The following is a 53,894-nucleotide window of genomic DNA, read 5'->3' as shown; positions in this document are numbered from 1 at the left end:
CGTGGAAGCGGATGAAGCGGCCCTGCTCCCAGGTGGCCAGGGTCTGTGCAAAATAGGCGCTCTCGGGCGCCTGGTTCAGCAGGCTCAGCTGGAGCACGAGCCCCATGAGCAGCAGCGCCCCGCACAGCCGGCGCGGCGCAAAGAGCAGCAGCACGCCCGCGAACACCGCCGCGGCCAGCCCGACCTGCACCGGCAGATCGAGCCAGGCCCACGCGTGCTCGGGGCCGTAGCTCATGGCCGCCGAAAGCGCCGAGGCCGCAACGCCTGCGAGCAGGATGAGCGGCAGCAGCACCGCGCGCTGCACCACGTTGCGCGCCACCAGGTAGCCCAGCAGGCACGGCACCAGCGCGCCGAGCATCACGCACAGCAGCTCCACGGCCGGCACCAGCGGTTCCAGCTCGAACTGGCGCACCGGCAACCAGTCGATGAAGGGCGTGTCGAGCAGCCACTCGGAAATCGTCGTCTCCAGCCGCTCGAAGACCTGGCCGAGGCCGAAGGTGACGGCGGCGGGGAACAGCAGCGCAAAGGGCCAGAGTGCGAGCAGCACGAGACCGCCGCGCGCGTCCTCGACGAACCACTGCGAGCGCACGCGGCTCCAGTGGGCGATCGCACCGAGCCGCTCCAGCGCCGCGGCCAGCACCGCGCCGAGCACCGTGCCGGCGGTGTTCAGCCCCAGGTCGACATTGGAAGGAATGCGCGCTGGCAAATAGCTCTGCAGCGTCTCCATGGCAAAGGCGATCGCCGCGCCCGCCACCGTGGCGCGCAACAGCGCACGCCACACACTGTGACTGCTGCCCGTGCGCAGCACGCTCAGCGCACACAGAAAACCGAAGGGCACGTAGCCCGCGACGTTCACCCCGAAGTCGAAACCCGTCCAGTACTTGGGCCAGGGCGCCGACAGGTAGGCCCAGGGCGCGATCCCCTGGTCACGCCAGTCGGCGAAGGGGTACAGGCTGGCATAGACGATCAGCGCCGCATAGGCCAGCGCCAGGGGGAGCGCGGCAGACTTGTGCGGCATGTCTACCGTCGACACGGGCTCAGAAGGGCTTCACCACCACCAGGATCACGATGCCCAGCAGCAGCAGCACGGGCAACTCGTTGAACCAGCGGTACCAGCGGTCGCTGCGACGGTTGCCGCCCGCCGCAAAACGGCGCAGCAGCACGCCGCAGCCATGGTGGTAGCCGATGGCCACCAGCACCAGGGCCAGCTTGGCGTGCATCCAGCCGTTGCCGGGGCCGCGCCCGATGCCGTAGCCCAGCCAGAGCCAGGCGCCGAACACCAGCGCCGGCACGGCCAGGAAGGTGGTGAAGCGCAGCAGCTTGCGCGCCATCAGCAGCAGGCGCTCACGCTCCGCGACCGACTCGGGCGGCACCATCGCCAGGTTGACGAAGATCCGCGGCAGATAGAACAGCCCGGCAAACCAGCTGGCAATGAAAACAATGTGAAGAGATTTGACCCAGAGCATGGCGGCAGTTTAGTGGTGGCTGCACACTGACCCCTCTTCGGGGCCCTTTGCCAAGGTTTCGGGCAAAAAAAAGCCCGACGTCTTCACGTCGGGCTGGGAAGCCCTTTTGCTGTCACACATCAAGGCACCCGCTCAGGGAGGAAAAGCGGGGAGCGGCAAGCCGCCCGCTTCAGAATTTAACAAAGACGAAACAAGGTTTCAAGCGATTGAGGCAGTTTCTTTGACTTTTACAACAAAAATCTAGAACTTAAGTTCTATTAATTTCCGTAGTTGTCAGACAACTTGCCTCCAGCAGCGCTGGGCTGCGATTTCGCGCTTCAGGCACAATTTTAGATATATGACGTCACCATTTTCCCCGCTCGCGATGTTCCCCGCCGGCCGCCCGCGACGGCTGCGCCGCGATGCCTTCACCCGCAACCTGGTGCGCGAGCATGCGCTGACGACGAACGACCTGATCTACCCGGTGTTCGTGCAGGAAGGCGAGAAGCGCCGCGACGCCGTGCCCTCGATGCCCGGCGTGGACCGCCTGAGCCTGGACCTGCTGCTGCCCGTGGCCGAGCAGTGCGTGCAGGCCGGCATCCCGGTGATGGCGCTGTTCCCGGTGATCGACGCCAGCCTCAAGACGCCCGCGGGCGACGAGGCCTTCAACCCCGACGGCCTGATTCCCCGCGTGGTGGCCGCGCTCAAGGCGCGCTTCCCCGAACTGGGCGTGATGACCGACGTGGCACTCGACCCCTACACCAGCCACGGCCAGGACGGCCTGCTCGACGACACCGGCTACATCCTCAACGACGCGACCGTTGAAGTGCTTGTGAAGCAGGCACTCACACAATCGCAAGCTGGCGTCGATATTGTGGCACCGAGCGACATGATGGACGGCCGCATCGGCGCGATCCGCACCGCGCTCGAAGCCCGCGGCGACATCCACACGCGCATCATGGCCTACAGCGCCAAGTACGCCAGCGCCTTCTACGGCCCCTTCCGCGACGCCGTCGGCTCGGCCGCGACGCTCGGCAAGAGCAACAAGAAGGTCTACCAGATGGACCCCGGCAACAGCGACGAGGCGCTGCGCGAGGTCGCCATCGACATCGCCGAAGGCGCCGACATGGTCATGGTGAAGCCCGGCATGCCCTACCTGGACATCGTGCGCCGCGTGAAGGACGAGTTCCGCGTACCGACCTTCGCCTACCAGGTGAGCGGCGAGTACGCCATGCTGAAGGCCGCCGCCCAGAACGGCTGGCTCGACCACGACGCCGTGGTGCTCGAAAGCCTGCTGGCTTTCAAGCGCGCCGGCGCCGACGGCGTGCTGACCTACTTCGCGCTTGACGCCGCCCGGTTGCTACAAAAATAATAGCTATTGCGGCATGCCTGCCGCACCTCCACGGCACTTCTGGCGTGGAAGAAGAACCACCGGGGGCGAGTGTCCATGCGCATCTTCGAAATCAGCCGCTCGCAGGTCAGCGAGCACGCCTCGCTGGCGCCGCTGGCCGTGCCGGGCGCCTGCGCCGCCGCCAGCTACCTCTGGATTTCGCTGACGCGCGACGAATTCCGCGCCGCCCAGCCCGAGGTGCAGCAGATCCTGCAGACGCTGTGCCAGACCCAGCTGGTCGACCTGCACGTGGCCGACCTGCTCAACGACCAGCTGCCCTCGCACTACGACTACACCTCGCTGTACGACGTGCTGGTGTTCCGCCGCCTGGCCACGGGCAACGGCGCTGAAACCGGCAACACCGGCGAGCCTTCGCTGCCGCAACGCCCGTCGCGCGGCGGCCCGCCGGTGCTGCGCCGCATCGACACCCGCCCCGTCGGCTTCGCGGTGTTCGACCGCGTGCTGCTCTCGGTGCACCCCGAGGACGGCACGGTGCGCGACGCCTTCGCCGCCCGGCTGCTGGCGGCCGCCTCATCCGACGACCGCGGCACGCCCGCGCTCGACGTGCGCGCCACCTCGGCCCGCCTGCCGGCCAGCCCCGCCGACCTGATGCTGCGCATCGTCAACCTGATCGTCGACGGCTACCTCGACATGCGGCGCGAGCTCACGAAGCAGCTCGACCACTGGCAGACCGAGCTCATCGACCCGCGCAGCCGCTTCACCAACTGGAGCGCGCTGATGGAGGCGCGCCAGTCGCTGCACCGGCTGGACGAGATCTGCGAAGACCAGCGCGCCGCCATGCAGGACTGGATCGATTCGCTCGAAACCCTGCCCGTGCCGCAGGGCGAGACCGCGCAGCGCGAGCGCGACCTGATCATGGTGCGCAGCCGCGACGTGCTGGAGCACATCCAGCGCGTGGTGCACCACGTGCACCGGCTCGAGCAAAACGCCGAGACGGCCGTGCAGATGCACTTCAGCGTCCAGGGCCACCGGGCCAACGACATCATGCGGGTGCTGACCGTGCTCACCGCCATCTTCCTGCCGCTGAACCTCATCGCCGGCATCTTCGGCATGAACTTCGAGTTCATCCCGCTGGTGCACAAGGCGGACGGCTTCTGGATCGCGATGTCGGCCATGCTGGTCATCGCGGTGCTGCTGGTCCTGATCTTCTGGCGCAAGCGCTACCTCGCCCGCACGCGCTGAGCGCCCATGAAAAAAGCCACGCGGATGCGTGGCTTTTTTAGTCAGCTCTGACCGCCCCGGGAGGCGGCTGGCTTCGCGGCCAATTACTTGGCGACGGCGCCCGAACCTTGCTGGGCTTGAACGCGTGCGTCCATCGGGTTCACCATGGTCGAGATGACCTTGCTGTTGACGCGCGAACCCGAGGTCACGTTCTGGTCGGGAGCGTAGGCGGTGCGGATGGCTTCGGCTTCGACGATCGAACGGTCCTTCGACACGGCCACGGTTTCCGCGCCGCGCGAACCGCGCACGACGTTCTGGTTCGGGGCTGCGGCGGTGCGCTGGGCTTCGGCGTTGACTTCGTCGCGGCTCTTGGACGAGATCACTTGGGTCACGCCTTGGTACGTCTCGGCTTGGGCGCCGGTGGCGGCCAGGAGGGTCAGGGCGGCGGCTGCGAAAATGTGCGAGGTCTTCATGTCTGTTCCTTGTGTTCGGCTAGATGGGATGTCCACCAGGCTTGCACGTTGGCTCGCCTGTGCGGCGAGTGTCAGCCGGAATTCCTTCGGGAAAACACTCGGTTCAGAGACACGGTGTTTCCTGTAGCGAAACAATCAGTCAACAAAGTCGTGCACGCAAAAAAACCGGGCACAAGGCGCCTGACTGCTTCCGGCGTACACCAGAACCCCGCGCCGGTCCTATCCGGCAAAACCCCCGAGAATCGGCACACCGCGCTCCCTCGCGAAAAACAACGGGTTTCACTGACATGGACAGTCTCGATCTGATCAAAACCTTCCGGGAAGTCGCCTCACACGGCAGCTTCTCCCAGGCCGCCAAGCGGCTCGACATGTCGAAGGCCACGGTCAGCAAGTACGTCGCCGAACTCGAGACCCGCTTCGGCGTGCGCCTGCTCAACCGCTCCACGCGTTCCGTCAGCCTCACCGACGCCGGCCAGCTGCTGCTCGAGCGCAGCACGCCGATGCTTGAGATGGTCGAGCTCACCCAGGCCGAGCTGCAGGAGCGCGCCAGCCAGCCCGGCGGCCGGCTGCGCATCTCGGCCCCGCACGGCATGGGCAACGGCGAATTCCCCGACCTGCTGGCCGACTTCATGCGCCACTACCCCGACGTGAGCATCAGCCTGCAGCTGACCAACCGCACCGTCGACCTCGCCGAGGAAGGCATCGACGTCGACATCCGCAGCGGCCCGGTGGAAGACGCCAACCTCATCGTGCGCAAGCTGCGGCTCATCCACATGGTGGTCTGCGCCTCGCCGGTCTACTGGAAGAAGCACGGCAAGCCCGCGCACCCGCAGGAGCTCGCCCACCACGACGCACTGACCCATTCGCTGCTGGGCACGCAGCCCGCGTGGCGCTTCGATGACAACGGCCAGCCACTCGACGTGCAGGTCAAGAGCCGCATGGACTGCACCGAAGGCGCGCCGCTGATCCGCGTCGCGATGCGCGGCTTCGGCGTGATCTACCTGCCCTCGCTGCTCGTGCAGTCGCACATCGACAGCGGCGAGTTGGTGCCGGTGCTCGAAGGCTATGCGCGCAAGGACATGTGGCTGTCGGCCGCCTACCTGCAGCGGCGCCACAACAGCGCGGCGCTGCGCGCACTGCTCGACTTCCTGCAGACCCGGGTCGGCGCCAAGAAGTAACCCATGAAAAAAGCCCGGCACTGCCGGGCTTTTTGCTTGAAGCGTGCCGGATCAGCCGACGTGCTTGGCAAAGAAGGCCAGAACGCGTTCACGCGCCGGCTTCGCCGCCTCTGCGTTGTACGAGCCGCGCTGGTCGCAGTTGAAGCCGTGGTCGGCTTCGTAGACATGCACTTCCACCTCGGGGTGCGCCTTCTTGAAGGCCTCGATGGTGTCCAGCGGAATCCAGTGGTCGCGGTTGCCGAACTGCGCGAGCACCGGCACCTTCGGCTGGCGTGCGCTTTCTTCCGGCGTCGTCATGCCGCCACCGTAATAAGGTGCGGCAGCGGCCAGACCCGGCAGCAGGGCTGCGGCGCGCCAGACCAGCAGGCCGCCCCAGCAGTAACCGACGATGCCGACCTTGCCCGCCTTCGAGGCGTAGGCGATCGCGGCTTCGAGGTCCTGCAGCACGCCGGGCGCGGGCAGCGCCTCGACCGCGGTCTTGTAGCCGAAGCCGGTCTTCATGTCGTCGTCGCTGTAGCCCAGCTCGACGCCGGGCTTGACGCGGTGGAAGGTCGACGGCGCCACGGCCAGGTAGCCGTCGGCCGCATAGCCGTCGGCGACCGAGCGGATGTGCGAGTTCACGCCGAAGATTTCCGGCACCACCACCACGGCACCGCGCGGCGTGCCCGCGGGCTCGGCCACGTAGGCGGGAACGGTGAAGCCATCCTTGGCGGTGAGGTCGATGAATTGGCCCATGGGGTTCTCCTGAAACGATGGAATGAAAAAAGAAAAAGCGGGTCGGCTCGCGCGCGCCGTTACGCGCGCAGCGCCCGCTCGACGAAATCGAGCCGGTCCTGGCCCCAGAAGATCTCGCCGTCGATCACGTAGCTCGGCGCGCCGAACACCTGGATGTCGATCGCTTCCTGCGTGTAAGCCTCGTAACGCTCCTGCACCGCCTGGCTTTGCGATTGCTCGGCGCGCTTGGCCGGCAGGCCGCATTCCGCGACCAGGGCTTCGAGCAGGTTCGGGTCGCCGATGTTCCGCTCCTGCACCCACACGGCCGCGAACACCGCGGCGCTGATGCGCATCGCGGCTTCGGTGCCGTCGTGCATGTCGACCGCGATGATCAACCGCGCCGCATCGTCGCCGGCCACCGGAAAGAACTTCGGCTTCGGGTTCAACGGCAGGCCCAGGTGCTTCGAGAAGCGCGCCAGCTCGAGCAGCCGGTAGGCCTGGCGCTGCGGTGCGCGCTTGCCCAGCGGCAGGCCGCCCGACACGGGGAACACGCTGCCCATGTCGATGGGCCGCACGCGCACGGTGGCGCCGGCGGCCGCGGCGATGGTGGCGAAGCGGGTATGCCCCAGATAGGTCCACGGGCTCTGTGGCGCAAAGTAATAGTCGATGGTCTTGTGCATTCAGTAACCTCCGTGCTGCGCACTGCGGTGCGAGCTGGCTTGGGGCGGCGCGGCGCTCGTGCTCATGCGCCAGCCCTCGGTGATGTAATCCAGGCCGTCGGTTTTAACTGACGCACAGTTTCTCTGCAGGAGGTGGGATTTGGACCAGGTGCTCTTGATCACCGGCGGTGGGCGCGGCATTGGTGCCGCCACGGCCTTGCTCGCCGCGAAGCGCGGCTATGCCGTGGCCGTGAACTACGCCAGCAACTCGCTGGCCGCCGACGAGGTGGTGCGCACCATCCGCGCGGGCGGCGGCACCGCCATGGCGGTGCAGGCCGACGTGGGCGACGAGGCCCAGGTGCTCGCGATGTTCGCGAAGGTCGACGCCAAGCTCGGGCGCCTCACCGCACTCGTGAACAACGCCGGCGTGGTCGATGTGCAGGCGCGCGTCGACGAAATGAGCGTGGCGCGCCTGGAGCGCATGTTCCGCATCAACGTGATCGGCAGCTTCGTCTGCGCGCGCGAGGCGGTGAAGCGCATGAGCACGAAGCACGGCGGCGAAGGCGGCGCCATCGTCAACATCTCCAGCGGCGCCGCACGCATCGGCTCGCCCGGCCAGTACGTCGACTACGCGGCCAGCAAGGCAGCCATCGACACCCTGACCATCGGCCTGGCCAAGGAAGTGGCCGACGAAGGCATCCGCGTGAACGCGGTGCGCCCCGGCGTGATCGACACCGACATCCACGCCTCCGGAGGCCAGCCTGGCCGCGCCGCCGAGATGGGCCCAGGCGTGCCGATGAAGCGCAGCGGCACCGCCGAAGAAATTGCCGGTGCCGTCCTGTGGCTGCTCTCGCCCGAGGCCAGCTACACCACCATGGCCCTGCTCGACGTGACCGGAGGACGCTGAGCCATGAGCACTTCCATGGACCTCATCAAGCCGCTGGTCACGCTGGTGGCCATCGTCAACCCGCTGGCCATCGTGCCCTTCTTCATCCACTACACGCAGGACTACTCCGACGCCCAGCGCAAGCGCACGGTGCGCATGTCGGCCTTCAGCGCCTTCGTGGTCATTGCCGTGAGCGCACTCATCGGGCTGCAGCTGCTGTCCTTCTTCGGCATCTCGATCGCGAGCTTCCAGGTCGGCGGCGGGCTGCTGCTACTCATGAGCTCGATCTCGATGCTCAACGCGCAACCGGCCGAGAGCAAGACCAACGTCGACGAGCTGCGCGCGGTCGAAGTGAAGGCGTCGATGGGCGCCTCCATCGCGGTGGTGCCGCTCACCATTCCGCTGCTCACCGGCCCGGCCGCCATCTCCACCGTAGTGATCTACGCCGACAAGACGCAGCACCTGTGGGAGCTGGGGCTGCTGGTCGGCTATGGCGTGGTCGTAGCGCTGGCGACTGCACTGGCGTTTTCGCTCGCGCAGCCGATCGCGCGGGTGCTCGGCAAGACCGGCATCAACATCATGACGCGGCTGATGGGCCTGATCCTCGCGGCACTCGCGGTCGAGGTGATGGCCGACGGGCTCGGCAAGCTGTTCCCGATCCTGTCGAAAGTCGCCTGAACAGGTTCAGGCCAGCATCTTCTCGATGACCTTCCAGTGCGCCGGCTCCACCGGCGTGATCGACAGCCGGTTGCCCTTGCGCAGGATGACCAGGTCGGCCAGCTCGGGCCTGGCGCGCAGCTCGGGCAACGCCAGCAGCCGCGTCTTGCGCAGCGCCTGCACGTCGACCAGCAGCCAGCGCGGGTCTTCCTTCTTCGCGCCGGCGTCGTAGTACGGCGACTTCGGGTCGAACTGCGTCGGATCGGGCTGGATGCCAGAGGCCACGCGCGCGATGCCGGCAATGCCGGGCTCGGGGCAGCTCGAGTGATAGAACAGCACGCCGTCGCCGACCTTCATGCCGTCGCGCATGAAGTTGCGCGCCTGGTAGTTGCGCACGCCGGTCCACGCCACGGTGGCATCGGGCGCGGCGAGGGCATCGTCGATCGAGACCTCGTCGGGCTCGGATTTCATCAACCAGTACTGGGGCATGGCGGCAGTCTCGCGAAGGGGATTTCGCGGAATATAGCCGCTCGCCCCGAGCACGGTACCGGGGCGGCGCTGGCTTACGGCGTCACGTAGTCAGACACCACGACCCACTTGCCGTCCTTGATCTGCGACAGCCGCGACTGGTCGTTGCCCAGGCGCTTGGTGGCGGTGTAGGTGCTCTTCGGGCTGCCGAACATGTCGGGCTCGAAGGTGATGCTGTCCATCGCCTTGATGAAGCTGTCGGTCGTCAGGTTCGGGCCGGCCTTGGTCGCGGCCTTGATGAACGAGTCGATGATCACGTAGCCGTACACCGAGAACACGGTCGGGTCTTCGTTGAACTTGGTCTTGTACTTGTTGGCCCAGAAGCGCAGCGGCTGCGACTGCTCGTCGGTGTAGGGGTTCTGCACCGTCATGGTGGCGTACACGCCGTCCATGGCCTTGCCGCCGAGCTTGTGGATCAGGTCGGTATACGCCGCGCTCGAACCCAGGAAGGTCGGGTTGAAGCCGGTCTTGCGCGACTCGCCCACCGTGCCGATGGTCTCGCGGATGATGGTGCCAAGCACCACGAGGTCGCAGTTGGCGGCCTTCATCTTCGCGACCTGCGAGCTGAAGTCGGTGGCGCCGCGCTTGAACGAGGTCTTCTCGGCCAGCTCCATGCCCGCGGCCTTCAGGCCAGCCTCGGCGCCGCGCTGCACTTCGAGACCGAACTCGTCGTCCTGGTAGATCGTGCAGACCTTCTTGGCGCCCTTGTCCTTGATCATCTTGGGCAGTGCCAGGCGGATCTGGTCGTAGTAGGTGGCCGCGAACGAATACTTCAGCCGGTTCAGCGGCTCGTACATTTCGCGCGCCGCCGTGATGGGCATGTAGTTGACGACGTTCTTGTCGAACTGCACCGGCATCGCCGCCATGTTCTGCGCCGTGCCGATGTGGCCGGCCATGATGAAGATCTTTTCCTGGTTGACCAGCTTCTGCGCCGCCAGCACCGCCTTCTTCGGGTCGTAGCCCGAGTCTTCGACGAAGAGCTTGAGCTTGCGGCCGTTCAGCGTGCCCTGCTCGTTGAGCTCGTCCACGCGCAGCTGCATGCCGTTGCGCGCCTGCTTGCCGAAGCCCGCCAGCGGACCCGAAAGGTCCTGAATCGTGCCGATGCGGATCTCGTCCTTGCTCACGCCCTGCTGCTGCGCGGACGCGAGCGTCGCGATCAGGCCCCCCACGGCCAGCGTCGTCAATGTCTTGAGCTTCGTCATAGCGTTGTCTCCTCGGGTTGGCAAAAAAGAGGTCAGCGGTACATGGCGTCGATGCGCTGCGCGTACTTGGTCTGCACCAGCTTGCGCTTGAGCTTCATCGTGGGCGTGAGCTCCTCGTCCTCGGCGCTGAGCTGCGTCTCGAGCAGGAAGAACTTCTTGATCTGCTCGACGCGCGCGAACTTGGCGTTGACGCGATCGATCTCGCCCTGGATCAGGTCCTGCACTTCCTGCGTGCGTGTCAGGCTCTCGTAGTTGCTGAACGGCACGTCGTGGTCCTGCGCGAATTTCTCGACGTTCTCCTGGTCGATCATGACGATCACCGTGAGGTAGGGCCTCTTGTCGCCGATCACCACGGCATCGGTGATGTAGAGGCTGAACTTGAGCTCGTTCTCCAGCTCGCTCGGGGTCACGTTCTTGCCGCCTGCCGTGATGATGATGTCTTTCATCCGGTCGGTGATGCGGAAATACCCGTCCTCGTCCATCACGCCCACGTCGCCCGTGTGCAGCCAGCCGTCGGCGTCGATGGTCTCGGCCGTCTTCTCCGGCAGATTCAAATAGCCCATGAAGACATTGGGGCCGCGCACCAGGATCTCGCTGGTGGCCGGATCGATGCGCACCTCGTTGTAGCCCGTGGCCGGCCCGATGGAGCCGGGCTTGATGCGGGTGACGGGCACGGCCGTGGAAGCGCCGCACGACTCCGTCATGCCCCACACCTCGAGCATGGGCACGCCCAGCGCGAGGTACCACTTGACCAGCTCGGGCGAAATGGGCGCCGCGCCGGTCACGAGAAAACGCGCACGGTGGATGCCGATGAGCTTGCGCGCGTTGTCCAGCGCCAGCAGCCGCGCGAGCCGGAACTTCAGGCGCAGCCCCGTGCCGATCTCCTGGCCCGCGAGCACCTTGTTGGCGATGGTTTCGCCCACGCCGATGCTCCAGTGGTAGGCGGCCTGCTGCAGCGGGCTGGCTTCCTTCAGCGCGATCATCACGCCCGAATAGAACTTCTCCCACACGCGCGGCACGCCGGTGAACACCGTGGGCGCGATCTCGCGCACGTTCTCGGGCACCGTCTCGGGGTTCTCGACGAAGTTGAGGATCGAGCCGGTGTACATCGCGAAGTACTCGCCGCCCATGCGCTCGGCGATGTGGCACAGCGGCAGAAAGCACATGCGCTCGTCTTTCTCGTCCTGCGCGATGAGCGTGTTGTAGCCGCGTGCGGTGTACACCAGCCCCGCGTGGCTGTGCATGGCGCCCTTGGGCTTGCCGGTGGTGCCCGAGGTGTAGACCAGAATCGCCAGGTCTTCGGGACGGCAGGCCGCCACGCTGCGCTCCACCGCCTGCGGATCGCCCGCCAGGTGCGTGCGGCCGAGGGCGCGCAGCGCATCGAGGCTCATCACGCCCGGGTCATCGAGCTCGCGCAGGCCTTCCATGTCGAACACGACCACGCGGCGCAGGCCGGGCAGACGGGCGCGCACTTCGAGCGCCTTGTCGAGCTGCTCGTCGTCTTCCACGAAGAGCACCGTGGTGCGCGAGTCTTCGCACAGGTACTGCACCTGCGAGGCGGCGTCGGTCGGGTAGATGCCGTTGGAGACGCCGCCGCAGCTGAGCACGGCCAGGTCGGCCAGCACCCACTCGATGACGGTGTTCGAAAGAATGGACGCGCACTCGCCGCGCGTGAAGCCGATGGCCTGCAGCCCGGCCGCGATCTCGCGCACGGCCTCGGCCGTCTGGCGCCAGCTCCAGGCGCGCCAGATGCCCAGCTCTTTTTGCCGCATCCAGATGTTGTCGCCGCGCTGGCGCACGGCGTTCCAGAACATGGCCGACAGCGTGTCGCCGGGCACGAGGATGTCGTGGCCGGGTTCGATGGTTCGCAGATCCCAGAGTCCTTGCATGGCGACGGCTACCTCCAGGTCTTCTTCTTTTTCCAGCGCCGCTCGCCGCGCACGCCGTCGTCCTTGACACCCAGGTAGAACTCCTTGATGTCGTCCTTCTCGCGCAGGCGTTCGCACGAGTCCTCCATGACGATGCGGCCGTTCTCCAGCACGTAGCCGTGGTCGGCGGCGTTGAGCGCCATGTTCGCGTTCTGCTCCACCAGCAGGATGGTGGTGCCGCGCTCGCGGTTGATGCGCACCACGATCTCGAAGATCTCCTTGGTGAGCTTGGGGCTCAAGCCCAGGCTGGGTTCGTCCAGAAGAATGAGGTGCGGCGCCGCCATGATGGCGCGCGAGATGGCCAGCATCTGCTGCTGGCCGCCCGAGAGCAGGCCAGCGTCCTGCGTGGCGCGCTCGCGCAGAATCGGGAAGTAAGTAAAGACGGTCTCGATGTCCCGCGCCACGCCGTCGCGGTCCTTGCGCGTGTAGGCGCCCATCAGCAGGTTGTCCTTCACCGACAGCAGCGGGAACACCTCGCGCCCTTCGGGCACGTGGCTCAGCCCCTGCTGCACGATGAAGGCCGGGTCTTTCGCCGTGATGTCCTGCCCCTGGAACTCGATGCTGCCCTTGCGCGGATCGATGATCCCCGAGATGGTCTTGAGGATCGTCGTCTTGCCCGCGCCGTTGGAGCCGAGCACGGTGGCGATCTCGCCCTTGCGCACCTTCAGGCTCACGCCGCGGATGGCCTTGATCGGGCCATAGGCGCTTTCGACGTTGAGCAGTTGAAGCACGACGTCGCTCATGCCACTGCTCCCTGATTCAAGGCGGAACATGCAGAGCCATCACGCCACGACGAAGCCCGGTGTGCGGTGCGGCGTGGGCGCCCCCTCTGTGCCGCCGAGGAGCGCAGCGTTTCGCGGATCAGGGCTCGCAGCTGTCTGAGCGAAGCGAGTTCTGCGAGACCCCGCGAAACGCGAGCACCGCAGGGGAGCCGCGCAGCGGCCGGCACAGTGGGGGCGACCGCGCCGTGCCGCGCACCGGGCGCTCCCAAAGAGGTAGCGAACACAGCGCTCATGCCACAACCCTCCGAAGGCTGCTCACGTCATCCACAGTCCCAAGGTAAGCCTCAATCACCCGCGAATCCGCCTGCACCTCACGCGGAGACCCCGTAGCCAGCACCTCGCCCTGGTTCATCGCCAGCACCCGATCCGACACCTTGGAAACCAGCGACATGTCGTGCTCGACCATCAACACCGACACCCCCAGCTCATGCTGGATGTCCTGGATCCAGAACGCCATGTCCGCCGTTTCCTCGACATTGAGCCCCGAAGAAGGCTCGTCGAGCAGCAGCAGCTTGGGCTCGGTGCACAGCGCGCGCGCCAGCTCCACCACCTTGCGCACGCCGTAGGGCAGCCCCGCCACCATCGAGTCGCGGTAGTGCTGCAGGTCGAGCAGGTCGATCACCTGCTCCGCCTTCTCGCGCGCCGCGATCTCGGCGCGGCGCGTGGCCGGCGTGAAGAACACCTCGCTCCAGAAGCCTGTCTGCCGGTGCGTGTGGCGCCCGATCAGCAGGTTGTGCAGCACCGTCGCATGCTCGAACAGCTCGATGTTCTGGAAGGTGCGCGCAATGCCCAGTGCCGCAATGGCATGCGGCGCCTGCTGCGTGAGCGCGATCGCCCCGCCCGCTTCGCCATGCCAGGTGATCTCGCCCGTGGTCGGCGTGTAGATGCGGCTGATCAGGTTGAACACCGTCGTCTTGCCCGCGCCGTTCGGGCCGATGAGCGTGAACACCTCGCCGCGCCGCACGTCGAAGCTCACCTTGTTGACCGCCAGCACGCCGCCAAAGCGCACGCTCAGGTCTTTCGCGGAAAGAAGAACGTCGTTGCTCATCTCAGCCGATCCGATTTGGTGAACGACTTCTGCCGCTTGAACAAACCCTTGCGGTAGAACGGGAAGAGCTGCAGCCAGGTGCGGATCTTGAGCCAGCGCCCGTACAGCCCCAACGGCTCGAACAGCACGAAGGCGATCAGCACCAGCCCGTACACCAGCCCCTGCAGGCCGGGCGCCTGGCCGACCACCGCCGGCAGCCAGTCCTTGCCCATCGAGATCAGCTGCGGCATCGCGATCAGGAAGATCGCACCGAGGAACGCGCCGTGCACCGAGCCCAGCCCACCGATCACCACCATCAGCAGCAGGTCGATCGACTGCAGGATGTTGAACTGGTCCGGCGAGATGAAGCTCAGCTTGTGCGCATACAGCGCGCCGCCCAGCCCCGCGAGCGCCGCAGAGATCGCGAACGACATCGTCTTGTAGCGCGCCAGGTGGATGCCCATGCTCTGCGCCGAAATCTCCGAATCGCGGATCGCCACGAAGGCGCGCCCCGTCGGCGAACGCAGCAGGTTCAGGATGCCCAGCGTGGACACCACCGCGACCACCAGGCACAGAAAGTAGAAGCCTTCGCCCGAGCCCAGCGACCAGCCGAACAGCTGCGGCGACTTCACATGCAGGCCCGCGTTGCCGCCCGTCACGCTTTCCCAGCGCGCGAACACCTCCTCGACGATGAAGCCGAACGACAGCGTCGCGATGCCCAGGTAGATGCCCTTCACGCGCAGCGCCGGCATCGCCACCACCACGCCCACCGCCGCCGACAGCGCTGCCGACGCCAGCAGCGCGAGCGGGAACGGCACGCCCATGTTCGTCAGCACGCCCTGCGTGTACGCACCCGTTCCGAGAAACGCCGCGTGCCCGATGGAGAACTGCCCCGTGAAGCCCGCCAGCAGCATCAGCCCCAGGCCGACGATGCCGTAGATCAGCACGAAGGTCAGCTGCGCGAGCCAGTACTCGTCGATGACCCACGGCGCAACGAGCAGGAAGGCCACGAGCAGGCTGTACCAGAGCACGTGGCCACCGTGCCGCGCGAGGCGGATGTCCTGGTCGTAGCTGGTCTTGAAGATGAAGCGCATGGGATGTTCAGACCTTCTTGCGCAGCTTTTCGCCGAACAATCCGTTCGGCTTGATCATGAGCATCAGCAGCACCACGATGTACGGCGCCGTGTCCTTGAAACCGTCGGGCAGATAGAAGCCCGCGAACGACTCGACGATGCCGATCACCAGCCCGCCGACGATCGCCCCCGGCAGGCTGCCGAAGCCCCCCACCACCGCCGCCGGAAAGGCCTTCAAGCCAATGAAGCCCATGTTGGCGTGCACGAAGGTGATGGGCGCGAGCAGCATGCCGGCGATGGCCGCCACGGCGGCGGCGAGCCCCCACACCAGCCCGTTGAGCCGCTTCACCGGAATGCCCATGTAGTAGGCCGCGAGCTGGTTCTGCGACGAGGCCTGCATCGCGATGCCCAGCTTGCTGTAGCGGAACATCGCGTACAGCAGGCCGCACAGGATCGCGGTGGCGACGATGATCACGAACTGCTCGAGGTTCACCACCAGCTCGCCCAGCTTCCAGATCTGGTCCTTGTAGGGCACCGCCAGCGTGTGGGTGTCGGTGCCGATGCCCGGCACCATGGTGATCAGGCCGCGCGCCACGTAGGCGATGCCGATGGTCAGCATCACGATCGAGAACTGCGGCTGCCCGAGGATCGGGCGGATCACCACCAGCTCGAGCAGCACGCCGAAGGCCGCCATGGCCACCACGGCCAGCAGCGCCGCGAGCCAGAACGGCATGCCGAAGAGCGACATGCCCGCGAAGGCACCGAACGCGCCGAGCATCATCAGGTCGCCCTGCGCGAAGCTCACCGTTTCGGTGGCCTTGTAGATCAGCACGAAGCCCAGCGCGATGAGGCCGTAGATGCACCCTTGCGCGATGCCCGAGAGCAGGAGTTGGAGGATCTGCATGCGATGCCGTCCCGCGCGCCGTTACTGCCGGAACCCGCCGGCCGCGTCGTGCAGCGCGAGGCGGCGCGAGCCCGCCACGATGTCGCTGGGCTTGAGCCCGTAGACCTGGCGGATCGAATGGCTGAAGTGCGTGGAGTCGGGGTAGCCGGTGTCCAGCGCGATGTCGGTGAGCGTGCCGCTCTGGTGCACGTAGCGCAGCAGGCTGCGCGCGCGCTTCCAGGCCCGGAAGCCGCGAAATGCCATGCCCGTCTCCTGCTTGAACAGGTGCAAAAAGCGCGAGAACGACAGGTGCACCGAGGCCGCGCAGTCTTCCGCCGAGGCGGGCGCGGCCGGGTCGGCCACGAGCATGTCGACCACCTTGCGGATGCGCGCGTCGAGCGGGCGTGGCGTGAGCGGGCCGTCGAAGAACAGCGCGTCGAAATCGAAGCCGTCGAAGTCGATGCCGCGCGCCGAGGCCGCCAGCAGGTGGGCATGGACCTCGCGCATGCGCTGCACGAAGGCCGGCGCATCGACCGGGCCGCAGTGCTGCAAAAAGGCCGGCATGCGCGCGGGATCGACCGACTCCGATTCGATCAGCAGGTTGAAGATCAGCGGGCAGGCGCTCTCGACCTGGTGCGGCACGTGCGGCGGCACCACGATGAACTCGCCGCTTTGCCAGGCCCCGCCGCCGATGCGGATGCGGTTGGGCGGCGCACCGGCGGGCGACACGTACACGCCGTGCCCGCCCATGGCGCGCTCGGCCGCGGCGCCGAGCAGCCCGGCGTAGAAGACGCGCTGCGGCGTGAGCCACATGAGGCGTTCGCCCTGCCGTGCATCGCCGCCCGAAGGCGTCGACGTCCTGGTTCGCTGCATGGTGTCTGTCTCCTGCATCGGTCGACGACGTCCGACCGGGGGGTGGCGCCGCGTTCGCTGGATCGTAGCGGCGGGGGCCTTGCGCGCGGCATCCATTTGCGCGGGGACTTTCCCTAGGCCGGCGCGAACGCGCGGCGCAGTTCCGCCGCGCACAACGCGACGGCGGTGTGGGCCTCGTCGAGCACCTTGCCCATGGTGATGAAGCCGTGGATCTGGCGCTCGAAGCACACGTAGTTCGCGCGGTTGCCGGCGGCCGTGAGCGCCTCGGCGTAGGCCGCGCCTTCGTCGCGCAGCGGGTCGTAGCCGGCGGTGAGCACGAGCGCCGGCGGCAGGTCCGACAGGTCGGTGTGCAGCAGCGGCGAGGCGCGCCAGTCGAGGTCGTGCTTCGCGTCGGTGATGTAGTGGTCGTGGAAGTAGGTCATCGTGTCGCGCGTGAGCAGGTAGCCCTGCCCGTTCGCCTGGTGCGACGGATGGCCGCGGCGCATGTCGGTGGCCGGGTAGATCAGGAGCTGGAACACGATCGGCAGGTCGCCCGCATCGCGCGCGGCGATCGACGCCACGGCCGCGAGGTTGCCGCCCGCGCTGTCGCCGCCCACCGCGAGGCGGCTCGCATCGAGCCCCAGTGCGGCAGCTTCGCGGCGCACCCAGCGGGTGGCGGCGAGCACGTCGTCCACGGCGGTGGGAAAGCGGTGCTCGGGGCCCATGCGGTAGTCGACCGCGACCACCGCGCAGCCCGCACCGTTGGCCAGTTCGCGGCACAGCACGTCGTGCGTGTCGAGGTCGCCGATGACCCAGCCGCCGCCGTGGTAGTACACCAGCACGGGCAGCGGGCCCGGGCCTGCGCCGAGCGGCTTGTACAGCCGCACCGCAATGGTGCCGTGCGGCCCGTCGGCGGCGAGGTCGCGCACCTCGGCGACCTCGGCCGGCAGCGGCTGCGTGGCGGTGCGGCGCTCGCGGTAGTAGGCCCGCGCGTCGGCGGGCGACAGGGTGTGGGTCGGCGGAATGCCCCGCGCTTCGATGAAATCCAGCAAGGCGCGCGCCTGGGGATGCAGCATGGTGTCTCCGGTGAATCGAACGGAGCGCTCAGTGTGGAGGGCGGGGCGCCTGCGGGGTATCCGCATGCACCCGCACCCGACCGGCGTCCTGGCGACAAGACCCGCACCATGCCCGCACCGCTGCGGGGTCGCTTGCGAAAACTGGCTACCGGGGCCCGGCTCGCGGGTTCACCCGGAGGGTTCGGTCGTTCAGGCCGTGCGGGGCTTCACGCGCGAGGCGGCTTCCTTGGCCAGCTTGCGGGCCGTGTCGGTGTCGGCCGCGTGCACCAGCGCCACGCCCATGCGGCGCTTGACGAAGCTCTCGGGCTTGCCGAACAGGCGGATGTCGCTGCCGGGCACCTGCAGCGCCTCGGCCACGCCGTCGAAGGCGATGCCGGTGGCGTCCACCCCGCCGTAGATCACGGCGCTGGCGCCCGGGCTCTTGAGCGAGGTGTCGACCGGCAGGCCGAGGATGGCGCGCGCGTGCAGCTCGAACTCGTTCTGCCACTGCGTGGCCATGGTGACCATGCCGGTGTCGTGCGGGCGCGGGCTGACTTCGCTGAACCAGACCTCGTCGCCCTTCACGAACAGCTCGACGCCGAACAGGCCCTGGCCGCCCAGGTCGGCGGTGACGGCCTGCGCGATCTGCTGGGCCTTCTGCAATGCGGCCGGTGCCATGGGGTGGGGCTGCCAGCTTTCCACGTAGTCGCCGCTGACCTGCACGTGGCCGATGGGGTCGCAGAACTTCGTTTCGACAGCGCCCGCCGCGTCTTTCGCGCGCACGGTCAGCAGCGTGATCTCGTAGTCGAAGTCGATGAAGCCCTCGACGATGACGCGGCCATGGCTCACGCGGCCGCCGGCCATGGCGTAGTCCCAGGCCTTCTGCACGTCGGCGGGGCCGTCGATCTTGCTCTGGCCCTTGCCGGAGCTGCTCATCACGGGCTTGACGATGCAGGGATACCCGATGCCACCGTCGATGGCGGCCTGCAGCTCGGCCAGCGAGTCGCAGAACTTGTAGGGGCTGGTCGGCACGCCCAGCGTCTCGGCGGCCAGGCGGCGGATGCCTTCGCGGTCCATCGTGAGGCGGGCGGCGCGGGCCGTGGGAATCACGCGCACCACGCCCGCGTCTTCCAGCTGCTGCAGCATGGGCGTGGCGATGGCCTCGATCTCGGGCACCACCAGCGTGGGCTTCTCGGCCTCGATGAGCGCCTTGAGCTGGTCGGGGTCGCTCATGGTGATGGTGCGCGCGTGGTGCGCCACCTGCTGGCCGGGGGCGTTCTCGTAGCGGTCGACGGCGATGGTCTCGACGCCCAGGCGCTGCAGGGCGATCAGCACCTCCTTGCCGAGCTCGCCGGAGCCGAGCAGCATCACGCGGGTGGCGGAAGGGGACAGGGGGGTGCCGAGGGTGGTCATGCGAGGGCTCGAAAAAATGGGGTTGAAAACAATCGCAGCACTGTAAGCCACCCCGGGCCGGTGTCGCCCACGGGAACGGCGGCCCCTCCGGGCTGATTCACAATGACCGCCATTGCGCGATGGCGGCCTTGCGCCCGCCCTCGCCTCCGATTTTCTTTTTTTGTTTCAAGGAGCATTTTTCATGACGATTCAGACTGTGGGCATCATCGGCGCCGGCACCATGGGCAACGGCATTGCCCAGGCCTGCGCGGTGTCGGGTGTCAACGTGGTGATGATCGACGTGGCCCAGGCCGCCGTCGACAAGGGCATCGCCACCATCTCGGGCAGCCTCGACCGCCTCATCAAGAAAGAAAAGCTCACGGCCGAGCAGAAGGCCGCGGCGCTGGCGCTGATCAAGGGCTCGACCGACTACAACGACCTGAAGGGTGCGCAGCTGGTCATCGAGGCCGCCACCGAGAACCACGCGCTCAAGCTCAAGATCCTCAAGCAGGTGGACGAGCTGGTGGGCCCCGAGGTGATCATCGCGTCGAACACCTCGTCGATCTCGATCACGCAGCTGGCCGCCGCCACCTCGCGCGCCGACCGCTTCATCGGCATGCACTTCTTCAACCCGGTGCCGATGATGGCGCTGGTGGAGCTGATCCGCGGCTACCTCACGAGCGACGCCACGCACGACGCCGTGAAGGCGCTGGCCGAGAAGCTGGGCAAGTCGCCCATCACGGTGAAGAACGCGCCGGGCTTCGTGGTCAACCGCATCCTGGTGCCGATGATCAACGAGGCCTTCTTCGTGCTGGCCGAGGGCCTGGCCACGGCCGAGGACATCGACGCCGGCATGAAGCTGGGCTGCAACCAGCCCATCGGCCCGCTGGCGCTGGCCGACATGATCGGCCTGGACGTGTGCCTGGCCGTGATGGAGGTGTACCTGGAGCAGTTCGGCGATTCCAAGTACCGCCCCTGCCCGCTGCTGAAGGAAATGGTCGCTGCCGGCCAACTGGGCCGCAAGACCGGCCGCGGCGTCTACACGTACTGATCCGGCATTCCATAAAAACAAGGAGACAAGCAACGCCATGACCGCCACCCCCACCACCCCGCCCGCCGAAGGCTGCATCGACACGCAGGTGCTCGACCACGTGCTGCTGATCGGCATCAACCGCCCCGCCAAGCGCAACGGCTGGACGCCGCCGATGTTCAAGCAGCTGGCCGAGGCCTACACGCGGCTGGACGACGACCCCAGCCTGCGCGTGGGCGTGCTGCATGCGTTCGGCGACCACTTCACGGCGGGCCTGGACCTGCCGGCGGTCACCGAGTACATGAAGCGCGGCGAAAAGGCGATTCCAGCCGGGCTGGTGGAGCCGCACGACTTCGGCCTGGAGGGCTACCGCCGCCGCACCAAGCCGATGGTGGCGGCCGTCAAGGGCATCTGCTTCACGGTGGGCATCGAACTCATGCTGGGCGCGGACATCGTGGTGGCGGCCGACAACTGCCGCTTCTCGCAGATGGAAGTGCAGCGCGGCATCATGGCCACGGGCGGCGCCACGCTGCGCATGGCCGAGCGCGCGGGCCTGGGTAACGCGATGCTGCACCTGCTCACGGCCGACGAGTTCGGCAGCGCCGAGGCCTATCGCCTGAACTTCGTGCAGAAGGTGGTGCCGGCCGGCCAGGAGCTGGACGAAGCGCTGCAGATCGCGCAGCGCATCGCGGCCCAGGCGCCGCTGGCCGTGCAGGCCACGCGGCTCAACGTGCTCAAGGCGATCGAACACGGGCCGCTGGCGGCCGTGGCGGAATTCATCGAGACGCAGAAACGCCTGTCGAACAGCGAGGACGCGGCCGAGGGCGTGCGCTCCTTCATCGAGCGCCGGCCTGCGCGTTTCAGCGGCCGCTGAGGCCGTTGATTTCCGTTCCGTTTATGTCGTCCACTGGAGCCCGTTGCATGCCCTCATCTTCTGTGTCGTCGTTTCTCTTCTTTCAACGCACGGCGCTGGCCGCCGCCTTCACCCTTCTTGCCGTGAACACCAGCCTCGCCCAGACCCCGCCGGCGCCCGCGCTGCCCGACCCCGCCGCCACCTCGGTCGAGGCGCTGGGCTGGATGCAGGGCTTTCCGCCGCCGCCCGACAAGCAGATCACCTTCGACAACCCGGTCGGCGGCGTGTACCCGCGCATCCGCTGGAGCTTCTCGCACGTGCGCGAGACGGTGCCCACGGCCAACGTGTGGCGCGGCCCCGGCGCCGCCAGCCCGCTGCCGGCGGCCAAGCCCCGCTTCGACATCGAGGCCGTGCGCTTCCAGCCCATGGGCGGCGGCGAGGCGCAGACCTTCGGCCAGATGATCGCGCGCACCTACACCGACGGCATCCTGGTGCTGCACCGCGGCCAGGTGGTCTACGAGAAGTACTTCGGCGCGCTCACGCCCGAGCGGCCGCACCTGGCGATGTCGGTCACCAAGTCGTTCGTGGGCACGCTGGCGGCCATCCTCGCCAACGAAGGCACGCTCGACCCGTCGGCGCCGGTCACCAAGTACCTGCCCGAGCTCAAGGACACGGCCTACGGCGACGCCACCGTGCGCCAGGTGATGGACATGACCATCGGCGTGCGCTACTCCGAGAACTACGCCGATCCGAAGGCCGAGGTCTGGGACTACGCGCGCGCCGGCGGCATGCTCACCCAGGGCGCCAACTACACGGGCCCGAAGTCGTTCTACGAGTTCCTGACGACGCTCAAGAAGGAAGGCACGCACGGCGACGCCTTTGCCTACAAGACGGTCAACGCCGAGGTGCTGGCCTGGATCGTGCGCCGCGCGTCCAACCGCTCGCTGGCCGACCTGCTGAGCGAGAAGATCTGGCGCCGCATCGGCGCCGAGCAGGACGCGTACTTCATGGTCGACCGCATCGGCACCGAGTCGGGCGGCGGCGGCCTGAACACCGTGCTGCGCGACATCGCGCGCTTCGGCGAGACGCTGCGCAACGGCGGTCGCGCGCCCAACGGGCAGCAGGCGATCGCCAAGGCGGTGGTCGACGACATCCAGCGCGGCGCCGACCCGGCGAAGTTCGCAAAGGCCGGCTATGCGCTGCTGCCGGGCTGGAGCTACCGGAATATGTGGTGGGTCTCGCACAACCCGCACGGCGCGTACATGGCGCGCGGCATTCACGGCCAGAGCATCTATGTCGATCCGAAGGCCGAGATGGTGATCGTGCGCTACGCCGCGCACCCGATCGCCGCCAACGCGGGCAACGACCCGCTCACCCTGCCCGCCTTCCAGGCCATGGGCGAGGCGCTGATGAAGCCTGAGCCCTGATGAGGCGGTGAGAAGAAAGAAGACGGGTCAGCCGGCCGTGGCCGGGGCCCGTGCCTTCGCGATGACGAGCAGGCCGTCCATGATCAGGCTCTCGACCAGTTCGAAGTCCCCGTTCATGGCGGGCGCCATCTTCCAGCCCGCGCCGCCGGTCATGAAGCAGGCCGGCTCGGCGCCGCAGTGCGAGCGCACGTGCTGCACCATGCGCTCGACCGCGCCCGCGATGGCGTAGGTGCCGCCGCTGGTCAGCGCGTCGCTGGTGTTGGTGGGAAATTCGCGCACCTCGCCGGTGGGCACGTGCAGGCCCGCCGTGCCCGATTCGAGCGCGCGCAGCATGATGCCGTGGCCCGGCAGGATGAGGCCGCCCAAAAACTTGCCGCTGGCATCGATCGCCTCCACGGTGACGGCCGTGCCGATCAGCACCACCACCATCGGCCGCTCAGGCCCTTGCGACAGCATGCGGTGGCGCGCGCCGATCATGGCCACGAAGCGGTCGGCGCCCAGCCGCGTCGGATGGTCGTAGCCGTTGACGATGCCGGCCTCGCCCGCACTCGACACCACCCAGCGCGGGGCGCAGTCGAAGCGTTCGGTGATCTGCTCTTCGGCGCGCCGCCGCAAGGTGTCGCCGGCCACGACGCAGCCCAGCATGGAACCGGGCGCCGGCAGCTCGGCCCAGGGGCCATCGGCCAGGCGTTCGATGTGGTCGAGAAACTCGGCACCATGGGCCTGCAGTGCCGCACCGGGGAAGGCCCCCTCGTAAAGCGCCCACTTGAGCCGGGTGTTGCCGATGTCGATGGCGAGGAAGGGGGAAGACATGCGCGCGATTATTGCGACTTTGTTGTTATTCCTGCTGGCGCCTCTTTGACAGTCGCGGCGCGGGCCTACGCGGAGGGTCCCGGTTCCGCCGCTACATTCGCCTTTTCCATCCACCACGGCACAAGGAGAAAACCATGGGATTGCTCAGCTTCATCAAGGAAGCCGGTGAAAAACTGTTCGGCGGTTCGTCGGCCCAGGCGGCCACGCCCGATGCGAACACGGCAGCTGCCGCGGCCATCAAGACCTACATCGAGACCCAGAACCTCGGCCTCACCGGACTGGAAGTGACCTACACCGCCAGCAGCGGCGTCGTCACCCTCGCGGGCCAGGCGCCCTCGCAGGAAGCCAGCGAGAAAGCCGCGCTCGCCGCGGGCAACGTGGCGAACGTGACGAGCGTGGACAACAACCTCGTCGCCCCGGCCGCACCGCCGGCCCAGTACCACGACGTGGTGCGCGGCGACACGCTCTCGGCCATCTCGAAGAAGTACTACGGCGACGCCAACAAGTACAACGCGATCTTCGAAGCGAACAAGCCGATGCTGTCGCACCCCGACAAGATCTATCCGGGACAGAAGCTGCGCATTCCGGCGCTCTGACCCCCACAACGGCGCCTCGCTAGGCGCCGTTGTGCCGCCAGGCCCCTGGCGACACGCCGTACTCGCGCTTGAACGCGCGGTTAAAAGCGGCTTCCGATTCGTAGCCCACGCCTTCGGCGATGCGCGCCAGGTTGCCCTGGTCCTTGCGCAGCATGCCGGCGGCCAGGACCATGCGCCAGCGCGCCAGGTAATGCATCGGCGGCGCGCCCACCAGTTCGGTGAAGCGGTCCGCCAGCACGCTGCGCGAGACGTGGATTTCCTGCGCCAGTGCATCGACCGTCCAGTTGCGCGCGGGCTCGGCGTGCATCAGCGCCAGGCAGCGGCTCACGTGGGGGTCGCGCAGGCCCGCCAGCCAGCCCGGGTTGTTGGCGGGCATGGATTCGATGTAGCCGCGCAGCACTTCAGTGAACAGCACTTCCGCCACCTTGGCGGCCAGCATCTCCGAGCCGGGCGTGTGCGAAGCCGCGTCACCCAGGACGAAGTTGACCGACTGCTCGATCCACGGGCCCGCCGGCCTGCTGCGCAAGGGCGTGGTGAACAGGCGCGGAATGTTCGCCATGACAGGGTTGGGCGCGTCGCCTTCGTACGCGAACCAGCTGCACACCAGCAAGGTGCGGTCGCCCTGGCCGCCGTAGCGCACGCGCGCCAGCTCGGGCGCTCGCGGACTCACCACATGCGACATGTCCACCGCCGCATGCTGCAGGCCGCTGCCCAGCACATGCGAATCGCCATGCGGCGCGACGATCACGTCGCCGGCGTGCGCGCGCACCGGCGCCTCGCCTTCGACCTGGGCCCAGCATTCGCCTTGCAGCACGAGGTGGCAGATGGCCAGGCGCTGTGCGCCGGGCCTGAGCACTTGCGCGATGTCCGCGCCCCTGGGTACCTTGAAGCACCAGGGTGCATACATGTCCCCGTTCAGGAACAGCGCGCCCTCCAGGCGGATGGTCCGCAGCACGTCCGACAAGACATCCATGGTCACCTCCCGGCAAGCGAGGGCGGGGTTCCGGACAACAAGTCCGGCGAGACGGGCAATACAGGACGGCTTCGCGTCGGCACCATAGGTCCTGGTCGCCTTCGACCGATTCTAGACAGGAGTACCGCCATGCCCAAGTTCGTCATCGAGCGAGAGATCCCCGGCGCCGGCCAGTTCACCGCGGCGGACCTGAAAGCCATCTCGCAAAAATCCTGCGGCGTGCTCAGCAGCATGGGCACCGACATCCAGTGGATCCACAGCTACGTGGCCGACGACCGGATCTACTGCGTCTACCAGGCCACCGACGAGGCCCTCGTGCGCCGGCACGCAGAGCTCGGCGGCTTCCCGGCCAACCGCGTGGACCGGGTGTACAGCGTGATCGACCCGGCCACGGCCGAGTGAGGCGCGCGGCGCGCTCTAGTTCTGGCGCCAGGGCAGCCCGCGCCGGCGCCAGCCGCCGGTCAGGCCGCGGTGCCCGTTCTCGTCCGGGTTGCCCTCGAAGCCTTCGAGGATGTTGTAGGCCTGCGCACCCAGCTCGGTCGCGCGCTTGGCCGCGGCGATCGAGCGCACGCCGCTGCGGCACAGCAGCACCAGCTTCTTGCCGCCTTCTGCGGCGGCGCGCACGCCGTCGTCGAAGGCCGGGTTGATCGCCATGCCCGGCCACTGCTTCCAGGCCAGCGGCACGGCGCCGGGCACGTAGCCGACCCACTCGCGCTCGGCATCGGTGCGCACGTCCACCAGCACGGCCTCGCCGCTCGCCATCCACTGCGCCGCCTGCTCGGGCGTCACGTCGCCGGCGTAGCCTTTTTCTCCAACGGGTTCACTCATGGTTGCTTTCTCTCTCGAATCTCTAGGGTAAGCCCGGAGCCTTTGACGGCTGCGGGCGATCGATCTGCACGCCGGATGATGGAATTTTTCACCGGTTCGTGAAAACCCTGTTTGTCACAAGGTGTGGCGCGCCAAAGATGGCGGTCGCGGCCAGTCGAAACCATAACGTGAAGACGACGGCCTGGGTGTTCCGGTCAGAGAACTATATGGAGAGACACATGACAGACAGCAAATCGCCCCGCCGTCGCAGCCTTCTCAAGGGCGCGGCGGTGGCCGCAGGCGCAATGTCCGCGCCGATGGTCAGCATGGCCCAAACCACGTCGCTGCGTTTCCAGAGCACCTGGCCGGCGAAGGACATCTTCCACGAGTACGCCAACGACTTCGCCAAGAAGGTGAACGACATGGCCGGCGGGCGCCTGAAGATCGAGGTGCTGCCCTCGGGCGCCGTCGTGCCCGCCTTCCAGCTGCTCGAAGCCGTGAACAAGGGCACGCTCGACGGCGGCCACGGCGTGGTGGCCTACCACTACGGCAAGAACTCGGCGCTGGCGCTGTGGGGGTCGGGCCCCGGCTTCGGCATGGACGCCAACACCGTGCTCGCCTGGCACAACTACGGCGGCGGCAAGGCGCTGCTCGACGAGATCTACAAGAGCCTGAACATGGAAGTGGTGTCGTACCTGTACGGCCCCATGCCCACGCAGCCGCTGGGCTGGTTCAAGAAGCCGGTGGCCAAGGTCGAGGACATGAAGGGACTGAAGTTCCGCACCGTGGGCCTGGCCGTGGACATGTTCACCGAGATGGGCACGGCGGTGAACCCGCTGCCCGGCGGCGAGATCGTGCCTGCGCTGGACCGCGGCCTGATCGACGCGGCCGAGTTCAACAACGCCTCGAGCGACCGCGTGCTGGGCTTTCCCGACGTGGTGAAGAACTGCATGCTGCAGAGCTTTCACCAGTCGGGCGAGCAGTTCGAGGTGCTGTTCAACAAGGGCAAGTACGCCGCCATGCCGCAGGAGCTGCGTTCCATCATCGACTACGCCGTGCAGGCCGCCAGCGCCGACATGAGCTGGAAGGCGGTGCAGCGCAACTCGCAGGACTACGCCGACATGAAGAAGGCCGGCATCAAGTTCTACAAGACGCCCGACGCCGTGCTGCGCGCGCAGCTCGCGGCCTGGGACAAGACGGTGGAAAAGAAGGCCGGCGAGAACCCGCTCTTCAAGAAGGTGCTGGAGTCGCAGCGCGTGTTCGCCGAGCGTGCACTGCAGTGGCAGAACGACTATGGCGTCGACTTCAAGATGGCCTACAACCACTACTTCGGGAAAAAGAAGAGCTGAGCCCCGGTCTTCGCGCGCCCCGTGTCGCGCGCGCCTTCCCCCTTGCAGGGGGCAACACCAGTGGCCCGGCATCGCCGGTTCCACGGTGTTCCTGGAATGGGCCTGGCCCGCATCAACATGACCATCCAACGCTTCCTCCACGCCGTCGACCGGTTCAGCATGCTGGTGGGCAAGACCTTCTCGTGGCTCATCGTCGCGCTGATGCTGCTGGTGTGCGGCGAGGTGTTCAAGCGCTATGCGCTGAACGCGCCCACGGCCTGGATCTTCGATGCCAACAACATGCTGTACGGCACGCTGTTCATGATGGGCGGTGCCTACACGCTCTCTCAGGCCGGCCATGTGCGCGGCGATTTCTTCTACGGCAGCATGAAGCCGCGCACGCAGGCCGCGCTCGACCTCGTGCTGTTCGCGGTTTTCTTCCTGCCCGGCGTGGTGGCGCTCACCTGGTCGGGCTGGACCTACTTCGGTGAATCGCTCGCGATGCGCGAACAGACCTTCAACGCCGACCCGATTCCGGTGTACCCCTTCAAGTTCGTGATTCCCGTGGCCGGCGCGGTGCTGCTGGTGCAGGGCCTCGCCGAGATGGTGCGCTGCGTGCTGTGCCTGAAGACCGGCGTGTGGACGCCGCGCCTGAAGGACGCGGAAGAAATGGACGTGGTCGGCGACCAGCTCGCCAGCAGCAGCTACGTGAACGAGGCCGACAAGCGCGAGGTGATCGAAAAAGCCCACGCCATCGAACAGGCCGCGCAGCAGCGCAAGAGCGACACGACGGGAGGCGCCGCATGAGCGAACCGGCACTCGGCCTGCTGATGCTGGGCCTGATCGTCTTCGTGATCATGCTCGGCTTCCCCACGGCGTTCACGCTGATGGGGCTGGGCATGTTCTTCGGCTTCATCGCCTTCTACGACCCCGCCTCGCCCTGGCTCGACAACAAGGTCTTCGACCTGATGGTGCAGCGCGCCTTCGGGGCCATGACCAACGAGACACTGCTGTCCATTCCGCTCTTCGTGCTCATGGGCTACGTGATGGAACGTGGCGCGCTCGTCGACAAGATGTTCCACAGCGTGCAGCTCGCGTTCCGCCGCGTGCCGGGCTCGCTGGCGGTGACCACGCTCATCGTGTGCACCTTCTGGGGCATCGCGAGCGGCCTGGTGGGCGCCGTGGTGGTGCTGATGGGCGTGATCGCGATGCGCCCCATGCTCAACGCGGGCTACGACACGCGGCTGGCAGCCGGCGTGATCACGGCCGGCGGCACGCTGGGCATTCTCATTCCGCCCTCGGTGATGATCATCGTGTACGCGGCCGTGGCCGGGCAGTCGGTGGTCAAGCTGTATGCGGCGGCGATGTTCCCGGGCTTCTTCCTCGCCCTGCTGTACCTGATCTACGTGATCGGATGGGCCGTGCTGCAACCGAAGGTGGCGCCCAAGATGCCGATCGACCAGCAGCGTGCCCCCATCACGCCCTGGGTGGCCCACCTCGCGGCCAGCTACTCGCCGCGCATGCTGCCCGCGCTCGCCGCGGCCGTGGTGGCGCCGGGGCGTGCCCTGCGCGGCGCGGTCGAGGGCGTGCGCCTGAGCTGGTGGATGCTGCTGCGAGGCCTGCTGAGCGCGCTGGTGCCGCTGGCGCTGGCCGCGGTCACGCTGGGCTCGGTGTGGTGGTACGTGACCATCTACTCGCAGAAGGACAACAACGCGGCCGCTCCGGTGGCCACGCAGCAGGCGACGCAGAAAACCGGCGAGCCCGCAGCCGCCGCGCCGGCTGCAGCCGAGCCGTCCGGCACCGGTCTGGCCGAGCCGCCGAGCACCGACGAACCCGCGAACACCACCGAAGGCAGCGGCCTGCAGGAGCCCCCCGGCGGCGTCGAGGAACCTCCGGGCAGCGAGCCCGCCGCCGCCCCTGCCGGTGAAGGTGGCCTGCAGCAGCTGGGCGACGCGGTCGAGGCGCCCAAGACCGCCGCGGTGCCCGATGCCTTCTACACCGGCTTCTGGGTGGCCTGCCTCTTCACGCTCGCGCTGCTGGGCTGGTACTACTGGCGCATGGACGCAGAGCAGTTCGAAATTTTGCGCATGCTGGTGTCGTCTGTGATGCCGCTGGCCACGCTCACGCTGGTGGTGCTGGGCGTGATTTTGTTCGGCATCACCACCGCCACCGAGTCGGCGGCGGTCGGCGCGGCCGGCGCCTTCCTGATGGCGTGGCAGGCCGGCACGCTGAACTTCAAGAAGATCAAGGAGGCGGTGTTCCTCACGCTCAAGACCACCTCGATGGTCTGCTGGCTTTTCGTGGGCTCGGCGCTGTTCTCGGCGGTGTTCGCGCTGCTGGGCGGCCAGCGCATCGTCGAGGAGTGGGTGCTGAGCATGAACCTGTCGCCGCTGCAGTTCCTGCTGCTGTCGCAGGCGATCATCTTCGTGCTGGGCTGGCCGCTGGAGTGGACCGAGATCATCGTGATCTTCGTGCCCATCTTCCTGCCGCTGCTGGCGCACTTCCAGATCGATCCGCTGCTGTTCGGCGTGCTGGTGTTCGTGAACCTGCAGGCGGCATTCCTGTCACCGCCGGTGGCGATGTCGGCCTTCTATCTGAAGGGGGTGTCGCCGCCGCACGTGACGATCAACCAGATCTTCGCGGGGATGATGCCGTACATGCTGATCGTCATCCTGTGCATGGTGTTCATGTACATCTGGCCGGGACTGACGCTGTGGCTGCCGCAGTACCTGTACGGCTGAACGCGCGCGCCTTCTCAGGCTGAGGCCGGGCGCCGTGCGAAGCGGCGGCGCTCGAGCAGCTCGAACAGGCCCATGCCCAGCAGCATGGCGCCCACGAAGACCAGCGCCTTGACCTCGCCCGTGCCGAGCGAGACCAGCGCAGGCCCGGGGCAGAAGCCCGCGATGCCCCAGCCGACGCCGAACAGCAGGCTGCCGCCGACCAGGCGGCGGTCGATGTGGCGCAGGCTGGGCAGCGTGAGCGGCCCGCCGAGCAGCGACTCCTTGCGACGGCCCGCGAGCAGGAAGCCGACGGTGCTCACCGCCACCGCGCCGGCCATCACGAAGGCGAGCGACGGGTCCCAGGCCCCGCCCACGTCAAGAAAGCCCAGGATCTTGGCCGGGTTGGCCATGCCGGAGACGATGAGGCCGAACCCGAAGACAAGGCCGGCGAGCAAGGAAGCAATGGCGGTCCACATGGCAGGTCTCCCGGTTCACGACAGGTTCAGCAGGTGGCGCATCACGAACACCGTGGCGACCCCTGCGGCGATGAAAGCCACCGTGGCGGCCAGCGAACGCGGCGACCGCCGCGCCAGCCCGCACACGCCGTGGCCGCTGGTGCAGCCCGCGCCGTAGCGCGTGCCCACGCCCACCAGCAGGCCGGCCAGCGCGAGCGTGCCGTAGCCCGCGTCGATCTGCGCCGCGGGCAGCACGGCGAAGAGCCCGTAGACGAGCGGTGCGCCGACGAGTCCGAGCACGAAGGCCGCGCGCCAGGCCATGTCGCCCTTCATGGGGCGCAGCAAGCCGCCCAGCACGCCGCTGACGCCGGCGATGCGCCCGTTGAGCAGCACGAACATCGCCGCGGAAAGTCCGATGAGCACGCCGCCGGCCAGTGCGGCCCAGGGCGTGAAATGAGGCCAGTCGATGGTGGGCATCTTCAGTTCTCCTTCGGGCAGTAGAGGCGGTACAGCACCGCCAGGATCTCGAGCAGGGCCGGGTCGGCCACGCGGTAGTAGATGTTCTTGCCCTCGCGGCGGGTGTCCACCACGCCTTCGGTGCGCAGCACCGACAGCTGCTGCGACAGGGTGGGCTGGCGGATGCCCAGCGTGCTCTCGAGGTCGCTCACGCACATCTCGCCCTGCGAGAGCTGGCACAGCAGCAGCAGCCGGGCCTCGTGGGCCAGCAGCTTGAGCACGGCGACGGCCTGGCCGGCGGCGCTGCGCAGCAGTTGGGGGTCGATGGCGTGGGTCGGGGTCTTCATGGGGAATGACAGTTCGCGAAATAATATTATATGAATTCATATAATATTTGTCGCTTGATTGATTGAATGAGTGCCTGGCCTCCAGGCACCGCAGAAGGAGCGCCGATGACCCCGACCCCCATGCCCCCACGCGCCACCACCCAGGCCTTCTTCGATCCCGCGACGGGCACGGTGTCCTACGTGGTCTGGGACCATGCGACGAAGCGCGCCGCCGTCATCGACCCCGTGCTCGACTACGACTTCCGCTCCGGCCACACCGACACCGCCTCAGCCGACCGCCTGCTGGCGTACATGCGCGCGCAGGCCCTGCAGGTCGACTGGATCCTGGAGACCCACGCGCACGCCGACCACCTCTCGGGCGCGCGCCATGTGCAGTCGCAGGCCGGCGGGCGCATCGCCATCGGCGAGCACATCCGCACGGTGCAGGCCACCTTCCGCCACCTCTACAACCTGGAGCGCGACTTCCTGCCCGACGGCAGCCAGTTCGACCACCTCTTCAAGGACGGCGAGCGCTTTCACATCGGCGAGATCGAGGCGCAGGCGCTGCGCGTGCCCGGCCACACGCCGGCCGACATGGCCTACCTCGTCGACGACGCGGTCTTCGTCGGCGACACGCTCTTCATGCCCGACCTGGGCAGCGCCCGCGCCGACTTTCCGGGCGGCGACGCACGCGAGCTCTACCGCTCGATGCACCGGCTGCTCGCATTGCCGCCCGAGACCACGCTGTACGTCTGCCACGACTACCCGCCCGCCACGCGCGAGCCGCGCTGGCAGAGCACGGTGGCGCAGCAGCGCGCCCACAACATCCACGTGCGCGACGGTATCGGCGAAGACGAGTTCGTGCGCATGCGCACCGCGCGCGACGCCACGCTCGAAGTGCCGACGCTGATCCTGCCGTCGATGCAGGTCAACGTGCGCGGCGGCCGCCTGCCGCCGCCCGACGACAACGGCGTGGCCTACCTGCGCATTCCGCTGAACACGCTGCCGGGCCACCGCCCGCGCACCGCGCCGGTGTGACTGCGTCTCGGCCAGGGCCCGAGTGCAACCATGTCGTCACCGGCGGCGATGTCAGCCTTCTACCTGAAGGGGATGTCACCGCCGCGCGTGGCGATCAACCAGATCTTCGCGGGGAAGATGCCGCACATGCTGATGTGTCATCCTGTGCATGGTGTTCATGTACATCTGGCCGGGGTTGATGTGGCTGCCGCAGTACCTGTACGGTTGATATCGAGCACGTGGAGACGTCGTACTACTCAACCCATCACATGCCGTTCTTTCGAGCCCATGATGGCTCAAACCCAGGTGCAGAAATACAGAGTAGAGCGGTAGTGCTGTGCGGCACACTTACCGCCTACAACCAATGCAACTGAGGGAGCCTACGCATGGAAAATAAATGGTGGGAGTACTACGCCGTTCGATACTTCGTTGGCACGGTCATCGGGGCGGGAATAGTCGCTTTTTTGAACAGCCAACCTGGATCGATCTACGAAGGGAGATTGTCTTTGGGAGGAGCCTCGAACGAGGCGACGTTCCTCGGCGTTGGTTTGGTCGCCGCCCTTGGGTTTGCATACTGCTACATCGCAAGTTCCCCGGTACTGACACTGCACGCAACACGAGCACACTTACGCCTCTTTGTAGTTAAGACACATCGGCTGATCCACGGTATCTGCCTTTCCGCTGCCATTGCGATAGCCACATTCATCGCCTGGAAGTTTCTTCCACCTCTAGCTGCTGTTGCGGCCGGGATAGTCATTGGGCTTCAATTCGGTTTGGTTCTCGCAGCACTATTTACCCGGTTCTCCCTCATTGAGAGTTTTTACAGGGAGCTTGCGATATCCCGCTCCAGGGCTATGCGAGAAAAAGACCAGCCAAGTGCCGGTCTTGAGTACGTCACGTCTTATCGCCACCTGCGTGAGCACGGAAATGCTTTCATGATCGTGGTCTTGGAATTCGTACTCGCATACGCGCTCTTCCATCTTCCGTCTGCAACGTGCTCATTCTTCTTCCTCGCCATTTGGCTATTGCCCGCAACTTTTACCTGGTTCCTGGGTACGGTTTTAGAGTACCGACTTGCCTCCGTGCCACTGTCTCCCCCGCCTTCTCCTTGAGAGTCAGCGCCGCCGCTCCACATACGGCCGCGCCTGCAGCAGCACGATCTTGTCGCCCACGGTCGCCCACTCGATGTCCTGGTCGACCGCATTGAAGGTGCGCTTCACCGCCGCGCCCACGTTCGCGAGCCGCACCACCAGTTCGTCGGTCAGCACGTGGCGGCCGACTTCCACGGGCACTTCCTTCACGCCGCCGTCCTTGTCCAGCTGCAGTGCCGTCTCTTCGGCCGAGCGGCTGAGCACCTGGATGGCCTTGGACCAGCTCGAGTACATCACCTGCTCCGCCACGCGCTTGCCTTCGACCACGCGGATGCCGATGCCGCGCTTGGCCGAGATGTAGGTGACGTGCGGGTGCCCCGCGTCGAAGGGGTCGCGCGTGATCATCACGCCGGCGTTGGTCGAGTCGATGGCGGTCTGCACGAACACGCCCATCAGCACCGACTCGGCACCGAAGCCCGCGGCGCTGCGCGCCTCCCAGGCCTCGGGGTTGAACACCGAAGCCCAGACCTTCTTCACCGCAAGCTCGAGCGCGTCGCCCGTCTTCACGTTGGGCACCGTCGTGTAGAGCCCCGCGCCGCTGAAGCCCGGCAGGTCTTCCGAGTTGGACGAGCTGCGCACGAACACGCCGCTCCCGCCCAGCTGCGCCTGCCACGCCGCGCGCCAGGCCGCCGCGGTGGCGGGCTCGACGGGCCATTGCACGATCTCGTCGCGCAACTGCGCCAGCGCCTTCTGCCGCACCTGCGGGTCGCCCGCGAAGCCGGGCTGCTGCTGCATGCGCGCGATGCGCTCGGCCAGCCCGTTCGATCGCATGAAGCGGTCGTAGTGCGCGAACGGAATGCAGAAGCCGTCAGGCACCGTGGTCGAGGGAATGCGCGCGGCCAGCACCGCGCCGAGGTTGGCCGCCTTCGAGCCGCATTGCACGCTGTGGCGCGCGCGCAGCGAGGCCAAGGGCAGCAGGCGCGTCTCGCGCAGGTCCGGCTTCACGGCCTTGCTACCGGGCAGCGCGCCGGTGGCGGCGGCACGCACGGCGCGCGGCGGCAGCGCGGCGATTTCTTCCGGCGTGAGGCGGCGCAGCTGGTAGCCCGAGGCCGCCACCTTCAGCGCCACCCACTGGCCCGCATGCGCCTTCAACACCGTGGCTGCATCGCGCACGTAGGCGTTCGGAATGCCCCAGCCCTTGGCCAGCAGGTTGACGTGCGACAGCGCCGTGGACGGCCGCTCGGTCAGCACGCCGGCCACCGGCGGCAGGTTGATCGGCACTTCGCGCAGCACGGCGATGTCGTCGGGCAGCAGCGCATTCAGGCCCGAGGCGTCGTTCACGATGCGCACGCGGCCGGTGGCGGTGCCCAGGTTCATCGGCAGGAAGGGCTGCTCGCGGATCAGCGCTTCCTGGCTCACGAAGTCGATGCCGGCCTCCTTCGCGATGCGCTCGTGCAGCGTGGAGTTGGTCTTGAACTTCACCGGCGCGAAGAAGCTGGCCTTCACCTGCGCTTCGGCCTCGCGCAGCAGCGGCACGGTGAGCCGGTCGCCTTCCCAGAACTCGTAGGTGAAGGTGCCGATGTTCTGCTGCCAGCTCAGCGTGCCGAACAGGAAGCGGCGGTCGGGCACGAGGTAGTTGCGGTCGATCTCGCGCTTGACCGTGTTCGGCGTGAGCCGCGTGTCGCGCAAGAAGCGCACATGCAGCTGGAAGCGCGGCGTGTCGATGTAGTGCATGCGCGCCGGTTTGGCCTGCCGGTCGATCGCGAACAGCACATGGGCCAGCTGCATCGGCGTGCCCGCGTCGTAGACGCGCGCCAGCGTGTCGAAATCGCCCTGGCTGCGCAGCGCCGGCAGCGAGGCGGGCACGGCGGGGCGCGGCACGAGTTGCGCGGCCGGGCCTTCGGGCTGCGACTGGTTCTGCTGCTGGTAGTACGACGGCTTGCGCGCGAGCTGCGCGGTGGCCGGCGCGACGGCCACCGCGCACAACGCAAGGACCGGCAGCCACGCCAGCGCCGTGCCGTCTTTCTTCTGCCTGTTGGAATCGTTCTTCATGGGGCTCCCCCTTCATTGCCGACAACCGCGAATTCTCGCTGGCGGCCCGCCCCTTTTTCGCGCGTCAGCCGCGCTACGTCGCCTGCGTCGACTGGCCGCATTGCGCGCAGAACTTCGCGCCGGGCGCCATCGCCGTGCCGCACTGCCGGCAGGCCGCGGGCAGCATCGACGTGCCGCATTGCTGGCAGAAGCGTGCGCCGGCTGCGTTCACCGCGCGGCAGGCCGGGCAGGCGCTGCCGCCGGGTGGCGGTGGCGGTGCGTCGCGGCCGTACCCATAACCGCCTTGCGAACCGTGGTGCCCGCCGCCGTGGCGCGCGCCGCCATGTCCACCGAAGAGTCGTTCCAGCATGCCCATGTGTTTCTCCCTTGCGTCGTGCAACAAACAGGCCGGTGGCAACGTCGCCGGTGGCGATGAATTCCCGCGGGCCTGCAGACAGTGGATTCCCTGAAGCAGCTTCAGGGTCAAGCGCCCCTCGGCAAAGACCCTCGCAGGCCGCGGTGCTTCACGGCCATGGCCCCGGCCGCAGCGCCGCCGCCGCCCCGCCGCTACAGTCGGCCGCAAGGAGCGTCTTTCTCATGCAACCATTCGATTTCGACCTCTTCGTCATTGGCGGCGGCAGCGGCGGCGTGCGCGCCGCGCGCATGGCGGCGCAGACCGGCGCGCGCGTCGCGCTGGCCGAGGCCGCCGAGCTCGGCGGCACCTGCGTCAACGTGGGCTGCATCCCGAAGAAGCTCTACAGCTATGCGGCCGGCTATGCCGAGTCGTTCGAGGAGGCCGAAGGCTACGGCTGGAAGCTCCCGTCAGCGCCGCAGTTCGACTGGGCCCACCTCAAGGCCCAGCGCGCCAAGGAGATCAGCCGGCTCAACGGCATCTACGGCTCGCTGCTGAAGAACTCGGGCGTCACGCTCGTCACCGGCTGGGCGCAGCTGGTCGATGCGCACACGGTGGAAATCGAAGGCAAACGCCACACCGCGCGCCACCTGCTGGTGGCCACCGGCGGCACGCCCTTCGTGCCCGAGATTCCAGGCCGCGAACACATCGTGACCTCCGACGCGATGTTCGACCTCGACCCGTTCCCCAAGCGCCTGCTGGTGGTGGGCGGCGGCTACATCGCCTGCGAGTTCGCGTCGATCTTCAACGGCCTGGGGTCCAAGGTGACGCAGCTGCACCGCCGCGCCCACCTGCTCACCGGCTTCGACGACGACGTGCGCCAGTTTCTTGCCAACGAGATGGGCAAGGCCGGCGTCGACGTGCGCCTGAACTGCGAGGCCTCGTCGATCGCGCGCGGCCCCGACGGCCTCGTGGTCACGCTCGCGCGCGGCCAGCAGATCGAGGCCGACACCGTGCTCTTCGCCACCGGCCGCGTGCCCAACACGCAGGGCCTCGGCCTCGAGGCAGCGGGGGTGAAGCTCGACGACAAGGGCGCCATCGCGGTCGATGCGCACTACCGCACCTCGGTGCCGTCGATCTACGCGGTGGGCGACGTGTCGACCCGCGTGCAGCTCACGCCCGTGGCGCTGGCCGAGGCGATGGTCGTGGTCGATGCGCTGTTCGGCAAGGGCAAGCGCGGCATGGACTACGAGTTCATTCCCACCGCCGTGTTCACCCACCCCAACATCGGCACCTGCGGCTACAGCGAGATCGACGCGCGCGCGAAGTTCGGCGAGGTCACCGTGTTCTCCAGCGAATTCAAGTCGCTGCGCCACACCCTCTCGGGCCGCAGCGAGCGCACCTTCATGAAGCTCGTGGTCGACAAGAAGAGCGATCGCGTAGTGGGCCTGCACATGGTGGGCGCGGACGCGGGCGAGGTGGTGCAGGGCTTCGCGGTGGCGATGCGCGCGGGCGCGACAAAGGCGCTGTTCGACAGCACCATCGGCATCCATCCCACCGCCGCCGAAGAGTTCGTGACGATGCGCGAACCCATGCCCGGCTAGGCGCCGGCCTGGGGCTGCTTGCCTTCCAGCAGCTTCACCATCACGAACAACACCCGGTTCGCCGGCGTCGGCACGCCCAGCGCCTCGCCGCGCCGCACGACCAGCCCGTTGAGGTGGTCGATCTCGCTGCGCTTGCCGCGTGCGAGATCTTGCGCGGTCGACGAATACTGCGAGGGCATCGACTGCGCGATGCCGCGCACCGCCGCGTCGACATCGCCCGGAATCACCACGCCCTCGGCCTTCGCCACCGCGAGGCATTCGGCGACCACGTCGCGGATCACGTCGGTCACGCCCGTGCCCTGCACGAGCTCGCCATACGGCAGCTGCGACACGGCCGACAGCGCGTTGTAGGCGCAGTTGAGCACCAGCTTGGCCCACAGCGCGCCGCGCACGTTGTCGGAAATCTGCGTGGGCACGCCGGCGGCGATCAGCGCCTGCGCGACCTCGTCGCTGCGGCGCGACGGCGCGATCACCAGCTCGCCGCGGCCGTGGTGCTTCACATGGCCCGGCCCCGCCATCTCGGTCGCCACATAGACCACGGCGGCGGCCACGTCGTGCGACGGCAGCGCCGCGCGCACGCGCGCGTCGTTGTCGACGCCGTTCTGCAGCGTGAGCACCAGCGCGCCGGGCGCCAGGTGCGGCCCGATCTGCGCGGCGGCCGATTCGGTGTCGGTGGACTTCACGCAGAACAGCACGAGGTCGGCGCCCTGCACCGCGCTCGCTTCGGTGCTGGCCTCGAGGCGCACCTGTTCATCGAAGGCCTTGGTCTCCAGCCGCAACCCGTTCGCGCGCACCGCCTCCACATGCGAAGGCCGGCCGATCAGCACGACTTCGTGGCCCGCGCGCGCCAGCATGGCGCCGTAGTAACAGCCGACCGCGCCGGCACCCATGACTGCGACTTTCATCGATTCGATTCCTTGGTTGTTCCGTGGCCAGAGCGTAGCGAAGACGGCCGCTTCATGCCTCGGTCTCCACACCGCGCGACTTCTGCCCTTCGTCCATGATCCATTCGCGAAACGCCGCGAAGGCCGGCAGGTCGAGGCGGTCGGGCCGATAGCACAGGTAGTGGCCCTGGTCCACGCGCACCGGCGTGCCGCAGGGGCTCAGCAGCGCGCCTTCGGCCAGTTCTTCCTGCACCAGCAGCTTGGGCACGAGGCCGATGCCCAGCCCGTTGAGCGCCGCCTGGATCAGCGCCGAGTACTGCGCGAAGCGCGGGCCGGCCACGGTCTGCACCTCGGGCACGCCGTGCTGCGCGGCCCACTGGCGCCAGGCGGTGGGCGCGCCCTCGTGGTGCAGCAAGGTGTGGCCGACGATGTCGATGGGCTGCACGATGCGGTGGCGTCCCTCGACCAGCGCGCGCGCCACGATCAGCACGAACTCGCGCCCCGCGATGTATTCGGACACCACGCTAGGCCAGCCGTCGGGGCCGTAGCGGATGGCGGCGTCCACGCCGGCCGGAATGCCGTCGCTGGGCTCCAGGTGGCGGCTGAAGCTCAGCATCACGTGGCGGCTCTTCTGGCTGAAGGCCGGCAGGCGCGGGATGAGCCACTTGGTGAGAAAGGTGGGCACGCTGGCCAGCGTGAGCAGGCCAGCGCCGGCATCGCCCGAGCGGGCCTCGAAGGTCGCGGTCTCGATGGCGCGCAGGCCGCCCGAAATCTTCTGCCAGTACACGCGCCCCTGCGGCGTGAGCTGCACGCCGCGGCCGTTCTTCTGCAGCAGCTCGCGGCCGAGGAAAGCCTCGAGCCCCGCGATCTGCTTGCTGACGGCGCTCACGGTGATGCACAGCGCACCGGCCGCGAGCGTGATGCTCTGCTGGCGCGCCACGGCATCGAAGGCCAGCAGTTCCTGGATGGTGGGGCAGTCGCGTTTCATGCCTGGCTCCGGTTGATGAAAGTCGTGTGAAAAACACTTGCCGATTGCTCAAGTGTCGTCATCCAACTTTCACCCATAAGTGTGCATCTGCTTCCTAGAATTCGCTGGAACGCGGCAATCCGCCGTGGGCAAAAAGTAGAGCATCCGGAAAGTATGCCGGGTGCGCAAGACCTTCGGAGACACCCCCTTGATTCGCGGCATCTCGCTCGTCTACGGCCTGTACCTGCTGCTGCCCATCGCCCTGCTGGCGATCGGCAGCTTCGGCGGCAACTGGACCAACACGCTGCTGCCCACGGGCGTCACCGGGCAGTGGTATGTCGACCTGTGGCTGGACACCTCGTTCCGCAAGGCCTTCGTGAGCAGCCTCGTGGTGGCAATGGCGGCCTGCGCGATCAACACGGTGCTGGCGCTGCCGCTGGCCTATGCGCTTTATCACGGCGCGCGGCGCGGCAGCAGCATCGCGGCGCGCATCGTGAGCGCCACGCCGGTCGCGGTGCCGACCATCACGCTGGCCTTCGGCTACATGATCGTGTTCAACACCGACCTCGCACCCTGGCTGGGCTCGATGCCGCTGCTGATCGCCGCGCACGCGATCCTCACGCTGCCCTACCTCACGAACACGCTGCTCACCGACCTGCGCCACCTGGACCTCGGGCGGCTCGAGCAGGCGGCCGCGACGCTCGGCGCCTCGGGCTGGCAGCAGTTCACCGGCATCGTGCTGCCCAGCCTGCGCCAGAGCCTGATCAGCGGGCTGGTGATGGTGGCGGCGATTTCGGTGGGCGAGTTCGGGCTGTCGAACCTGCTCACGAGCTTCCAGAACCGCACCTACCCGGTGGTGCTGCTGCAGGCCTTCTACGGCGCGACGGGCTTTGCCTGCGCGGCGACCGTCATCCTTCTCGTGCTGGCGAGCGCGTCGGCCCTTCTTTCTTCCTCCCTCGTGAAGCAGCGCGCGTAATTCCCATGAGCCTCCTCCTCGATTCCGTCAGCTACAACTACCCCGGCAGCGCGCACGGCCTGCACGACGTGTCGCTCGACGTGCGCTCGGGCGAGCTCGTCGCGGTGATCGGGCCCAGCGGCTCGGGCAAGTCGACGCTACTCAAGCTGGTGGCGGGGCTGGAGACGGGCCACACGGGCCGCATCGTGCTCGGCGGCGACGACATGTCGCGCACGCCGGTGCACCAGCGCCACATCGGCATGGTGTTCCAGAGCTATGCGCTGTTTCCGCACCTGAGCGTGCTGGACAACGTGGCCTACGGGCTCAAGCTGCGCAAGGTGGACACAGCCCCGCGCCGCCAGCGCGCGCAGGAGCTGCTCGACATCGTGGGGCTGGGCGACCACGCGCAGCGCGCCGTGGCGCAGCTCTCGGGCGGCCAGCAGCAGCGCGTGGCCCTGGCCCGTGCGCTCGCCATCGATCCGCGCGCGCTGCTGCTCGACGAGCCGCTGTCGGCCCTCGACGCCAGCGTGCGCGGCCACCTGCGCGACCAGATCCGGTCGATACAACAGCGCTTCAACGCGACCACGCTGCTGGTCACGCACGACCAGGAAGAAGCGCTGGTGATGGCCGACCGCGTGGCGATGCTGAAAGACGGACGCCTGCTGCAGATCGCCACGCCGCGTGAGATCTACGAGCACCCCGCGAGCCGCGCGGTGGCCGAGTTCGTCGGGCTCTCGACCATCCTGCCCGCCAAGGTGGCCTCGCCGGGCCGGCTCGACATGGGCTTTGCCGAACTCTTCGCCGAGACCGGCAGCCGCCCCTTCGGCACGCCCGTGCACGTGCTGGTGCGGCCCGAACACATCCAGCCCGATCCGGCGCCCGACAGCGTGAACCGCCTGGCCGGCCGCACCGGCGCGCAGCGCTACCTGGGCGCGCTCACGCGCTACGACTTCGATGTGGCGGGCGCGGGCAAGCCCTTCCTCGCCGAGTCGGCCGCGCCGGCGGCCGAAGCGATCGCCATCGCCCCCGAACACCTTCGCCTGCTCGACCACTGACCTTTCCTCTCAAGGAGCCACCATGCAACGCAGACATCTGATCCAGGCCGCCGGCGCACTGCCCGTGCTGTCGCTCGCGCGCACCGCTTTCGCCTTCGACGGCCCCGAGCTCTACGCGGGCGAGAAGGCGCTGTACGCCGAAGCGCAGAAGGAAGGCCTGTGCGTCTCCTTCGACACCGGCCCCGAATGGGCCAACTGGAAGTCGCTGTTCCGCGACTTCAAGAAGCGCTACCCCGAGATCGAACTGACCTACAACGACATCGGCTCGGCCGCCACCGTGGTCGCGCTCGAAAAGACCAAGCGCCGCCCGCAGGCCGACACCGCCTACTACTTCGCCGCCTCGGCCGTCGATGCCGCGAAGAAGGACGTGGTCGCGCCCTTCAAGCCCGTCAACTTCGACAAGCTGCCCGCAGTGTTCCGCGAGGCCGAGGGCCGCTGGTTCACCATCCACACGCTCAACATCGCGTTCCTCGTGAACAAGAAGCTGGTGAAGAACGTGCCCACCGGCTGGGCCGACCTGCTCAAGCCCGAGTTCAAGAGCACGGTGGTCTACCTCGACCCACGCTCCACCGGCATCGGCCAGGTGCTGACCTTCGCCGCGGCCTACGCCAACGGCGGCAGCGTCGACAACGTGCAGCCCGGCACCGACTACCTGGGCAAGCTGCATGCGGCCGGCAACGTGCTGCGCGTGGAAGGCACCACGCCGTACGCCAAGTTCCTCAAGGGCGAGATCCCGGTGTGGATCAGCTACGAGAACGACGGCCTCAAGGCCAAGCACGTCGACGGCATGGGCGACGCGGTCGAGGTCGTGATCCCGAAGGAAGCCAGCGTGGCCGCGCCCTACGCCATCAGCCTCGTGAAGAACGGCCCGAACCCGAACGCCGGCAAGCTGTGGCTGAACTTCATCATGAGCGAGGCCGGCCAGTCGCTGTTCGCGCAGGGCTTCGTGCGGCCTGCCGTGCCGGGCACGCCGCTCTCGGCCGATGTCGCGGCCAAGATGCCGGCCGCGCCGCAGATCAAGCCCCTCGACGTGGTGAAGGCCTCGGAGCGCAAGGCCGAGGTCGACAAGCTCTGGGCGCAGGCCGCGCTGGGCAAGTAAGAGGCCGTGATGCGACGCTTTGGCGCCTGGCCCGCGTGGGCCTTCATGGCGCTGTTCTTCGCGGTGCCGCTGGCGGCGCTGCTGCCCGAGGCCTTCGGCGAGGGCGGCAGTGCCTTCGGGCGGCTGTTCGGCAACCCGCTGTTCCTGGGCGCGCTGCGCAACACGCTGGGCCTGGGCCTGGCGGCGGGTGCGATCTCGGCGCTGGTGGGCACCTGCATCGCCATCGAACTGGCGCGCCAGCCCGAAGGCCGGCGCCAATGGATGATGACGCTGCTGGGCCTGCCGCTGGCGTTCTCGGGGCTGGTGATCGCCTACGGCTTCATCCTCGCGTTCGGGCGCGCGGGCTTCGTGACGCAGCTGCTCGCGGGGCTGGGCGCCGACCCGGCCGTGATCGGCAGCTGGATCTACAGCGTGTCGGGCCTGGGGCTGGCCTATGCCTACTACCTGATCCCGCGCGTGGCGCTGTCGCTGTACCCCGTGTTCGCCAACCTCGACCTGCGCCCGGCGCAGGCGGCGCGCACGCTGGGCGCCTCGAAGGCGCGCGCCTTCCGGGACACGGTGCTGCCCGAGGTGCTGCCCTCGGTGCTGTCGAACGCCTGCATGGTGGCCGCGATTGCCATGGGCACCTACGGCACGGCGCTGGCGCTGGTGGGCACGCAGCTGAACATCCTGCCGCTGATGCTGCTCGCGCAGGTGGGCGACGGCGGGTCCGATTTCGCGGTGGCGGCGGCCCTGTCGCTGGTGCTGATGGTGGTGTGTGTGGTCGTGATGGGAGTGGGCGATGTCTTTACACGAAGGCGCGAGCGCGGTGCTGTCGGCGCCGGTCACTGAGGCGCTGACGCGCCTGGCGCAACGGCAGTGGGGGCCGCAGCGCCACCGCCAGCCGGTGGCGATGCTCGGCCCGGGCGACGGCGGCCCGGCCGAATGCGAGGCCGCCTACGCGGTGGCGCATGCGCTGGCCGGCGCGGGCATGGCGGTGGTCTGCGGCGGGCGCGGCGGCGTGATGGCCGCGGCCTCGCGCGGCGCGGTGGAAGCCGGCGGCATCGCCGTGGGCATCCTGCCCGAGGACGACGACCGCCACGCCAACGAATGGCTCAGCGTGGCCATTCCCACCGGCATGGGCGAGATGCGCAACGGCATCATCGCGCGCAGTGGCGTGTGCCTGGTCGCCATCGGCGGCAACATGGGCACGCTGTCGGAGATGGCAATGGGCCTGAAATGGGGCAAGCCGGTGTTCGTGATGCACGGCGACGTCGCCCTGCCCGGCGCGGTGCAGGCCACGGGCGTGGACGACATGCTGGCCAAGGTGCTGGCCTGCCTGCTGGACTGAGGCCCGCTCACCCTGTTTCCGGCCTCCCCATCGACACGGGCGCATTGCACAATGACGGCATGCCCTACATGCCCACCTTCGTCGCTCCCGCCCGCTTCACCGACGCCGCCGAGGCGCTCGACCAGGTCAAAGCCATCTACCAGGGCGGCCTGGCCCACCTGCGCGAATCGATGCTGCGCTTCGTCGCCGGCGAGGCGCTGCCGGGCCGGGTGCGAGCCTGCTACCCGTTCGTGCGGGTGCACACGCACACCGTGTCGCGCCACACGCCGCCGGCCAACGCCGGCCTGAGCTACGGCTTCGTGGCCGGCCCTGGCCGCTACGAGACCACGCTGACGCGGCCCGACCTGTTCTCGCGCTACTACCTGGACCAGTTCCGCCTGCTGCTGGAAAACCACCAGGTCGAGATCGAGGTGGGCACCAGCACGCAGCCCATTCCGATCCACTTCTCCTTCGCCGAGAACGACCACATCGAAGGCACGATGAGCGCCGAGCGCCGCGCCCTCATGCGCGACGTGTTCGACCTGCCCGACCTGGGCGCCATGGACGACGGCATTGCCAACGGCACCTTCGAGGCGCTGCCCGGCGAGCCGCAGCCGCTGTCGCTGTTCACGGCGGCGCGCGTCGACTACTCGCTGCACCGCCTGCGCCACTACACGGGCACGGCGCCCGAGTGGTTCCAGAACTTCGTGCTGTTCACCAACTACCAGTTCTACATCGACGAGTTCGTGCGCCTGGGCCACGAGGCCATGGCCGACGAGAACAGCGAGTACATCGCCTTCATCGAGCCCGGCAACGTGATCACGCGCCGGCGCGGGCTGGCCGCGGGCCGCAGCGACACCTTCGCCCACCTGCTGGACGGCAGCCAGGGCACCGCGCCGCCGCGCCTGCCGCAGATGCCGGCCTACCACCTGGTGCGCGAGGACTACAGCGGCATCACCATGACCAACATCGGCGTCGGCCCGGCCAACGCCAAGACCATCACCGACCACATCGCCGTGCTGCGCCCGCACGCCTGGATGATGCTGGGCCACTGCGCCGGCCTGCGCAACACGCAGCAGCTGGGCGACTACGTGCTGGCCCACGCCTACGTGCGCGAGGACCACGTGCTCGACGAGGAGCTGCCGCTGTGGGTGCCGATCCCGGCGCTGTCGGAGATCCAGCTGGCGCTCGAGCAGGCGGTGGCCGACGTCACGAAGTGCGAGGGTCCCGACCTGAAGACGATCATGCGCACCGGCACCGTGGCCAGCACCGACAACCGCAACTGGGAGTTGCTGCCCGGCAACCAGCCGCAGCGCCGCTTCAGCCAGAGCCGCGCCGTGGCGCTGGACATGGAAAGCGCGACCATCGCGGCCAACGGCTTCCGCTTCCGGGTGCCCTACGGCACGCTGCTGTGCGTGAGCGACAAGCCGCTGCACGGCGAGATCAAGCTGCCCGGCATGGCCAACCACTTCTACCGCGAGCGCGTGGAACAGCACCTGCGCATCGGCATGCGCGCCATCGAGATCCTGCGCCAGGAAGGCACGACCCGGCTGCACAGCCGCAAGCTGCGAAGCTTCGCGGAAGTGGCTTTCCAGTAGGCTCCGACGCCTTTTCCCCCTCCGCGCCCCTCAGGGTTTCTCCCTGTGCGGGGGAGGGCGTGTTTGCCTTGTTTCGCGGACATCATTGGCTGTCACGTACACAACTGGAAACACGATGCGCCCGTCTTCGCCGCCTGCTGCCGCCGCCCTTCCCCTGTCCCGCCGCCGCTTCGGCACCTGGCTGGCAGCCTCGGCCGCTGCCGCCGGTGCGGGCCAGGCCGCGCTGTGGGCCGGCAACGCCCGCGCCGCCGACGCACCGCTGAGCAGCAAGCTGCGCATCGTCATTCCCGCCAACGAAGGCGGCGGCTGGGACCAGACCGGCCGCGCCCTCGGCGCTGCCCTGCTGGCCTCGGGCGCCGTGGGCACCGTCACCTACGAGAACATCGGCGGCAAGGGCGGCACCATCGGGCTGGCCAAGTACGTCGAGAAGTACGACGCCGACCCCGAGGCGCTGCTGGTCAGCGGCATGGTGATGGTCGGCGCGGTGGCGCTGCAAAAGCCCGCCGTCACGCTGGCGCATGTGTCGCCCGTGGCCCGGCTGACCAGCGACTACGAGGTGGTCGCCGTCAAGGCCGACTCGCCCATCAAGACCCCCAAGGACCTCGTCGCCCAGCTGCGCGCCGATGCCGCCAACACCGTCATCGCGGGCGGCTCGGCCGGCGGCGTGGACCACATGTTCGCCGGCATGCTGGCACGCGTGGCCGGCGCCTCGGCGTCGCTGAACTACCAGCCGCACCCGGGCGGCGCGCAGGTGGTCGAAGCCCTCGAGACGGGCAAGGCGGCGGTCGGCATCTCGGGCTACAGCGAGTTCGCCGAGAACATCGCCAACGGCAAGCTGCGCGCCATCGGCGTGTCGTCCAAGCACCCGTTCCAGGGGATCGCCTCGGTGCGCCAGCAGGGCGTGGACGCCGACCTGGCCAACTGGCGCGGCGTGATGACGGGCAAGAAGGTGCCGCCCTATCGCCGCGGCCAGCTGCTCGAGGCGGTGCAACGCGCCACCACGCACGACCTCTGGCAGAAGACCATCAAGCGCAACAACTGGGACCCGTACTGGATGGCGGGGAAGGACTTCGAGAGCTTTCTCGAACTCGACACTGCCATGGCCGGCCCGCTGATCTATCTGCTCAAGCTGAAGGCCTGAGCGGGGTCTTGGCACGGCGCCTGGGCGCCGTCCGCGGTCATCGGCAAAGCCACGTGCGCGTGCACTGGGTGGCAATCCGGAAGACGCGCTTTGCCGGCGTGCTGCCGCTCGCCGCAACGAAGGCGTACTGGGCTCCTCCCTTGGCGCCCTCGGTGTTGAGCTGTGCCAACCAATCCACATCGCTGCTCATCACCGCATCGACCACGTAGTAGTAATAGGTGGTCGAATCGTTGCTCACCTTGACGTAGTAGGTGCCACGCGAGGCCACGGAGGTGAACGGTACGAAGCCTCTGTCACCCATCGCGTTGAGCGTTTCGAGGCTGTCGCTCATTACGTCCCGCGGGAAAGCCTTGAACTCGTACGCACAGCGATCACTGGCGCCCTGCTGCCGAATCAGTGCCATCTTCGGCGCATCCCATTCGCCCGACTGCCGGCAATAGCCTTGCGCGCCCATCGCATTGAGCCGTGCCAGGACATCGTCGCTCGCGCCGAACCAGTCGGCATCGATCGGCATGCTCTCGTACGTTGCCGCAGTGGCCGGTCTTCCATAGAGGTATTGCACGCCCGCCCCGCCCTGACCGGGGAAGAACATCATCGGCAGGAAGCTCGCGGCGGCCTCACCATTCGGAGGCGCGGCCTTGTCGAAGGTCCACACATAGGACGACTCCAGCGACGACTTGGCGAAGATGCCATTGCCCGTCTGGGAGTTGAGAAAGCCGGCATAGTAGTAGCCCACGAACTCAGGACTGTTCAGCAGGCCGAGCACCGTTGCGGGCACGGTGCCGCCGAAGGGATTGCGCTCTTCTGCAATCTTGGCGAGCTTGTAGGTGTAGGTGACGACGGGGCCAGGCCGGGGCCCTGTCCCGCCCGGCTGCGGTTCAACCGGTCCGGGCCCTGAACCGGTTCCGGGTTCCGGATCGGTCGTTGTGTTTGGTGTGGTTTGTGTGCTCGTTGGCGGTGTCTGCGATGTACCTGTCACGGGTGGAACGAAGCCGGCAAAACCGCCGCCGCCTCCACCCCCACCACCGCCTCCCCCGCACGCGCCCAGAACGATGCAGCTCACGGCTGCCCATGTTTTCACAGTCACGGTCTCTCTCCCTTGGAAACCGAAGATCGTAGCCAGTTCGCAGCCTCCCGTTCACTCGGGTTCGCCCGCAGGACAGAGGCTCAGGCGAACAGTTCCGGCATCTCGCGCTGCGCCTTCGGCGTGAGCGTGAGCGCGCGCCCGTCGAGCTCCTGCCGCACCCAGCCGCGCCGCAGCGACAGCTGCAGCCACGCGGCGCCGAGTGCGCCGCCCAGGTGCGGGCGGCGTTCGCTCCAGTCGAGGCAGGCGCAGGCGAAGCGGCGGCGCGAGCGGCGCACGGCGTCGACCTCGACGCCCAGGCTCTCCAGCGCGATGGCGCCGTCGGGCGTGAGTTCGTACGAGCCGCTCGCCAGGCCGCTGAGCCAGCCCTGCGCATGCAGCCGGTCGTGCAGCACGACGCCCGCGGTGCCGGCCATGTGGTCGTAGCAGGTGCGGGCGCTGCGCAGGCGGCTCGGCGTGTTGGGCTGAAAGGCGGCAGTTGTGGGGCGCGGCGCGCCGGCCACCACCATGAGGCTTTCGAGCGCGGCGGCCACGTCGTCGCTGGCCAGGCGGAAGTAGCGGTGCTTGCCTTGCACGAGCACCTCGACCAGCCGCTCCTCCTTCAGGCGCGCGAGGTGCGCGCTCGCGGTCGAAGCGGCCACCTCGGCCACCGTGGCCAGCTCGGTGGCAGTGCGGGCGTGGCCGTCCATCAGGCAGTTCAGCATGCGGGCACGCGCCGGCTCGGCGATGGCGCCGGCGAGGCGGGCGAGCTGGAAGTCGGAAGCGGTGGTGTCGTCCATGCGGGCATCCTAAGGCGGCGGCGCATCCCATACTTCGTTCGCGGCCGAAGTGTGTCGGCGGCCGCGAACGCACACTGCGCGCCATGACTACCGCCACGCTCACTCATCCCGCCGACCCGGTCGCCGCTGCCACGCATGCCGACCCGTACCCGTACTACGCCGCGCTGCGCGACGGCCCGCCGCTCGCGTGGCACGAGGGCTTGCGCGTGTGGGTCGCGAGCCGTGCCGATGTCGTCATGCAGGTGCTGCAGGCGCACGGCCCGCTGCGCGTGCGCCCCGCCGCCGAGCCCGTGCCGCGCGCGATCGTGGGCAGCCCGGCGGGCGAGGTGTTCGGCCACCTCGTGCGCATGAACGACGGCCCCGCGCACCAGGCGCACCGCCCGGCCTTGCAGCGCGCGCTGGCCGGGCTCGACCTGCAGGCGGCGCACGCCGCCGCGCTCGACGTGGCGCGGCAGCAGCCCGCGCAGGCGCCGCTGTCCGAGGCGTTGTTTTCGCTGCCCGTGCGCGCGATGGCGCACCTGCTTGGTTTCGACGGTGCGACCTTGCCGCAGGTGGACCGCTGGATGCGCGACTTCGTCGCCTGCCTCTCGCCGCTGTCGAACGCCGACCAGCTGCAGGCGGCGAGCGTGGCGGCCGGTGCGCTGATGAACCGCTTCGAAGCCCTGAGCGCGAACGCCTCGCCGCGCGACGGCACGCTGCTGTCGGCGGTGCTGACCGAAAGCGCGGCGAGCGCGCCGCTCTCGCGCGCGCTGCTGGCGAACCTCGTGGGCCTGCTCTCGCAGACCTGCGACGCCACGGCCGGCCTGCTGGGCAACAGCCTCGTTGCGCTGTTGCGCGAGCCCGCGCTGCGCCCGCTGGCACGCACGCGCGACGGGCTGCTCGCCATCGTGGAAGAGACGTCGCGCCACGATCCGTCGGTACAGAACACGCGCCGCTTCGCGATCGAGCCCGTCGAGATCGCCGGCACCTCGCTGGCGGCGGGCGATGCGGTGCTGGTGCTGCTGGCCTCGGCGCATCGCGACCCGGCGTTCAATCCCGAGCCCGACCGCTTCATGCCCGTGCGCGCGCAGCGCCGCGTGCTTGGCTTCGGCCATGGCATGCATGCGTGTCCGGGACAGGCGCTGGCCTGCACGCTGGCTGCTGCTGGCCTCGAAGCGCTGCTGCGCCAACACAGCGCCTCCGATCTCGACACGCTCGGCTGGCACTACCGCCCATCGGTCAACGGGCGCATTCCCGTCTTCGACTGAGTCAGTGCGCGGCCCAGCGCCCCGTGCCCGCCAGGTGCGGCGACAACGCGGCCTCGCCCCAGCGCAGCGGCAGCGCGGCCGGACGGCGCAGCGCGCGCGTGACGTGAAAGCGCATCAGCCGCTCCGCGCCCTCGAACGCCGCCACCTCGGGCCCCTCCGTGACGATCTCCGCCGTGGCGCTCAGGTGCAGCAGCTCGCCGGTGTCGAAATCGACGAACAGCAGGCCCGCGTGCGGATGCGCCTGCAGGTTGCCGAGCGTGTTGAAGAAGCGGTTGCCGTTGAAGTCGGGCACCGTGAGCACGCCGCCCGCATCGACGCGCACGAAGCCCGGCCGCCCGCCGCGGTGCGACACGTCGACGCCGTGCGAGCGCGCATCGGCCGCGTCGCCCACCGCCACCGCGTCGGGGTACGCCGTGGCGATGAACAGCGTGTCGGCCGCGCCGATGAGCCGTTCGGCCGCGAGGTCGAGCGTGTCGAGCCACTGCACGGCGGGCTCGTTGGCCGGCGGTTCGGCGAACACCGGCTCGCGCGCCTGGATGTAGCGCGGGCAGTTGCCGAAGCTCTGCTGCACCTCGACCATGAAGCCCGCCGCGTCGAGCGCCTCGACCGTGCCGTTCATGCGGTTGCGCCGCCGCGTGTGCGGCTGGATGCCCAGAAGCCCCAGCGTCGCACCGGGCGCGAGCTGGCCCATAAGCGGATCGCCGGCGCCCGGCAGTGCATCGATGCGCAGGTGCGTCGCGTCGGGCGAGTGCGCGAAGCCGGCGGGCGCGGCGAGCATGCTGGCCCACGGCTGCAGGTCGGCATCGAGGCTGCCGACCACGAGGAACGGCAGCAGTGCGAAGAACTCGCGGTGCTGGTCGGGCATGTAGTCGCGGATCACCCGCGGGCCCACCGCCTCCATCTGCTCGCGCGAGCCCACGAGCGATTGCAGCGCGCGCTCGCCGGCGTGGAAGGGCGCGGCGATCATGACGCCACCGCCAGGCCCACCGGCGAACGCACCATCGGCACGAACCCGGGCAAGGCTTCCACGCGCGCCAGCCAGGCGCGCAGCTGCGGGTAGGCGTCGAGCGACACGCTGCCCTCGGGCGCATGCGCCACGTAGGCGTAGTTCGCGATGTCGGCCAGCGTGGCCGACGGGCCCGCGAGGAAGGGCTGCTCGGACAGGCAGGTCTCCATCACCGCGAGCAGCGCGTGCGAGCGCTTGACGGTCTCGGTGCGGTCGGCGTCCACGCCGAACAGCACCATGATGCGCGCCGCCGCGGGGCCGTAGGCCAGCGGGCCGGCCGCCACCGAGAACCAGCGCTGCACGCGCGCCGCGCCCACCGGGTCGCGCGGCATCCAGCGCGCCGGGTCGGGGGCGTAGCGTTCGTTGAGGTACACGAGGATGGCGTTGGAGTCGGCCAGCGTGACCTCGCCGTCCTCGATCACCGGCACTTGGCCGAAGGGGTTGCGCGCCAGGAACTCCGGGGTGCGGTGCTCGCGCTGGCGCAGGTTGAGTTCGACGATCTCGAAAGGCAGACCCAGCACCGAGAGGAAGAAGCGCACGCGGTGCACGTGGCCCGAGATGGCGCTGCCGAAGAGCTGGATGGGCTGGGCGGGCTGGCGGGCGGTGGTGGTGTTCTCGGTCATGAAAAGTCCTTCGGGTGGGTATGGCCTCGATTCTTCTCTCTTCCACCAAATGAATGAATAGCCTTTGCCGGATTTGACTGCTGCGTTTTCCGGTTTAATCGCGCCATGGATCGTTTCAAGGCCATGCAGACCTTCGTGCAGATTGCCGACCAGGGCAGCCTGACCCGCGCCGCCGAGGCGCTCGGCAGTTCGCTGCCCGCCGTGGTGCGCGCGCTCGCCGCGCTCGAGGCGCACCTGGGCGTGCGCCTGTTCCATCGCACGACGCGGCGCCTCTCGCTCACCGAGGAAGGCCGCCACTACCTGCCGAGCGCGCGCGAGGTGCTGCTCGCGGCCGACGCCGCCGACCAGGCGCTGAAGGCCGAGGCGCGCGAGCCCGCCGGGCAGCTGGTCATCACCGCGCCGGTGTTGTTCGGCCACATGTACGTGGCGCCGGCCATCGTGCGCTTCATGCAGCGCCACGAGAAGGTGCGCTGCAGCGTGCGGCTGCACGACCGCACGGTGAATTTGCTCGAAGAAGGCATCGATGTCGGCATCCGCATCAGCCCGCTCGAAGACTCGTCGCTGGTGGCGCAGACGCTGGGCACCATCCGCCGCGTGGTGGCGGCCAGCCCCGCCTTCCTGGCGCAGCACGGCGTGCCGCGCCATCCGCGCGACCTGGCGGGTGCGCCCTGCGTGCGCGGGCGCATCGATGCACCGCCGCAATGGGCGTTCCGCGACGGCGGCAAGACCGTGCACGTCACGCCTGACAACCGCCTGGAGTTCAACCACCTCGCGCCCGCCATCGAGGCCTGCGCCGCGGGCATGGGCTTCGGCACTTTCTTCTCCTACCAGGTGCTGCCGCACGTGGCGCAGGGCCGGCTGCAGCTGGTGCTCGAAGACTACGAGCCCGCGCCCCGGCCCGTGAGCGTGATCTACCCGAACGCGCGGCTGTTGCCGGCGCGCACGCGGGCCTTCATCGACTGGATGAAAACCGAGTTCAGCGGCTTGCGCATGTAGCCGTGCGCCAATCGGCCGGCTGCGTCAGAATGGCCGCGTGCCATCCCACACCACCCCCTCCTCGCCTTCTTCTTCGTCCTCTTCCCCGTTGTTCCAGGTCCGTGGGCTGCGCAAGCGCTACGGCGAGACCACGGTCGTCGACGACCTCTCGTTCGAGATCGCGCCCGGCGAGTGCCTGGGCGTGATCGGGCCGAACGGCGCGGGCAAGACCACCACCATCCGCATGTGCCTGGGCCTCACCGCGCCCGACGGCGGCAGCATCGAGGCGCTGGGCCTGCAGATGCCGCGCGACGCGCTGGCCATCAAGGCGCAGCTGGGCGTGGTGTCGCAGTTCGACACCCTCGACCCCGACTTCAGCTGCGCCGAGAACCTCGTGGTGTACGGCCGCTACTTCGGTTTCAGCAAGGCGCATGTGCGCGCACGCGTGCCGCAGCTGCTGGAGTTCGCCGCGCTCTCGCACAAGGCCGACGCCAAGCCCGGCGAGCTGTCGGGCGGCATGCGCCGGCGCCTGTCGCTGGCGCGTGCGCTGGTGAACGACCCCAAGCTGTTGCTGCTCGACGAGCCCACCACCGGGCTTGATCCGCAGGCGCGGCACCTGATGTGGGAGCGGTTGCAGGTGCTGTTGCAGCAGGGCAAGTCGATCCTGTTGACCACGCACTTCATGGACGAGGCCGAGCGCCTGTGTTCGCGCCTGCTGGTGCTCGACCATGGCCGCAAGATCGCCGAAGGCCGGCCGCGTGACCTGATTGCCGAGCATCTGGAGCCTGATGTGGTCGAGGTGTATGGCAATGGGGCGCTGTCGCTGGCCGGGTCGGCCGAGTTGCAGGCGCTGGCTGCGCGCGTGGAGGTGAGCGGGGAGACGGTGTTCTTCTATACGCAGGATGCGCGGCGTCTGCTCGACGCGCTGACGCAGCACGGCGGGCTGCGCACCTTTCATCGGCCGGCCAACCTGGAAGATCTTTTCCTCAAGCTCACCGGTCGGCAGATTCGCCAGGATGGGTAGGCCTTTTTCTATGAACACAACCACTACCGCTTCTTCTGCCGTTTCTCCCGAGACGCCTGTGCCGCCTTCACCCTCCGTGTGGCGCGCGCCCGAGCTGTCGATGCGATGGTGGCCGGTGTTTTTGCGCAACCTGCTGGTGTGGCGCAAGCTTGCCTTGCCGAGCCTGATCGGGAACATCGCGGAGCCGCTGATCTGGCTCGTGGCGTTTGGCTACGGGATGGGCGCTTTGGTGGGACAGGTGACGGTGGATGGCACGCAGGTGCCGTACATCCTGTTCCTGGCGAGTGGGTCGATCTGCATGAGCGCGATGAATGCGGCGAGCTTCGAGGCGCTGTATTCGGCGTTTTCTCGGATGCATGTGCAGAAGACTTGGGACGGGATCATGAATGCGCCGGTGGGGCTGGATGACATCGTGCTCGCGGAGATGTTGTGGGCGGCGTTCAAGTCGATCTTTACTGTGACTGCGATCTTGTTTGTGATGCTTGGGCTTGGGATCAGTCACAGCCCTAAGTTGATCGTGGCGTGGATGGTGTTGATCGGGTGTGGGATCACGTTTTCTTCGGTGGCGTTGATCTTCAATGCGTTGGCTAAGGGGTATGACTTTTTTACCTATTACTTCACGCTGTTCATGACGCCGATGATGTTCTTGAGTGGGGTGTTTTTTCCGCTGGAGCAGTTGCCTTCTGTTGTGCGTTCTGTGGCTGCCTGGTTGCCTTTGACCAATGCTGTGGCTTTGGTGCGACCGTTGTTTATGGATCGGTGGCCTGAGGGGTGGTGGGTGCATGCGGGTGTGTTGGCTTTGTATGCGGTCGTTGCTTTTTGGATTGCGTTGGCTTTGACTCGGAAGCGGTTTCGGGGGTGATTCCTGGGGCGTGGGTCTTGTTTTTTCCCGGGGCCGGGTCTCGGCCCGGCGGCCGACCTACTTTTCTTTGCTTCGCCAAAGAAACGTAGGCAAAAGAAAGG

General features: G+C 68.0%; 56 protein-coding genes (1 of these 56 running past the window's edge). 27 read left to right on the top strand and 29 right to left on the bottom strand.

The annotated features are described in order from the left end of the window. Together AC1RL8_RS30495 and AC1RL8_RS30490 are read right to left on the bottom strand one after the other, a co-directional pair. On the bottom strand, nt 1-1,018 hold the 5' portion of the coding sequence (locus AC1RL8_RS30495) for a VanZ family protein (protein ID WP_492686980.1). Its footprint begins 101 nt before the window's first position; the window shows 1,018 of its 1,119 coding nt (coding positions 1-1,018); the start codon lies at nt 1,016-1,018; the stop codon falls past the left edge of the window. Nucleotides 1,019-1,037: 19 nt separating this feature from the next. Beyond that, complete coding sequence (locus AC1RL8_RS30490; protein WP_062478845.1) at nt 1,038-1,466, bottom strand: CopD family protein; 429 nt, start codon at nt 1,464-1,466, stop codon at nt 1,038-1,040. A gap of 337 nt (nt 1,467-1,803) precedes the next feature. On the opposite strand from AC1RL8_RS30490, the gene hemB reads away from it, so the two are divergent. Next, complete coding sequence (gene hemB / locus AC1RL8_RS30485) at nt 1,804-2,817, top strand: porphobilinogen synthase (protein ID WP_223301379.1); 1,014 nt, start codon at nt 1,804-1,806, stop codon at nt 2,815-2,817. 75 nt (nt 2,818-2,892) lie between these two features. Continuing rightward, a complete protein-coding gene (locus AC1RL8_RS30480) occupies nt 2,893-4,038 on the top strand; it encodes a magnesium transporter CorA family protein (RefSeq protein WP_390348163.1) in 1,146 nt (381 codons plus the stop codon). Between the two features lie 83 nt (nt 4,039-4,121). On the opposite strand, the gene AC1RL8_RS30475 is transcribed toward AC1RL8_RS30480, so the two are convergent. Beyond that, a complete protein-coding gene (locus tag AC1RL8_RS30475) occupies nt 4,122-4,490 on the bottom strand; it encodes a hypothetical protein (RefSeq protein WP_062478764.1) in 369 nt (122 codons plus the stop codon). 287 nt (nt 4,491-4,777) lie between these two features. On the opposite strand from AC1RL8_RS30475, the gene AC1RL8_RS30470 reads away from it, so the two are divergent. Further along, nucleotides 4,778-5,668 (top strand): LysR family transcriptional regulator, encoded by an 891-nt coding sequence (locus tag AC1RL8_RS30470; protein ID WP_492686979.1) that lies wholly within the window; start codon nt 4,778-4,780, stop codon nt 5,666-5,668. A 51-nt stretch (nt 5,669-5,719) separates the two neighbouring features. Here AC1RL8_RS30470 and AC1RL8_RS30465 read toward each other — a convergent pair whose 3' ends face one another. Beyond that, a complete protein-coding gene (locus tag AC1RL8_RS30465) occupies nt 5,720-6,403 on the bottom strand; it encodes a dienelactone hydrolase family protein (protein ID WP_492686978.1) in 684 nt (227 codons plus the stop codon). A gap of 59 nt (nt 6,404-6,462) precedes the next feature. Then, complete coding sequence (locus AC1RL8_RS30460) at nt 6,463-7,062, bottom strand: 2-hydroxychromene-2-carboxylate isomerase (RefSeq protein ID WP_492686977.1); 600 nt, start codon at nt 7,060-7,062, stop codon at nt 6,463-6,465. Between the two features lie 139 nt (nt 7,063-7,201). Between AC1RL8_RS30460 and AC1RL8_RS30455 the strand changes: the two genes are divergently transcribed. Together AC1RL8_RS30455 and AC1RL8_RS30450 are read left to right on the top strand one after the other, a co-directional pair. Next, on the top strand, nt 7,202-7,948 hold the full coding sequence (locus AC1RL8_RS30455) for an SDR family oxidoreductase (protein WP_159279502.1): 747 nt from the start codon (nt 7,202-7,204) through the stop codon (nt 7,946-7,948). Nucleotides 7,949-7,951: 3 nt separating this feature from the next. Then, complete coding sequence (locus tag AC1RL8_RS30450; RefSeq protein ID WP_056576614.1) at nt 7,952-8,605, top strand: MarC family protein; 654 nt, start codon at nt 7,952-7,954, stop codon at nt 8,603-8,605. Nucleotides 8,606-8,611: 6 nt separating this feature from the next. Here the strand turns inward: AC1RL8_RS30450 and AC1RL8_RS30445 are convergent, their stop codons facing one another. The 10 genes from AC1RL8_RS30445 to purT all read right to left on the bottom strand — a co-directional run bounded on the left by AC1RL8_RS30445 (nt 8,612) and on the right by purT (nt 19,327). Beyond that, nucleotides 8,612-9,073, bottom strand: a complete 462-nt coding sequence (locus tag AC1RL8_RS30445) for an EVE domain-containing protein (protein WP_062478778.1) — start codon at nt 9,071-9,073, stop codon at nt 8,612-8,614. 74 nt (nt 9,074-9,147) lie between these two features. After that, a complete protein-coding gene (locus AC1RL8_RS30440; protein ID WP_492686976.1) occupies nt 9,148-10,314 on the bottom strand; it encodes an ABC transporter substrate-binding protein in 1,167 nt (388 codons plus the stop codon). A gap of 32 nt (nt 10,315-10,346) precedes the next feature. After that, nucleotides 10,347-12,203, bottom strand: a complete 1,857-nt coding sequence (locus tag AC1RL8_RS30435) for an AMP-dependent synthetase/ligase (protein ID WP_492686975.1) — start codon at nt 12,201-12,203, stop codon at nt 10,347-10,349. Nucleotides 12,204-12,211: 8 nt separating this feature from the next. Further along, nucleotides 12,212-12,985, bottom strand: a complete 774-nt coding sequence (locus tag AC1RL8_RS30430; protein ID WP_056576626.1) for an ABC transporter ATP-binding protein — start codon at nt 12,983-12,985, stop codon at nt 12,212-12,214. A 268-nt stretch (nt 12,986-13,253) separates the two neighbouring features. Next, nucleotides 13,254-14,072 (bottom strand): ABC transporter ATP-binding protein, encoded by an 819-nt coding sequence (locus tag AC1RL8_RS30425; protein ID WP_095747054.1) that lies wholly within the window; start codon nt 14,070-14,072, stop codon nt 13,254-13,256. Then, on the bottom strand, nt 14,069-15,145 hold the full coding sequence (locus AC1RL8_RS30420; RefSeq protein WP_062478791.1) for a branched-chain amino acid ABC transporter permease: 1,077 nt from the start codon (nt 15,143-15,145) through the stop codon (nt 14,069-14,071). The genes AC1RL8_RS30425 and AC1RL8_RS30420 overlap by 4 nt, the downstream gene beginning before the upstream one ends. Before the next feature lie 7 nt (nt 15,146-15,152). Beyond that, nucleotides 15,153-16,028 (bottom strand): branched-chain amino acid ABC transporter permease, encoded by an 876-nt coding sequence (locus tag AC1RL8_RS30415; protein WP_070061875.1) that lies wholly within the window; start codon nt 16,026-16,028, stop codon nt 15,153-15,155. A 21-nt stretch (nt 16,029-16,049) separates the two neighbouring features. Beyond that, a complete protein-coding gene (locus AC1RL8_RS30410; protein ID WP_095950254.1) occupies nt 16,050-16,880 on the bottom strand; it encodes a helix-turn-helix domain-containing protein in 831 nt (276 codons plus the stop codon). Nucleotides 16,881-16,993: 113 nt separating this feature from the next. Next, entirely contained in the window at nt 16,994-17,935 is a 942-nt protein-coding gene (gene lipP1 / locus AC1RL8_RS30405) for a LipP1 family hormone-sensitive lipase (RefSeq protein WP_492686974.1), read from the bottom strand. A gap of 189 nt (nt 17,936-18,124) precedes the next feature. Further along, complete coding sequence (purT, locus tag AC1RL8_RS30400; protein WP_492686973.1) at nt 18,125-19,327, bottom strand: formate-dependent phosphoribosylglycinamide formyltransferase; 1,203 nt, start codon at nt 19,325-19,327, stop codon at nt 18,125-18,127. 181 nt (nt 19,328-19,508) lie between these two features. Between purT and AC1RL8_RS30395 the strand changes: the two genes are divergently transcribed. Genes AC1RL8_RS30395 through AC1RL8_RS30385 form a run of 3 tightly spaced genes read left to right on the top strand, consistent with a single transcriptional unit; the run spans nt 19,509 to nt 22,616 of the window. After that, entirely contained in the window at nt 19,509-20,357 is an 849-nt protein-coding gene (locus AC1RL8_RS30395; RefSeq protein ID WP_062478806.1) for a 3-hydroxybutyryl-CoA dehydrogenase, read from the top strand. A gap of 37 nt (nt 20,358-20,394) precedes the next feature. Further along, nucleotides 20,395-21,210, top strand: coding sequence for a crotonase/enoyl-CoA hydratase family protein (locus AC1RL8_RS30390; protein ID WP_095950258.1), 816 nt, complete (start codon nt 20,395-20,397; stop codon nt 21,208-21,210). 47 nt (nt 21,211-21,257) lie between these two features. Next, a complete protein-coding gene (locus AC1RL8_RS30385; RefSeq protein WP_139700441.1) occupies nt 21,258-22,616 on the top strand; it encodes a serine hydrolase domain-containing protein in 1,359 nt (452 codons plus the stop codon). A 27-nt stretch (nt 22,617-22,643) separates the two neighbouring features. Here the strand turns inward: AC1RL8_RS30385 and AC1RL8_RS30380 are convergent, their stop codons facing one another. Further along, nucleotides 22,644-23,429, bottom strand: coding sequence for a type III pantothenate kinase (locus AC1RL8_RS30380; RefSeq protein WP_492686972.1), 786 nt, complete (start codon nt 23,427-23,429; stop codon nt 22,644-22,646). A 134-nt stretch (nt 23,430-23,563) separates the two neighbouring features. Here AC1RL8_RS30380 and lysM point away from each other — a divergent pair, with 134 nt between their 5' ends. Beyond that, nucleotides 23,564-24,025, top strand: coding sequence for a peptidoglycan-binding protein LysM (lysM, locus tag AC1RL8_RS30375; RefSeq protein ID WP_062478819.1), 462 nt, complete (start codon nt 23,564-23,566; stop codon nt 24,023-24,025). A gap of 19 nt (nt 24,026-24,044) precedes the next feature. On the opposite strand, the gene AC1RL8_RS30370 is transcribed toward lysM, so the two are convergent. Continuing rightward, on the bottom strand, nt 24,045-24,998 hold the full coding sequence (locus AC1RL8_RS30370; RefSeq protein WP_492686971.1) for an AraC family transcriptional regulator: 954 nt from the start codon (nt 24,996-24,998) through the stop codon (nt 24,045-24,047). A 129-nt stretch (nt 24,999-25,127) separates the two neighbouring features. On the opposite strand from AC1RL8_RS30370, the gene AC1RL8_RS30365 reads away from it, so the two are divergent. Beyond that, nucleotides 25,128-25,400: a DUF4242 domain-containing protein gene (locus AC1RL8_RS30365; RefSeq protein WP_095950262.1), complete on the top strand. Its 273-nt coding sequence runs from the start codon at nt 25,128-25,130 to the stop codon at nt 25,398-25,400. 15 nt (nt 25,401-25,415) lie between these two features. Here the strand turns inward: AC1RL8_RS30365 and AC1RL8_RS30360 are convergent, their stop codons facing one another. Further along, complete coding sequence (locus AC1RL8_RS30360; RefSeq protein ID WP_062478826.1) at nt 25,416-25,826, bottom strand: rhodanese-like domain-containing protein; 411 nt, start codon at nt 25,824-25,826, stop codon at nt 25,416-25,418. Nucleotides 25,827-26,044: 218 nt separating this feature from the next. Between AC1RL8_RS30360 and AC1RL8_RS30355 the strand changes: the two genes are divergently transcribed. The 3 genes from AC1RL8_RS30355 (at nt 26,045) to AC1RL8_RS30345 (ending at nt 29,874) form a co-directional block, all read left to right on the top strand. Then, nucleotides 26,045-27,154: a TRAP transporter substrate-binding protein gene (locus AC1RL8_RS30355; protein WP_070061869.1), complete on the top strand. Its 1,110-nt coding sequence runs from the start codon at nt 26,045-26,047 to the stop codon at nt 27,152-27,154. 117 nt (nt 27,155-27,271) lie between these two features. Next, nucleotides 27,272-27,940, top strand: a complete 669-nt coding sequence (locus AC1RL8_RS30350) for a TRAP transporter small permease subunit (RefSeq protein ID WP_095747756.1) — start codon at nt 27,272-27,274, stop codon at nt 27,938-27,940. Beyond that, a complete protein-coding gene (locus tag AC1RL8_RS30345) occupies nt 27,937-29,874 on the top strand; it encodes a TRAP transporter large permease subunit (RefSeq protein ID WP_095950263.1) in 1,938 nt (645 codons plus the stop codon). The genes AC1RL8_RS30350 and AC1RL8_RS30345 overlap by 4 nt, the downstream gene beginning before the upstream one ends. A 14-nt stretch (nt 29,875-29,888) precedes the next feature. Here the strand turns inward: AC1RL8_RS30345 and AC1RL8_RS30340 are convergent, their stop codons facing one another. The 3 genes from AC1RL8_RS30340 to AC1RL8_RS30330 are packed head-to-tail and all read right to left on the bottom strand — an operon-like array spanning nt 29,889 to nt 31,111. Continuing rightward, entirely contained in the window at nt 29,889-30,329 is a 441-nt protein-coding gene (locus AC1RL8_RS30340; RefSeq protein WP_492686970.1) for a DUF6691 family protein, read from the bottom strand. 15 nt (nt 30,330-30,344) lie between these two features. Then, entirely contained in the window at nt 30,345-30,785 is a 441-nt protein-coding gene (locus tag AC1RL8_RS30335) for a YeeE/YedE family protein (protein WP_070061865.1), read from the bottom strand. Between the two features lie 2 nt (nt 30,786-30,787). Beyond that, a complete protein-coding gene (locus AC1RL8_RS30330; RefSeq protein WP_062478840.1) occupies nt 30,788-31,111 on the bottom strand; it encodes an ArsR/SmtB family transcription factor in 324 nt (107 codons plus the stop codon). 105 nt (nt 31,112-31,216) lie between these two features. Between AC1RL8_RS30330 and AC1RL8_RS30325 the strand changes: the two genes are divergently transcribed. Together AC1RL8_RS30325 and AC1RL8_RS30320 are read left to right on the top strand one after the other, a co-directional pair. Further along, complete coding sequence (locus tag AC1RL8_RS30325; RefSeq protein ID WP_492686969.1) at nt 31,217-32,128, top strand: MBL fold metallo-hydrolase; 912 nt, start codon at nt 31,217-31,219, stop codon at nt 32,126-32,128. Between the two features lie 365 nt (nt 32,129-32,493). Further along, complete coding sequence (locus AC1RL8_RS30320) at nt 32,494-33,219, top strand: hypothetical protein (RefSeq protein WP_492686968.1); 726 nt, start codon at nt 32,494-32,496, stop codon at nt 33,217-33,219. A 3-nt stretch (nt 33,220-33,222) separates the two neighbouring features. Here the strand turns inward: AC1RL8_RS30320 and AC1RL8_RS30315 are convergent, their stop codons facing one another. Further along, entirely contained in the window at nt 33,223-35,250 is a 2,028-nt protein-coding gene (locus AC1RL8_RS30315; protein WP_493196626.1) for a PEP/pyruvate-binding domain-containing protein, read from the bottom strand. 73 nt (nt 35,251-35,323) lie between these two features. Next, entirely contained in the window at nt 35,324-35,599 is a 276-nt protein-coding gene (locus AC1RL8_RS30310) for a double zinc ribbon domain-containing protein (RefSeq protein ID WP_492686966.1), read from the bottom strand. Nucleotides 35,600-35,826: 227 nt separating this feature from the next. Here AC1RL8_RS30310 and gorA point away from each other — a divergent pair, with 227 nt between their 5' ends. After that, complete coding sequence (gene gorA / locus AC1RL8_RS30305; RefSeq protein ID WP_492686965.1) at nt 35,827-37,185, top strand: glutathione-disulfide reductase; 1,359 nt, start codon at nt 35,827-35,829, stop codon at nt 37,183-37,185. On the opposite strand, the gene AC1RL8_RS30300 is transcribed toward gorA, so the two are convergent. Both AC1RL8_RS30300 and AC1RL8_RS30295 read right to left on the bottom strand, forming a co-directional pair. Then, the gene (locus AC1RL8_RS30300) at nt 37,182-38,090 is read right to left on the bottom strand and encodes a ketopantoate reductase family protein (protein WP_492686964.1); all 909 of its coding nucleotides are present in this window, start codon (nt 38,088-38,090) and stop codon (nt 37,182-37,184) included. The genes gorA and AC1RL8_RS30300 overlap by 4 nt on opposite strands. 52 nt (nt 38,091-38,142) lie before the next feature. After that, nucleotides 38,143-39,057: a LysR substrate-binding domain-containing protein gene (locus tag AC1RL8_RS30295; RefSeq protein ID WP_492686963.1), complete on the bottom strand. Its 915-nt coding sequence runs from the start codon at nt 39,055-39,057 to the stop codon at nt 38,143-38,145. 187 nt (nt 39,058-39,244) lie between these two features. On the opposite strand from AC1RL8_RS30295, the gene AC1RL8_RS30290 reads away from it, so the two are divergent. From AC1RL8_RS30290 to AC1RL8_RS30260, 7 genes are all read left to right on the top strand, one after another. After that, the gene (locus tag AC1RL8_RS30290) at nt 39,245-40,012 is read left to right on the top strand and encodes an ABC transporter permease (RefSeq protein ID WP_070061918.1); all 768 of its coding nucleotides are present in this window, start codon (nt 39,245-39,247) and stop codon (nt 40,010-40,012) included. A 5-nt stretch (nt 40,013-40,017) separates the two neighbouring features. Beyond that, a complete protein-coding gene (locus AC1RL8_RS30285; protein ID WP_492686962.1) occupies nt 40,018-41,046 on the top strand; it encodes an ABC transporter ATP-binding protein in 1,029 nt (342 codons plus the stop codon). A gap of 22 nt (nt 41,047-41,068) precedes the next feature. Then, nucleotides 41,069-42,145, top strand: a complete 1,077-nt coding sequence (locus AC1RL8_RS30280) for an extracellular solute-binding protein (protein ID WP_062481407.1) — start codon at nt 41,069-41,071, stop codon at nt 42,143-42,145. Nucleotides 42,146-42,154: 9 nt separating this feature from the next. Beyond that, nucleotides 42,155-42,976 (top strand): ABC transporter permease, encoded by an 822-nt coding sequence (locus AC1RL8_RS30275; RefSeq protein ID WP_062481405.1) that lies wholly within the window; start codon nt 42,155-42,157, stop codon nt 42,974-42,976. Next, complete coding sequence (locus AC1RL8_RS30270) at nt 42,927-43,475, top strand: TIGR00725 family protein (RefSeq protein ID WP_492686961.1); 549 nt, start codon at nt 42,927-42,929, stop codon at nt 43,473-43,475. The genes AC1RL8_RS30275 and AC1RL8_RS30270 overlap by 50 nt, the downstream gene beginning before the upstream one ends. 59 nt (nt 43,476-43,534) lie before the next feature. Then, on the top strand, nt 43,535-45,052 hold the full coding sequence (locus AC1RL8_RS30265; protein ID WP_492686960.1) for an AMP nucleosidase: 1,518 nt from the start codon (nt 43,535-43,537) through the stop codon (nt 45,050-45,052). 115 nt (nt 45,053-45,167) lie between these two features. After that, nucleotides 45,168-46,193, top strand: coding sequence for a Bug family tripartite tricarboxylate transporter substrate binding protein (locus AC1RL8_RS30260; RefSeq protein ID WP_167395071.1), 1,026 nt, complete (start codon nt 45,168-45,170; stop codon nt 46,191-46,193). Nucleotides 46,194-46,230: 37 nt separating this feature from the next. On the opposite strand, the gene AC1RL8_RS30255 is transcribed toward AC1RL8_RS30260, so the two are convergent. Next, nucleotides 46,231-47,280, bottom strand: coding sequence for a hypothetical protein (locus AC1RL8_RS30255; protein WP_492686959.1), 1,050 nt, complete (start codon nt 47,278-47,280; stop codon nt 46,231-46,233). 80 nt (nt 47,281-47,360) lie between these two features. After that, nucleotides 47,361-48,056 (bottom strand): ArsR/SmtB family transcription factor, encoded by a 696-nt coding sequence (locus AC1RL8_RS30250; protein WP_492686958.1) that lies wholly within the window; start codon nt 48,054-48,056, stop codon nt 47,361-47,363. Between the two features lie 83 nt (nt 48,057-48,139). Here AC1RL8_RS30250 and AC1RL8_RS30245 point away from each other — a divergent pair, with 83 nt between their 5' ends. Next, on the top strand, nt 48,140-49,303 hold the full coding sequence (locus AC1RL8_RS30245) for a cytochrome P450 (RefSeq protein WP_492686957.1): 1,164 nt from the start codon (nt 48,140-48,142) through the stop codon (nt 49,301-49,303). A 1-nt stretch (nt 49,304) separates the two neighbouring features. Here AC1RL8_RS30245 and AC1RL8_RS30240 read toward each other — a convergent pair whose 3' ends face one another. Further along, nucleotides 49,305-50,270, bottom strand: a complete 966-nt coding sequence (locus tag AC1RL8_RS30240) for a flavin-nucleotide-binding protein (protein ID WP_492686956.1) — start codon at nt 50,268-50,270, stop codon at nt 49,305-49,307. After that, complete coding sequence (locus tag AC1RL8_RS30235) at nt 50,267-50,932, bottom strand: glutathione S-transferase family protein (RefSeq protein ID WP_390348116.1); 666 nt, start codon at nt 50,930-50,932, stop codon at nt 50,267-50,269. The genes AC1RL8_RS30240 and AC1RL8_RS30235 overlap by 4 nt, the downstream gene beginning before the upstream one ends. Before the next feature lie 105 nt (nt 50,933-51,037). Here AC1RL8_RS30235 and AC1RL8_RS30230 point away from each other — a divergent pair, with 105 nt between their 5' ends. The 3 genes from AC1RL8_RS30230 to AC1RL8_RS30220 are packed head-to-tail and all read left to right on the top strand — an operon-like array spanning nt 51,038 to nt 53,793. Further along, nucleotides 51,038-51,928, top strand: coding sequence for a LysR family transcriptional regulator (locus AC1RL8_RS30230; protein ID WP_369630497.1), 891 nt, complete (start codon nt 51,038-51,040; stop codon nt 51,926-51,928). Nucleotides 51,929-51,965: 37 nt separating this feature from the next. Then, on the top strand, nt 51,966-52,931 hold the full coding sequence (locus AC1RL8_RS30225) for an ATP-binding cassette domain-containing protein (protein WP_062481101.1): 966 nt from the start codon (nt 51,966-51,968) through the stop codon (nt 52,929-52,931). A 10-nt stretch (nt 52,932-52,941) separates the two neighbouring features. Beyond that, on the top strand, nt 52,942-53,793 hold the full coding sequence (locus AC1RL8_RS30220) for an ABC transporter permease (protein ID WP_159274761.1): 852 nt from the start codon (nt 52,942-52,944) through the stop codon (nt 53,791-53,793). Nucleotides 53,794-53,894 lie beyond the last annotated feature (101 nt).

Source organism: Variovorax sp. GW822-FHT04E09 (assembly GCF_058800845.1).
This window is presented reverse-complemented; position numbering and strand designations above follow the sequence as displayed.

What these genes read in the sequence shown, in the direction of transcription:
- AC1RL8_RS30490 (WP_062478845.1), bottom strand. Translation starts at nt 1,466, where the DNA reads ATGCTCTGGGTCAAATCTCTTCACATTGTTTTCATTGCCAGCTGGTTT.
- hemB (WP_223301379.1), top strand. Translation starts at nt 1,804, where the DNA reads ATGACGTCACCATTTTCCCCGCTCGCGATGTTCCCCGCCGGCCGCCCG.
- AC1RL8_RS30480 (WP_390348163.1), top strand. Translation starts at nt 2,893, where the DNA reads ATGCGCATCTTCGAAATCAGCCGCTCGCAGGTCAGCGAGCACGCCTCG.
- AC1RL8_RS30475 (WP_062478764.1), bottom strand. Translation starts at nt 4,490, where the DNA reads ATGAAGACCTCGCACATTTTCGCAGCCGCCGCCCTGACCCTCCTGGCC.
- AC1RL8_RS30470 (WP_492686979.1), top strand. Translation starts at nt 4,778, where the DNA reads ATGGACAGTCTCGATCTGATCAAAACCTTCCGGGAAGTCGCCTCACAC.
- AC1RL8_RS30465 (WP_492686978.1), bottom strand. Translation starts at nt 6,403, where the DNA reads ATGGGCCAATTCATCGACCTCACCGCCAAGGATGGCTTCACCGTTCCC.
- AC1RL8_RS30460 (WP_492686977.1), bottom strand. Translation starts at nt 7,062, where the DNA reads ATGCACAAGACCATCGACTATTACTTTGCGCCACAGAGCCCGTGGACC.
- AC1RL8_RS30450 (WP_056576614.1), top strand. Translation starts at nt 7,952, where the DNA reads ATGAGCACTTCCATGGACCTCATCAAGCCGCTGGTCACGCTGGTGGCC.
- AC1RL8_RS30445 (WP_062478778.1), bottom strand. Translation starts at nt 9,073, where the DNA reads ATGCCCCAGTACTGGTTGATGAAATCCGAGCCCGACGAGGTCTCGATC.
- AC1RL8_RS30440 (WP_492686976.1), bottom strand. Translation starts at nt 10,314, where the DNA reads ATGACGAAGCTCAAGACATTGACGACGCTGGCCGTGGGGGGCCTGATC.
- AC1RL8_RS30435 (WP_492686975.1), bottom strand. Translation starts at nt 12,203, where the DNA reads ATGCAAGGACTCTGGGATCTGCGAACCATCGAACCCGGCCACGACATC.
- AC1RL8_RS30430 (WP_056576626.1), bottom strand. Translation starts at nt 12,985, where the DNA reads ATGAGCGACGTCGTGCTTCAACTGCTCAACGTCGAAAGCGCCTATGGC.
- AC1RL8_RS30425 (WP_095747054.1), bottom strand. Translation starts at nt 14,072, where the DNA reads ATGAGCAACGACGTTCTTCTTTCCGCGAAAGACCTGAGCGTGCGCTTT.
- AC1RL8_RS30420 (WP_062478791.1), bottom strand. Translation starts at nt 15,145, where the DNA reads ATGCGCTTCATCTTCAAGACCAGCTACGACCAGGACATCCGCCTCGCG.
- AC1RL8_RS30415 (WP_070061875.1), bottom strand. Translation starts at nt 16,028, where the DNA reads ATGCAGATCCTCCAACTCCTGCTCTCGGGCATCGCGCAAGGGTGCATC.
- AC1RL8_RS30410 (WP_095950254.1), bottom strand. Translation starts at nt 16,880, where the DNA reads ATGCAGCGAACCAGGACGTCGACGCCTTCGGGCGGCGATGCACGGCAG.
- lipP1 (WP_492686974.1), bottom strand. Translation starts at nt 17,935, where the DNA reads ATGCTGCATCCCCAGGCGCGCGCCTTGCTGGATTTCATCGAAGCGCGG.
- purT (WP_492686973.1), bottom strand. Translation starts at nt 19,327, where the DNA reads ATGACCACCCTCGGCACCCCCCTGTCCCCTTCCGCCACCCGCGTGATG.
- AC1RL8_RS30395 (WP_062478806.1), top strand. Translation starts at nt 19,509, where the DNA reads ATGACGATTCAGACTGTGGGCATCATCGGCGCCGGCACCATGGGCAAC.
- AC1RL8_RS30390 (WP_095950258.1), top strand. Translation starts at nt 20,395, where the DNA reads ATGACCGCCACCCCCACCACCCCGCCCGCCGAAGGCTGCATCGACACG.
- AC1RL8_RS30385 (WP_139700441.1), top strand. Translation starts at nt 21,258, where the DNA reads ATGCCCTCATCTTCTGTGTCGTCGTTTCTCTTCTTTCAACGCACGGCG.
- AC1RL8_RS30380 (WP_492686972.1), bottom strand. Translation starts at nt 23,429, where the DNA reads ATGTCTTCCCCCTTCCTCGCCATCGACATCGGCAACACCCGGCTCAAG.
- lysM (WP_062478819.1), top strand. Translation starts at nt 23,564, where the DNA reads ATGGGATTGCTCAGCTTCATCAAGGAAGCCGGTGAAAAACTGTTCGGC.
- AC1RL8_RS30370 (WP_492686971.1), bottom strand. Translation starts at nt 24,998, where the DNA reads ATGGATGTCTTGTCGGACGTGCTGCGGACCATCCGCCTGGAGGGCGCG.
- AC1RL8_RS30365 (WP_095950262.1), top strand. Translation starts at nt 25,128, where the DNA reads ATGCCCAAGTTCGTCATCGAGCGAGAGATCCCCGGCGCCGGCCAGTTC.
- AC1RL8_RS30360 (WP_062478826.1), bottom strand. Translation starts at nt 25,826, where the DNA reads ATGAGTGAACCCGTTGGAGAAAAAGGCTACGCCGGCGACGTGACGCCC.
- AC1RL8_RS30355 (WP_070061869.1), top strand. Translation starts at nt 26,045, where the DNA reads ATGACAGACAGCAAATCGCCCCGCCGTCGCAGCCTTCTCAAGGGCGCG.
- AC1RL8_RS30350 (WP_095747756.1), top strand. Translation starts at nt 27,272, where the DNA reads ATGACCATCCAACGCTTCCTCCACGCCGTCGACCGGTTCAGCATGCTG.
- AC1RL8_RS30345 (WP_095950263.1), top strand. Translation starts at nt 27,937, where the DNA reads ATGAGCGAACCGGCACTCGGCCTGCTGATGCTGGGCCTGATCGTCTTC.
- AC1RL8_RS30340 (WP_492686970.1), bottom strand. Translation starts at nt 30,329, where the DNA reads ATGTGGACCGCCATTGCTTCCTTGCTCGCCGGCCTTGTCTTCGGGTTC.
- AC1RL8_RS30335 (WP_070061865.1), bottom strand. Translation starts at nt 30,785, where the DNA reads ATGCCCACCATCGACTGGCCTCATTTCACGCCCTGGGCCGCACTGGCC.
- AC1RL8_RS30330 (WP_062478840.1), bottom strand. Translation starts at nt 31,111, where the DNA reads ATGAAGACCCCGACCCACGCCATCGACCCCCAACTGCTGCGCAGCGCC.
- AC1RL8_RS30325 (WP_492686969.1), top strand. Translation starts at nt 31,217, where the DNA reads ATGACCCCGACCCCCATGCCCCCACGCGCCACCACCCAGGCCTTCTTC.
- AC1RL8_RS30320 (WP_492686968.1), top strand. Translation starts at nt 32,494, where the DNA reads ATGGAAAATAAATGGTGGGAGTACTACGCCGTTCGATACTTCGTTGGC.
- AC1RL8_RS30315 (WP_493196626.1), bottom strand. Translation starts at nt 35,250, where the DNA reads ATGAAGAACGATTCCAACAGGCAGAAGAAAGACGGCACGGCGCTGGCG.
- AC1RL8_RS30310 (WP_492686966.1), bottom strand. Translation starts at nt 35,599, where the DNA reads ATGCTGGAACGACTCTTCGGTGGACATGGCGGCGCGCGCCACGGCGGC.
- gorA (WP_492686965.1), top strand. Translation starts at nt 35,827, where the DNA reads ATGCAACCATTCGATTTCGACCTCTTCGTCATTGGCGGCGGCAGCGGC.
- AC1RL8_RS30300 (WP_492686964.1), bottom strand. Translation starts at nt 38,090, where the DNA reads ATGAAAGTCGCAGTCATGGGTGCCGGCGCGGTCGGCTGTTACTACGGC.
- AC1RL8_RS30295 (WP_492686963.1), bottom strand. Translation starts at nt 39,057, where the DNA reads ATGAAACGCGACTGCCCCACCATCCAGGAACTGCTGGCCTTCGATGCC.
- AC1RL8_RS30285 (WP_492686962.1), top strand. Translation starts at nt 40,018, where the DNA reads ATGAGCCTCCTCCTCGATTCCGTCAGCTACAACTACCCCGGCAGCGCG.
- AC1RL8_RS30280 (WP_062481407.1), top strand. Translation starts at nt 41,069, where the DNA reads ATGCAACGCAGACATCTGATCCAGGCCGCCGGCGCACTGCCCGTGCTG.
- AC1RL8_RS30275 (WP_062481405.1), top strand. Translation starts at nt 42,155, where the DNA reads ATGCGACGCTTTGGCGCCTGGCCCGCGTGGGCCTTCATGGCGCTGTTC.
- AC1RL8_RS30270 (WP_492686961.1), top strand. Translation starts at nt 42,927, where the DNA reads ATGTCTTTACACGAAGGCGCGAGCGCGGTGCTGTCGGCGCCGGTCACT.
- AC1RL8_RS30265 (WP_492686960.1), top strand. Translation starts at nt 43,535, where the DNA reads ATGCCCTACATGCCCACCTTCGTCGCTCCCGCCCGCTTCACCGACGCC.
- AC1RL8_RS30260 (WP_167395071.1), top strand. Translation starts at nt 45,168, where the DNA reads ATGCGCCCGTCTTCGCCGCCTGCTGCCGCCGCCCTTCCCCTGTCCCGC.
- AC1RL8_RS30250 (WP_492686958.1), bottom strand. Translation starts at nt 48,056, where the DNA reads ATGGACGACACCACCGCTTCCGACTTCCAGCTCGCCCGCCTCGCCGGC.
- AC1RL8_RS30245 (WP_492686957.1), top strand. Translation starts at nt 48,140, where the DNA reads ATGACTACCGCCACGCTCACTCATCCCGCCGACCCGGTCGCCGCTGCC.
- AC1RL8_RS30240 (WP_492686956.1), bottom strand. Translation starts at nt 50,270, where the DNA reads ATGATCGCCGCGCCCTTCCACGCCGGCGAGCGCGCGCTGCAATCGCTC.
- AC1RL8_RS30235 (WP_390348116.1), bottom strand. Translation starts at nt 50,932, where the DNA reads ATGACCGAGAACACCACCACCGCCCGCCAGCCCGCCCAGCCCATCCAG.
- AC1RL8_RS30230 (WP_369630497.1), top strand. Translation starts at nt 51,038, where the DNA reads ATGGATCGTTTCAAGGCCATGCAGACCTTCGTGCAGATTGCCGACCAG.
- AC1RL8_RS30220 (WP_159274761.1), top strand. Translation starts at nt 52,942, where the DNA reads ATGAACACAACCACTACCGCTTCTTCTGCCGTTTCTCCCGAGACGCCT.